43 protein-coding genes (1 of these 43 running past the window's edge) are annotated in these 57671 nt (G+C 74.3%); 23 read left to right on the forward strand and 20 right to left on the reverse strand.

Translation table 11 applies throughout. The annotated features are described in order from the left end of the window. On the forward strand, window positions 1-2976 hold a 2976-nt coding region (locus tag ABZU32_RS19070; protein ID WP_354923827.1), incomplete at its 5' end, for an AMP-binding protein. Window positions 2977-3088: 112 nt separating this feature from the next. Here the strand turns inward: ABZU32_RS19070 and ABZU32_RS19075 are convergent. Continuing rightward, window positions 3089-5035, reverse strand: coding sequence for a hypothetical protein (locus ABZU32_RS19075; RefSeq protein WP_354923829.1), 1947 nt, complete (start codon window positions 5033-5035; stop codon window positions 3089-3091). A 264-nt stretch (window positions 5036-5299) separates the two neighbouring features. Between ABZU32_RS19075 and ABZU32_RS19080 the strand changes: the two genes are divergently transcribed. From ABZU32_RS19080 to ABZU32_RS19090, 3 genes are all read left to right on the forward strand, one after another. Then, entirely contained in the window at window positions 5300-8503 is a 3204-nt protein-coding gene (locus ABZU32_RS19080; RefSeq protein WP_354923831.1) for a BTAD domain-containing putative transcriptional regulator, read from the forward strand. Window positions 8504-8608: 105 nt separating this feature from the next. Then, the gene (locus ABZU32_RS19085) at window positions 8609-11611 is read left to right on the forward strand and encodes a glycoside hydrolase family 2 TIM barrel-domain containing protein (RefSeq protein WP_354923833.1); all 3003 of its coding nucleotides are present in this window, start codon (window positions 8609-8611) and stop codon (window positions 11609-11611) included. 48 nt (window positions 11612-11659) lie between these two features. Next, the gene (locus ABZU32_RS19090) at window positions 11660-13426 is read left to right on the forward strand and encodes a thiamine pyrophosphate-dependent enzyme (protein ID WP_354923834.1); all 1767 of its coding nucleotides are present in this window, start codon (window positions 11660-11662) and stop codon (window positions 13424-13426) included. 411 nt (window positions 13427-13837) lie between these two features. Here ABZU32_RS19090 and ABZU32_RS19095 read toward each other — a convergent pair whose 3' ends face one another. From ABZU32_RS19095 to ABZU32_RS19130, 8 genes are all read right to left on the reverse strand, one after another. Beyond that, window positions 13838-14392: a hypothetical protein gene (locus ABZU32_RS19095; RefSeq protein WP_354923836.1), complete on the reverse strand. Its 555-nt coding sequence runs from the start codon at window positions 14390-14392 to the stop codon at window positions 13838-13840. A gap of 572 nt (window positions 14393-14964) precedes the next feature. Next, on the reverse strand, window positions 14965-16416 hold the full coding sequence (pcaD, locus tag ABZU32_RS19100) for a 3-oxoadipate enol-lactonase (protein WP_354923838.1): 1452 nt from the start codon (window positions 16414-16416) through the stop codon (window positions 14965-14967). Continuing rightward, window positions 16413-18428 (reverse strand): 3-carboxy-cis,cis-muconate cycloisomerase, encoded by a 2016-nt coding sequence (pcaB, locus tag ABZU32_RS19105; protein WP_354923840.1) that lies wholly within the window; start codon window positions 18426-18428, stop codon window positions 16413-16415. Before pcaB ends, pcaD begins: the two co-directional genes overlap by 4 nt. Further along, window positions 18415-18987 carry a protocatechuate 3,4-dioxygenase subunit alpha gene (gene pcaG / locus ABZU32_RS19110; protein WP_354923842.1) on the reverse strand — a complete coding sequence of 191 codons (573 nt, stop codon included), beginning with the start codon at window positions 18985-18987 and terminating at the stop codon, window positions 18415-18417. The genes pcaB and pcaG overlap by 14 nt, the downstream gene beginning before the upstream one ends. 289 nt (window positions 18988-19276) lie before the next feature. Continuing rightward, entirely contained in the window at window positions 19277-20125 is an 849-nt protein-coding gene (gene pcaH / locus ABZU32_RS19115) for a protocatechuate 3,4-dioxygenase subunit beta (RefSeq protein ID WP_354923843.1), read from the reverse strand. A 10-nt stretch (window positions 20126-20135) separates the two neighbouring features. After that, window positions 20136-21317 (reverse strand): acetyl-CoA C-acyltransferase, encoded by a 1182-nt coding sequence (locus ABZU32_RS19120; protein WP_354923845.1) that lies wholly within the window; start codon window positions 21315-21317, stop codon window positions 20136-20138. A gap of 108 nt (window positions 21318-21425) precedes the next feature. Continuing rightward, the gene (locus ABZU32_RS19125) at window positions 21426-22175 is read right to left on the reverse strand and encodes a CoA-transferase (RefSeq protein WP_354923847.1); all 750 of its coding nucleotides are present in this window, start codon (window positions 22173-22175) and stop codon (window positions 21426-21428) included. A gap of 169 nt (window positions 22176-22344) precedes the next feature. Further along, entirely contained in the window at window positions 22345-23187 is an 843-nt protein-coding gene (locus tag ABZU32_RS19130) for a CoA transferase subunit A (RefSeq protein WP_354923849.1), read from the reverse strand. Window positions 23188-23492: 305 nt separating this feature from the next. Between ABZU32_RS19130 and ABZU32_RS19135 the strand changes: the two genes are divergently transcribed. The 4 genes from ABZU32_RS19135 (at window position 23493) to ABZU32_RS19150 (ending at window position 26813) form a co-directional block, all read left to right on the forward strand. Next, window positions 23493-23927 (forward strand): hypothetical protein, encoded by a 435-nt coding sequence (locus tag ABZU32_RS19135; RefSeq protein ID WP_354923851.1) that lies wholly within the window; start codon window positions 23493-23495, stop codon window positions 23925-23927. A gap of 31 nt (window positions 23928-23958) precedes the next feature. Continuing rightward, complete coding sequence (locus tag ABZU32_RS19140) at window positions 23959-25143, forward strand: family 1 glycosylhydrolase (protein ID WP_354923853.1); 1185 nt, start codon at window positions 23959-23961, stop codon at window positions 25141-25143. A 52-nt stretch (window positions 25144-25195) separates the two neighbouring features. Then, a complete protein-coding gene (locus tag ABZU32_RS19145) occupies window positions 25196-26035 on the forward strand; it encodes an alpha/beta hydrolase (protein ID WP_354923855.1) in 840 nt (279 codons plus the stop codon). Between the two features lie 127 nt (window positions 26036-26162). Continuing rightward, on the forward strand, window positions 26163-26813 hold the full coding sequence (locus ABZU32_RS19150; RefSeq protein WP_354924037.1) for a formylglycine-generating enzyme family protein: 651 nt from the start codon (window positions 26163-26165) through the stop codon (window positions 26811-26813). A 153-nt stretch (window positions 26814-26966) separates the two neighbouring features. Here ABZU32_RS19150 and ABZU32_RS19155 read toward each other — a convergent pair whose 3' ends face one another. Further along, on the reverse strand, window positions 26967-27299 hold the full coding sequence (locus ABZU32_RS19155; protein WP_354836435.1) for a cupin domain-containing protein: 333 nt from the start codon (window positions 27297-27299) through the stop codon (window positions 26967-26969). A 71-nt stretch (window positions 27300-27370) separates the two neighbouring features. Here ABZU32_RS19155 and ABZU32_RS19160 point away from each other — a divergent pair, with 71 nt between their 5' ends. Continuing rightward, window positions 27371-28321 carry a helix-turn-helix domain-containing protein gene (locus ABZU32_RS19160; protein WP_354923857.1) on the forward strand — a complete coding sequence of 317 codons (951 nt, stop codon included), beginning with the start codon at window positions 27371-27373 and terminating at the stop codon, window positions 28319-28321. Window positions 28322-28353: 32 nt separating this feature from the next. Here ABZU32_RS19160 and ABZU32_RS19165 read toward each other — a convergent pair whose 3' ends face one another. After that, window positions 28354-28905, reverse strand: a complete 552-nt coding sequence (locus ABZU32_RS19165) for a cellulose-binding domain-containing protein (RefSeq protein WP_354923859.1) — start codon at window positions 28903-28905, stop codon at window positions 28354-28356. A gap of 874 nt (window positions 28906-29779) precedes the next feature. Between ABZU32_RS19165 and ABZU32_RS19170 the strand changes: the two genes are divergently transcribed. From ABZU32_RS19170 to ABZU32_RS19180, 3 genes are read left to right on the forward strand one after another with little or no spacing between them, the layout of a single operon-like run. Beyond that, on the forward strand, window positions 29780-30499 hold the full coding sequence (locus tag ABZU32_RS19170) for a response regulator transcription factor (RefSeq protein ID WP_354836429.1): 720 nt from the start codon (window positions 29780-29782) through the stop codon (window positions 30497-30499). Beyond that, complete coding sequence (locus ABZU32_RS19175; protein WP_354836427.1) at window positions 30478-31932, forward strand: HAMP domain-containing sensor histidine kinase; 1455 nt, start codon at window positions 30478-30480, stop codon at window positions 31930-31932. Before ABZU32_RS19170 ends, ABZU32_RS19175 begins: the two co-directional genes overlap by 22 nt. A gap of 9 nt (window positions 31933-31941) precedes the next feature. Beyond that, on the forward strand, window positions 31942-32916 hold the full coding sequence (locus ABZU32_RS19180; RefSeq protein WP_354836425.1) for a TAXI family TRAP transporter solute-binding subunit: 975 nt from the start codon (window positions 31942-31944) through the stop codon (window positions 32914-32916). A gap of 276 nt (window positions 32917-33192) precedes the next feature. Here ABZU32_RS19180 and ABZU32_RS19185 read toward each other — a convergent pair whose 3' ends face one another. Beyond that, complete coding sequence (locus ABZU32_RS19185; protein WP_354923860.1) at window positions 33193-34239, reverse strand: methyltransferase; 1047 nt, start codon at window positions 34237-34239, stop codon at window positions 33193-33195. A gap of 29 nt (window positions 34240-34268) precedes the next feature. Then, complete coding sequence (locus tag ABZU32_RS19190; RefSeq protein ID WP_354923862.1) at window positions 34269-35516, reverse strand: cytochrome P450; 1248 nt, start codon at window positions 35514-35516, stop codon at window positions 34269-34271. 172 nt (window positions 35517-35688) lie between these two features. Here ABZU32_RS19190 and ABZU32_RS19195 point away from each other — a divergent pair, with 172 nt between their 5' ends. Together ABZU32_RS19195 and ABZU32_RS19200 are read left to right on the forward strand one after the other, a co-directional pair. Beyond that, window positions 35689-36927 (forward strand): nucleotide disphospho-sugar-binding domain-containing protein, encoded by a 1239-nt coding sequence (locus tag ABZU32_RS19195; RefSeq protein ID WP_354923864.1) that lies wholly within the window; start codon window positions 35689-35691, stop codon window positions 36925-36927. Continuing rightward, complete coding sequence (locus ABZU32_RS19200) at window positions 36924-38003, forward strand: glucose-1-phosphate thymidylyltransferase (protein WP_354836417.1); 1080 nt, start codon at window positions 36924-36926, stop codon at window positions 38001-38003. Before ABZU32_RS19195 ends, ABZU32_RS19200 begins: the two co-directional genes overlap by 4 nt. Window positions 38004-38171: 168 nt before the next feature. Here the strand turns inward: ABZU32_RS19200 and rfbB are convergent, their stop codons facing one another. Further along, the gene (rfbB, locus tag ABZU32_RS19205) at window positions 38172-39170 is read right to left on the reverse strand and encodes a dTDP-glucose 4,6-dehydratase (protein WP_354923865.1); all 999 of its coding nucleotides are present in this window, start codon (window positions 39168-39170) and stop codon (window positions 38172-38174) included. Between the two features lie 428 nt (window positions 39171-39598). On the opposite strand from rfbB, the gene ABZU32_RS19210 reads away from it, so the two are divergent. Continuing rightward, window positions 39599-40096 (forward strand): CAP domain-containing protein, encoded by a 498-nt coding sequence (locus tag ABZU32_RS19210; RefSeq protein WP_354923867.1) that lies wholly within the window; start codon window positions 39599-39601, stop codon window positions 40094-40096. A 201-nt stretch (window positions 40097-40297) separates the two neighbouring features. Further along, entirely contained in the window at window positions 40298-40819 is a 522-nt protein-coding gene (locus ABZU32_RS19215; RefSeq protein WP_354923869.1) for a hypothetical protein, read from the forward strand. A 135-nt stretch (window positions 40820-40954) separates the two neighbouring features. Here ABZU32_RS19215 and ABZU32_RS19220 read toward each other — a convergent pair whose 3' ends face one another. Next, complete coding sequence (locus ABZU32_RS19220; protein WP_354923871.1) at window positions 40955-41710, reverse strand: SDR family oxidoreductase; 756 nt, start codon at window positions 41708-41710, stop codon at window positions 40955-40957. Between the two features lie 73 nt (window positions 41711-41783). Between ABZU32_RS19220 and ABZU32_RS19225 the strand changes: the two genes are divergently transcribed. Then, window positions 41784-42776: a Gfo/Idh/MocA family oxidoreductase gene (locus tag ABZU32_RS19225; RefSeq protein WP_354923872.1), complete on the forward strand. Its 993-nt coding sequence runs from the start codon at window positions 41784-41786 to the stop codon at window positions 42774-42776. Between the two features lie 231 nt (window positions 42777-43007). On the opposite strand, the gene ABZU32_RS19230 is transcribed toward ABZU32_RS19225, so the two are convergent. Beyond that, window positions 43008-44213: an acyltransferase domain-containing protein gene (locus ABZU32_RS19230; RefSeq protein ID WP_354923874.1), complete on the reverse strand. Its 1206-nt coding sequence runs from the start codon at window positions 44211-44213 to the stop codon at window positions 43008-43010. A 551-nt stretch (window positions 44214-44764) separates the two neighbouring features. Here ABZU32_RS19230 and ABZU32_RS19235 point away from each other — a divergent pair. After that, complete coding sequence (locus tag ABZU32_RS19235) at window positions 44765-45826, forward strand: ketoacyl-ACP synthase III family protein (protein WP_354923876.1); 1062 nt, start codon at window positions 44765-44767, stop codon at window positions 45824-45826. Window positions 45827-46115: 289 nt separating this feature from the next. Here the strand turns inward: ABZU32_RS19235 and ABZU32_RS19240 are convergent, their stop codons facing one another. Beyond that, window positions 46116-47891, reverse strand: coding sequence for an FAD-dependent oxidoreductase (locus tag ABZU32_RS19240; protein WP_354923878.1), 1776 nt, complete (start codon window positions 47889-47891; stop codon window positions 46116-46118). A 171-nt stretch (window positions 47892-48062) separates the two neighbouring features. Here ABZU32_RS19240 and ABZU32_RS19245 point away from each other — a divergent pair, with 171 nt between their 5' ends. Genes ABZU32_RS19245 through ABZU32_RS19255 form a run of 3 tightly spaced genes read left to right on the forward strand, consistent with a single transcriptional unit; the run spans window position 48063 to window position 50844 of the window. Next, the gene (locus ABZU32_RS19245; RefSeq protein WP_354836580.1) at window positions 48063-49328 is read left to right on the forward strand and encodes a beta-ketoacyl-[acyl-carrier-protein] synthase family protein; all 1266 of its coding nucleotides are present in this window, start codon (window positions 48063-48065) and stop codon (window positions 49326-49328) included. Beyond that, on the forward strand, window positions 49325-50590 hold the full coding sequence (locus ABZU32_RS19250; RefSeq protein ID WP_354923880.1) for a ketosynthase chain-length factor: 1266 nt from the start codon (window positions 49325-49327) through the stop codon (window positions 50588-50590). The genes ABZU32_RS19245 and ABZU32_RS19250 overlap by 4 nt, the downstream gene beginning before the upstream one ends. Beyond that, complete coding sequence (locus ABZU32_RS19255) at window positions 50587-50844, forward strand: acyl carrier protein (RefSeq protein WP_354836400.1); 258 nt, start codon at window positions 50587-50589, stop codon at window positions 50842-50844. Before ABZU32_RS19250 ends, ABZU32_RS19255 begins: the two co-directional genes overlap by 4 nt. A 928-nt stretch (window positions 50845-51772) precedes the next feature. Here ABZU32_RS19255 and ABZU32_RS19260 read toward each other — a convergent pair. Further along, a complete protein-coding gene (locus ABZU32_RS19260; protein ID WP_354923882.1) occupies window positions 51773-52540 on the reverse strand; it encodes an AfsR/SARP family transcriptional regulator in 768 nt (255 codons plus the stop codon). A gap of 393 nt (window positions 52541-52933) precedes the next feature. On the opposite strand from ABZU32_RS19260, the gene ABZU32_RS19265 reads away from it, so the two are divergent. Together ABZU32_RS19265 and ABZU32_RS19270 are read left to right on the forward strand one after the other, a co-directional pair. Then, window positions 52934-54895, forward strand: a complete 1962-nt coding sequence (locus ABZU32_RS19265) for an AMP-binding protein (protein ID WP_354923884.1) — start codon at window positions 52934-52936, stop codon at window positions 54893-54895. A gap of 6 nt (window positions 54896-54901) precedes the next feature. Further along, the gene (locus ABZU32_RS19270) at window positions 54902-55930 is read left to right on the forward strand and encodes a methyltransferase (RefSeq protein WP_354923886.1); all 1029 of its coding nucleotides are present in this window, start codon (window positions 54902-54904) and stop codon (window positions 55928-55930) included. Window positions 55931-56184: 254 nt separating this feature from the next. Here ABZU32_RS19270 and ABZU32_RS19275 read toward each other — a convergent pair whose 3' ends face one another. Next, the gene (locus ABZU32_RS19275; RefSeq protein WP_354923888.1) at window positions 56185-57588 is read right to left on the reverse strand and encodes an FAD-dependent monooxygenase; all 1404 of its coding nucleotides are present in this window, start codon (window positions 57586-57588) and stop codon (window positions 56185-56187) included. A gap of 50 nt (window positions 57589-57638) precedes the next feature. Then, on the reverse strand, window positions 57639-57671 hold the final stretch of the coding sequence (locus ABZU32_RS19280; protein ID WP_354836390.1) for an SDR family oxidoreductase. It continues 741 nt past the right edge of the window; 33 of the gene's 774 nt are visible here — the last part of the coding sequence; its start codon lies beyond the right edge, outside the window — the gene reads right to left on this strand; its stop codon occupies window positions 57639-57641.

A 57671-nucleotide genomic window follows, 5' to 3' on the forward strand; every position in this document is an offset into this window, starting at 1 on the left:
CCGGTGCCGGTGTGGTCGCCCCCGGCGGCCGACCTGGCGGAGGTGGCCGCCACGGCGCGGGCGCACGAGCCGGTCGCCGTGGCGGGGGACGCGCCCGCGTCCATCTTCTTCACCTCCGGCACGACCGGCGCCCCCAAAGGCGTCGTGTCACCGCACCGCGGCACCGTCCGCCTGTTCCAGGACTGCGCGTTCGCCGACTTCGGCGCGCACACGGTGATGCCCCAGGCCGCCCCGCTGCCGTGGGACGCCTTCAACCTGGAGCTGTGGAGCACGCTGATGAACGGCGGGACCTCGGTGCTCGTCCACGGCGAGCATCTGCTGCCCGGGCGGCTGCGCGAGATGGTCGCCCGCCACGGCGTCGACACCCTGTGGCTGACCGCCTCGCTGTTCAACCTGTACGTCGATGAGGACCCGGCGGCGTTCGAGGGAGTGCGGCAGGTGATGACCGGCGGGGAGCGCCTGTCGGTCTCGCACGTCCGGCGCTTCCTCACGCGCCATCCCGGGATCCGGCTGGTCAACGCGTACGGGCCGGTCGAGAGCACGATCTTCGCCACGACGCACCCGATCACCCTGGACGACCTCGGCGCGCACACGCAGGTGCCGATCGGCCGTCCTGTGGCCAACACCGCGGTGCACGTCCTCTCCGGCGACGACCGCCCCTGCGCGGTGGGGGAGCGGGGGGAGATCTGCATCGCCGGCGACGGCCTGGCGGTGGAGTACCTCGGCGACCCCGGGCTGACCTCGCGCAGGTTCACCACCGTGGACCTCGACGGCGTCCCCACGCGGGTCTACCGCACCGGCGACCTCGGCCACTGGTCCGACACGGGCCTGCTGCACTTCGCCGGCCGTGCGGACCGCCAGGTGAAGATCCGCGGCAACCGGATCGAGCCGGGCGAGATCGAGCGCGCCGCCGGCGAGGTGGCCGGGGTGGGCTGGTGCGCCGCCGTGCCGGTCGAGGAGGACGGGACCTTCCGCCGCCTGGTCCTGTTCTACCGCTCCGCGGCCGGCGCGGGCGTCGACCCCGCGGGCCTGACGGCGCTGCTGCGCCGCCGGCTGCCCGGCTACCTGGTGCCGGACGAGGTGCGCGAGGTGCGGCACATCCCGCTCACCCCGACCGGCAAGCTGGACCAGCCGGCCCTGCTGGCCATGACCTCCGCCGTCCCCCGCCCGGGCCCGCCGGCCGGGGGCGGCGCGCCGGAGGCGGCGGCGGGCGTCGCCGGGCAGGGGTCCCTGCGTGCCGAGCTGGCCGCCGTGTACGCCGAGGTGCTCGGGGTCGCGCACGTGCCGGGGGACGTCCCGTTCTTCGCCCTGGGCGGCGACTCGCTGGACGCGATGCGGCTGTGCACGCGGGTGGAGGCTCGGTTCGGCACGGCCGTGCCGATATCGCAGCTGTTCCGCACCCCCGAGGTGGACGCGCTCGCCGGGTGGCTGGAGCGGCCCGTCGCCGCGGCGGCCGAGGACGTCCCCGAGGAGGCGGTGGACCCGGCGCGCGTGCCGCTGATGCCGATGCAGGTCGGCTTCCTGCTCAGGCACCTCATCGACCCCGGCGACGTGTCCGGCCTGTGCCGGATGGCGTGGTGGCTGGACGGGCCGGTGGACGAGCGGGCCCTCGCGGGCGCGGTGCGGGACGTGACCGCACGGCACGAGGCGCTGCGCGCGCGGTACGTCTTCGACGACGACGCGGTGGCGGTCGTGACCGGCGCGGCGTCCACGGAGTGGCGGGTGCTGCCCGACGAGCTGTACGAGGAGGCGGCCTGGCGGGCGCTGGACGCGGCGCTCTCCCGCCCCCTGGACCTGGCGGAGGGCGAGGTGTGGCGCGCGGGGCTGGTGCGCGCCGCCGGCTCCGGGCGCACGCTGTTCGGGCTGGCGGTGCACCACGTCGCCTTCGACGAATGGTCGCAGGAGGTCCTGTGCGCCGACCTGTCGGCCGCCTACCGCTCCCGGCTCGGCGAGCACGGACGGCCCGGCGCGGACCCGTCCGAAGTCGGCCGCTCAGGGGACGGGCACGCCGACGGGGAACCGTCTCAGGGCGCCCGGCCCGGGGACGGGCGATCCGGCGTGGACCGGCCTTCGGGGCGGGGCGCCGCTCCGACGCTGGCGGAGGTGGTCACCGAGTACCGGCGGCAGCTCCGGCAGGCGGACCTGGCGGTCCAGCGCGAGTACTGGCGCTCGGCCCTGCGCGGCCTGCCCCGGCCGGCGGCGCCGCGGGTCCCCGTGGCCTTCGACCTGCTCGCGGACGAGCGCCCGCCGACGGGCGGGCGTCCGATCGCCCAGGACGGATGGGGCATGCCGGGCGGTTCGGCCGCCTCGGACGGACGGGGCGGGCGGGGCGGGCTGTCCTGGCGGGTCACCGCCGAGGAACTGGCCGTGTGGGACCGCGCCGCCCGCGCCCACGGCACCACCAGGTTCGCGGTGCTGCTCGCCGCGTACGCCGACGTCCTGTACCGGGTCACCGGCGAGGGCGATCTGACCGTCGGCACCCCGGTGGCGCGGCGCGGTGGGCCGGTGCTCAAGGACGCCCTGACCTGCCTGATCGACACGGTCTGCGTGCGGCTGCGCCCCGGTCTCGCGGGCGACGCGGGCACGCTGATCGGGCAGGCCAGGGACGCCGCCGGGGCCGCGCTCGCCGCGGCCGACGTGCCGTTCAGCGAGGTCGTGGAGCTGGTCAACCCGGTGCGGGAAGGCATGTCGAACCCGCTGTACCGGGTCATGTTCAGCCTGCACGACCGGCAGCCGAGGCTGCGGCTGGCCGGGTGCGCCGCCGAGTTCCGCCGTCCCGAGGCCGTGGACGCCACCTGCGACCTGGTCACCGGGGTGTGGCCGGACGACGGCGGCGGCTGCGAGGTGCGCCTGGCCCACCGGCCAGACCAGGTCCCGGCGGCCGCGGCCCGCGCCGTGGGCGAGGCGTTCACCGCCGCGCTCCGGCTGGGCCCGCGCTCCCTGCGCGCCGAGCCCTCGGCCCTCCTCACCCGCTGACCGTCGCCCCGTCCCCCCGCCCGCCACGAGACGGCGGGCGGGGGGAGGGGCGAGGCGCGGAAAGGGCCGGTCCCTGGAGGGGACCGGCCCTTTGAGGTGCGCGGACGCGCGGCTATCCGGGGTTGTAGGAGCAGAGAAGGCCGGTGTGGACGGTGGCGCGGAGCTGGCCGCCGAGGACGGGGTCGGCCTCGGTGATGCGGTTGAGGGCGCGGCGGATGGCCTTGCCGACGGCGATCCGGGCGCGTTCCTCGCCACCGGCGAACTCGCGGGCCCGGCCGGCCAGGCCGGCGGCGGAGGCGAGCTCGGCGACCAGCCAGTCGCGCTCGGCGCGCGAGGCGGCGGCGCGCTCGTGGTCGTTCATCGCCTCGTGCTCCTCGATCTCCGCCTCAAGGCGTGACAGGCGCTCCTTGTAGGTGCGCCTGGCCGCCTCGTCCAGCACCGGCTGGCCGGACGACCAGGCCGTGCCGGCGTCCCGGGAACGGGGGCCCGCGGCCAGGTCGACGGCGGGGACCTCGTAGCCCGGGTTCGCGATCAGGACGGCCAGGTGACTCATGCCGACGCCGTGGTCCACGACCGCGGTCCGGCCGCCGAGCTCGACCAGCCACTGCTCACCGCGCCGCCGGCACACCGCGCCCGTCGCGCGCCGCCCGCCGGCGGAGGGACGGGCGGCCGTGCCGGGCCCGCCGCCGGGCACGCTCATGCCGAGCGCGGCCGCTTCCTGGGCGGCCAGGGCGAGCTGCCGGCGCGCGGCCTCGTCACGGGGCCCGTGGCGCAGCGCGAACGCCTGCCCGAGCCGCGCCCGGGACAGCACGACCGCCGGCCGGTGCCCGATGGCCAGGTTGCCCTGGACGGCGGCCCGCAGGTGCTCCACGGCCCGGTCGAGGTCGCCGACGGTGAGCGAGGCGACTCCGAGGCAGTGGTGCACCGACCCGAGGCAGGCCGCTCCCAGGCTGACGACCACCGGCAGGTGGGCGAACGGCGCCAGCAGGGTGTACGCCTGGGCGGACAGCCGGGTGTCGGCGAGCAGGTGCGCCGCCTCGACGACCCCGTACATGGCCATCAGCCAGCTGCTGGAGCGCGGCAGGTCGGCCAGGTCCTGGCCGCACAGGCGGGCGAGCATGGCGGCCGCGAGGTGCCGGTCGCCCGCCGAGGCGGCCGCGACCGCGAGGCCCGCGAACGTGGAGTTGTCCATCGCGCTCAGCTCAGGCGAGCCGGCCAGGTCCGTCAGCACCCCGACCAGCTCGGCCGCCCGGCCCTGGTACCAGCGGATGGTGCCGAGCTGCGCCCGGTGCCAGCCCAGCGCGTCGATGTCACCGGCCTCGGCGCCCCGGGCCGCGCACGCGGCGGCGAGGGTCTCGGCCTCGGCGAACCGGCCGGCGCGGATGCTCAGCATCACCTCCATCGCCCTGACCACGAACGAGACGGCCAGGTGGTCGTGCTGTTCGAGCAGGGCGCGCAGCTCCCGCAGGCGCCGCTCGACGTGCGGGTCGGCCTCGGCGAAGGCGTCCACCGTGCGCCATAGCAGTCCCATCAGCAGGTCCCCGTGCCGGCCGGTGACCGAGGCGACCTCGATCAGCTCCTGGGCCAGGCGCCGCCGCAGCGCCTCGTGGCCGGGGCCGAGGACGCAGTGGTGGGCCAGGCTCAGCGCCTCGGCGAGCGCCACCGGGTCGCCCGCCTGCCTGGCCTGCGCGACGACGGTGAGGATCGCGGCGTGCCCGCCGGTGCGGTAGTCGTCCTCGCCGGTCAGCCTGGCCCGCAGCCGCAGCGCGGGCGAGGAGGCCGGGTCGGCGAGCGCCAGCGCGTGCCGCTGGCGCACCCGGACGTTCGCCGCGTCGGCGGCCGTGCGGTGCTCGTGCACCCAGAGGCCGCCGAGCCCGAGCGCGGCGCGGGCCATCGCGTCCCCGTCGCCGCGGCGTTGCGCGGCCCGGTAGGCCGCCTCGAACCATCGGCGGCCGGTGCGCAGGTCGCCGTCGGTGTGCAACGAGCTTTCCCCGGCTCGCAGCGACGACTCCGGTTCGCCCCCCGCGATCCGGGTCATCTGCATCTGTGCCCCGCTCACAGCCTTCCTCCGTAGTGTCGGTCATCCCCGTGTTCCCCCCGAGGGGCGCTTGGTGCGCCGGCTCCCGAGCCTGCTGGGCGGGCCTTGTAGGACGCTTGAAATTTTTAGTAAGTGATTAGTGCCGTTCGTCGGGATCGTGGTGCCATGGCGGCCGTGATGCCATGAACGGAGCCGTGCCGGATCGATGACCGTATATCCGCTTGTCCCGGCGGCGCGGACGGCCTATGCATGACGTGAACGGATAAGGCCGGTCAAGGGGGTTCGATGGAGTTCCGTGTCCTTGGACAGCTCGAGGTCTCCGAGGAGGGCCGGCCGGTGCCGCTCGGTCCCCGGAAACAGCGGGCCGTCCTCGCGGTGCTCCTCACCCGCGCGGGCCAGGTGATGTCCCTCGACCGCATCATCGAAGAGCTGTGGGAGTGCTCGCCGCCTCCGACCGCGACCGGCACCGTGCAGGCGTACGTGTCCAACCTGCGCACCATCGTCGAGCCGTCCAGGGTGCCCCGCGAGCCTCCCCGCGTCATCCTCACCCAGCCGCCCGGGTACATGCTGGCCGTCGCCCGCGAACAGCTCGACGCGCTGGTCTTCGAGGACGCCGTCAGGCAGGGCAGGAAGCTGCTGGGCAGGAGCCGGCCCTGGGACGCCCGAACCGTTCTGGAAGGGGCGCTCGCCCTGTGGCGGGGCACGCCGTACGAGAACCTCGCCGAGTACGCCTTCGCCCGCCAGGAGGGCGAGCGGCTGGGCGACCTGCGCCTGATCGCGATGGAGACGCACGCCGAGAGCCTGCTGGCCCTCGGGCTGCACCACGAGGTGCTGGAGGCCCTGGAGAGGCTGACCGCCGACCACCCGCTGCGCGAGAGCCTCGTGGCGCTGCGCATGCTGGCCCTCTACCGGGCCGGGCGCCAGTCGGAGGCCCTGGACGCCTTCCACCAGGTGCGGCTGGCGCTGGCGGACCAGTTCGGCATCGATCCCGGCCCGGCGCTGCGCCGCCGGTTCGACGAGATCCTCAGCCAGTCCGCCTCCCTGGACCCCGAGGTCCCCGTCCTCGCCCCGGTGACCCTGCCCGAACGCGTCGCCGCCCCGCCCGCGGAACAGCTCATCGGCCGCGGCCTGGAGCTGAGCCTGGCCGAATCCGACCTCAAGGGCGCGCTCGACGGGGAAGGACGCACGCTGCTGCTGGTCGGCGAGCCGGGCATCGGCAAGACCCGGCTGGCCGAGGCGGTCGCCGAACGGGCGGACACCCACGGATCCCTCGTCGTGTGGAGCCGCGCCGTCGAGGACGCGGCGACGCCCCCGTACTGGCTGGGGGTGCAACTGCTCAGGCGGCTGGCGGAGGAGCTGCCCGAGGCGTTCGCCGAGGCGGCCCGCCCGCACGCCACGCTGCTCGCCCCGCTGATCCCGGCGCTGCTGGAGGCGCCCGTCCCCGCCGACCCGCACCTGCGGGGCCTTTCCGCCGAGCACATCCGCGTCCCCATCTACGACGCCATCGCCCGCGTCGTGGTCCGGCTGGCCGCCCTGCGGCCGCTCACGCTGGTGTTCGAGGACCTGCACTGGGCCGACCCGCCCTCGATCCAGCTCACCGCCTACCTCGCCGCCGAGTTGTGGCGCTCGCCGGTGCTGCTGGTGGCCACGCTGCGCGACGACCGGCACGACCCGCCGGTCGCCGACCTGCTGGCGTCCCTGGTCAGGGAGCGGCGCACGCGCAGGCTGCAGCTCGGCCCGCTGGACGTGGACGACGTCGCCATGCTGGTGAAGAACTGCACCGAGGGCGCCGTCCCCTCCGAGCTGCCGGCCGTCCTGCACGAGCGCACCGGCGGCAACCCGTTCTTCGTCACCGAGCTCACCCGCATGCTGCGCAGCGAACGCGCCCTTAGCGACCAGGACATCCGCACCCGGCTGGAGCGCGAGATCCCGGCGGGGGTGCGGGACGTCATCCGCCGCCGCCGGCACCGGCTGCCCGACTCCGCGCGGGAGACGCTGTCGATCGCCGCCGTCGCCGGGCAGGAGTTCGGCATGGCGCCGCTCGCCACCGTCACCGGGCTGGACGAGGAGCGCCTGCTGGAGAGCCTGGAGAGCGCCGTCGTCACCGGCCTGCTCGTGGAGGACCCCTCCGCCGTCGGCCGCTACCGCTTCGCCCACCCTCTGGTCAGGGAGGCCGTGTACGCCGAGCTCGGCCAGGTGAGGCGGGCGCGGCTGCACGAGAAGATCGGGCTCGCGCTGCTGCGGTCCGGCGCGGACGTCGACGAGATCGCCCACCACCTGTGGGAGGCGTGGCCGGTGACCGGCCCCGCGGTCGCGCTTCCGCACGTCTTCGCCGCGGCGCGGCGCGCGCAGAGCTCCCTCGCCCACGAGCACGCCGAGACGCTGCTGCAACGCGCCCTGCTGCTGGCGCGGGCGCTGCCCGGCGAGCAGGAGCGCGTCGACCAGGAACTGCGCATCCAGGTGCGCCTCGGCGCGCTGCTCGCCCGCCGGCACGGGTACGCCAGCGAGCCGGCCCGCGCGGCGTTCCTGCGCGCCCGCGACCTGACCGCGCGCAGCGCGCTGCCGAGCGCGCAGTGGGTGCCGGCCGCCTGGGGACTGTGCGTGGCGGCGATCAACGGCGGCCGGCTGGACGAGGCCGAACGCGTCGCCCTCAGCCTCGCCGAGCACACCGAGGACGCGCTGGCCGCGCTCGCCGCCGTGCACGGCCGGGGCATGATCACCTTCTTCCGCGGGGACCAGCACCTGGCGAGCAAGCTGCTGGCCTCCAGCGTCGGCCTGGCCGACCGCGCGGGGGAGGTGGCGGCCGTCCTGCGGTTCAACGACCCGCGCGTTCACGGCCGGTCCATCGCCGCGCTGTCGGCCGCGCTGCGCGGGGACGACGCCGAGGCCGACCTCCTGGACCAGGAGGCGCGCGAGCGGGCCGCCGCCCTGGACAGCCCGGTGCCCGAGGGCCTCACGTCGATCTTCGCCGCGCGGCTCGCCTGGCTGCGCGGGGACGCCCACCTGACCTGGCGGCACGCCACCGCCGCCCTCGACCGGGTCAGCCGCTACTCCATCACCCCGATCAGCGTGATGGGCACCATCCTGGCCGGGTGGGCGGAGGCCGAGCTCGCCGAACCCGCGGACGCCGAGGAGGGCATCACGCGCCTGAAGTACGGCCTGGACGAGCTGTCGCGCACCGGCACCGCGCTCAACCGGCCCTGCTTCCTCGGCATGCTGGCCGAGCAGGAGCTGCGGCGCGGGCGTGCCGCCGACGCGCTGGCGCGGCTGGACCAGGCCGAGGAGATCGCCGCCGAGACCGGGGAGCGCGCCTTCCAGGCCAGGAACCTGCACCTGCGGGCACTGGCGCTCCACGCCTGCGGCCGCCCCGTGGAGGAGGCGTCGCGGCCGCTGCGCCAGGCGATGGTCGTGGCCGGCGCCCAGGGCGCGGTGCTGTTCCTGCGCCAGGCCGAGACGGCCCTCGCCCACCTCACTCCCGAGCCCGGCTGAGGGGTGATCATGCCGTCGGGGTGGTGTCGCGGGGGAGAGGCGGGGCGTTAGCGTCGTGGTGCACCGGTTCATCCACGCCGACGACCGACGACCAGAGGACCAACAGTGACGAGCGACCTGCCCGCCCTGATCTCCGATGATCTGTCACCCGAGGGTACGCCCCCCTACCTGACCTGGACCGGGCCGCCGGTCGGCACCCGGGCCCCGCGTACCGCGCCGGCCTGCCCGGGCCCGCGCCTGGGCCTCGACGGCCCCTGGCGGTTCCACTGGGCCGCACGGCCCGGCGAGGCGCCGCCCGGGTTCGCCGATCCGGGCTTCGACGACGGCGGCTGGGACGAGCTGCCCGTGCCCGCCCACTGGCAGCTCCACGGCTACGCCCGCCCCTGGTACACCAACATCCAGTACCCCTTTCCCGTGGACCCGCCGCACGTGCCCGGCGACAACCCCACCGGCTCCTACCGGCGGCGGTTCCGGCTCGGCGCGGACTGGCTCGGCGCCGTCGCCGCCGGCGGGCGGGTCGTGCTGCGCTTCGAGGGCGTCGACTCCACGGCCGCGGTGTGGCTGAACGGCGGCCCGCTGGGCCTGGTCGTCGGGTCCCGGCTGCCCGCGGAGTTCGACGTCACCGCCCACGTCCGTGAGGGCGACAACGTCGTGGCCGTGCGCGTGCACCAGTGGTCGGCGGCCAGCTACCTGGAAGACCAGGACATGTGGTGGCTTTCCGGCATCTTCCGCTCGGTCGCCCTCGAACTGCTGCCCGCCGGGGCTCCGTCGGACGTCGTGGTGCACGCCGACTACGAGCCGGGCACCGGCCACGGGCTGCTGCGCGTGGAGTGCGACGTGCCCGCCACGGTGGAGATCGCCGAACTCGGCCTGTCCGGCCGCACCGGCGAGGACCTCCCGGCCGGCCCCGTCGAACCGTGGAGCGCCGAGGCGCCGCGGCTGTACGAGGCGGTGGTCGCCACCGAGACCGGGCGGGTGGCGGTCGCGGTCGGCTTCCGCCGCGTCGGCGTCGACGGCGGGGTCTTCACGGTGAACGGCCGCGAGGTGCTGCTGCGCGGGGTCAACCGGCACGAGTTCCACCCCGAGCGCGGGCGCGCGCTCACCTTCCAGGACATGCTCGACGACGTGCTCATCCTCAAACGGCACAACGTCAACGCCGTGCGCACCTCGCACTATCCGCCGCATCCGCACTTCCTGGACCTGTGCGACCGCCACGGGCTGTACGTGATCGACGAGTGCGACCTGGAGACCCACGGCTTCGAGGCCGGGGGCTGGCAGGGCAACCCGTCGGCCGAGCCGATGTGGCGCGACGCGCTGGTCGACCGCATGCGCCGCATGGTGGCCCGCGACCGCGACCATCCGAGCGTCGTCATATGGTCGCTCGGCAACGAGGCCGGGACGGGCGCCGGCCTGGCGGCCATGTACGACTTCGCCAAGCGGGCCGACCCGTCGAGGCCCGTCCACTACGAGGGGGACCAGGAGACCCGCTGCAGTGACGTGTGGTCGCAGATGTACCCCACCACCGAGGCGGTCGCCGCCGTCGCCGCCCGGTCCGAGCCGCCGCTGCCCGACCCCGCCCAGGACGCCGCCCGGCGCGGCAAACCGTACCTGTTGTGCGAGTACGCGCACGCCATGGGCAACGGCCCGGGCGGGCTGCTCGCGTACCGCGAGCTGATGGAGTCCAGTGACCGGTGCATGGGCGGGTTCGTGTGGGAGTACATCGACCATGGCCTGGCCGCCGCCGACGACCGGGGGAGGCCGATCTTCGCCTACGGCGGGGACTTCGGCGAGTCGCCGCACGACGGCAACTTCGTGTGCGACGGGCTGATGTTCGCCGACCGGACGCCCTCGCCGGGCATGGTGGAGTACGCCAAGGTCATCGAGCCCGTGCGCGTGGAGGCCGCCGGGCCGGGACGGCTGCGGGTGCGCAACGTCCAGGACCACATCGGCCTGTCCCACCTGGAGTTCGGCTGGACGGTCGAGGCCGGCGGCGTCGAGGCGGGCAAGGGGACGCTCGCCGTGCCCGACCTCGCGCCGTGGCAGAGCGCCGAACTCGACGTGCCCGAGGAGGCGGCGGCCCTCGCGGGCTCGGATGACCGCTTCCTGACCGTGACCGCCCGGCTGTCCGCCGCCACCTCCTGGGCCCCTGCCGGCCATGTGGTCGCCCGCACCCAGCTCCCCCTTCCCGCCCCCGCCCCGGCCCCCTCGCCCGAGCCCGTCCCCACCGGCCCGGCCGCCGTGACCCCCGCCGGTGCGCGGCCCGTCCGCGAGGCCGGCGGACTGCTGCGGCTCAGGTCCGCCGTCTTCGACCTGACCCGGGGCGAGCTGCGCGAACTGGCGGGCATGCCCGTCGCCGGCCCCCGGCTGGAGCTGTGGCGCGCGCCCACCGACAACGACCGGCTCGGCCACCGGCCTGAGGGGGCGACCACCGCGGCCATGTGGGAGGCGCTCGGCCTGCACCGGCTCACCCACCGGCTCGTCTCCGCCCAGGAGGAACCCGGCGGCGTCGTCTTCACCGTCAGGACCGCGGCGGCCGGGCTCCGCGACGGGGTCCTGGCCCGCTACCGGTGGCGCGCCGCCGGGGACACGCTCTCCGCCTCGATCAGCCTCACCCCGCAGGGCGCGTGGGCGTTCCCCGTCGCCCGGCTGGGCTGGACCTTCGAGCTGCCCGCCGCGCTGGACTCGGTGACCTGGCTCGGCGGCGGGCCCGGCGAGGCGTACGCCGACACCCGGGCGGCCTCCCGGTTCGGCAGGTACACCGCCGCGGTCGCCGACCTGCACACCCCCTACGCCCGGCCCCAGGAGAACGGGCAGCGGCTCGACGTCGCCTGGGTGGAGCCCCGCGGCCCCGAGGGCGGGATCCGGGTGTCGGGCGAGCCGCGCTTCGGGTTCACCGCGACCCGCTTCTCGCCGCGGCGCCTGGCGGGCACCGCGCACCAGGGGTCCCTGGAGCCGGAGGACGTGCTGTACCTGCACGTCGACCTGGCCCAGCGGGGCATCGGCTCGGCGTCGTGCGGCCCCGCGCTCCCCGGCCGGCACGAAGTCCTGCTCACCCCGGTGACCTTCCACCTCTCCCTGAGCCCCGCCGCGGTGAAACGTGGGTCATGAAATGGCGCCGCATTGTTTAGCGCCCCCATAGTGGGCATCCCGCGAGGTATGACGCAGATCGCCTCGGAAGTACTCATCCAACGGCTGATCGCCTGGGGAGTCGACACGGTGTACGGCCTGCCCGGCGACGGCATCAACGGCATCATGGAAGGGCTGCGCCGGCACGCCGACCGGATCAAGTTCGTCCTGGTCCACCACGAGGAGGCGGCCGCGTTCATGGCGGTCGGCCATGCGAAGTCCACCGGCCGCATCGGGGTGTGCCTGGCGACCTCCGGGCCCGGCGGCATCCACCTGCTCAACGGACTGTACGACGCCAAGCTGGACCACCAGCCGGTCCTGGCCATCACCGGCATGCAGGAGACCAGCGTCCTCGGCACCGCCTACCAGCAGGAGGTGCGCCTGGACCAGGTGTTCGCCGACGTCGCCGAGTACAACCTCGTCGTCGACAACCCCGCCCAGCTCCCGGGGGTGGTCGACCTCGCGATCCGCACCGCCTACGCCCGGCGCGGGGTCGCCCACCTGACCGTGCCCAACGACGTCCAGGTCGCCGACGCCGACGCCGACCCCTACCAGCACATGGGCCCGGGCGCCCCGCCTCGCACCGCGCCGATCTACCTCGCCCCTCCGGGCGTGCCCCGCGCCGAGGACCTGCGGGCCGCGGCCGAGGTGCTTGACGCGGGGGAGCGGGTGGCGATCCTGGCCGGAGCGGGGGCCCTGCACGCCCGCCGGGAGGTGCTGGCCGTCGCCGACGTCCTCGGCGCACCGGTGATCAAGACCCTGCCCGGCAAGGCCGTCATCCCCGACGACTCCCCGTACGCGGTCGGCGGCATCGGGCTGCTCGGCACGCGGCCCGGCGAGGACCTCGTCGAGGACTGCGACACCCTGCTCATGGTCGGGACGAACTTCCCCTACACCAAGCACCTTCCCGAACCCGGCAAGGTGCGCGTGGTGCAGCTGGAGGCCGACCCGGCGCGGGCCGGCGCGCGGCTGCCCACCGAGGTGCCGATGATCGGGGACGCCAAGGAGGGGCTCGCCGCGCTGCTGCCCCTGCTGACCCGCAAGCACGACCGCGGCCACCTGGAGAAGTACCAGAAGGCCATGGACGGCTGGCGGCGGCGGATGGCCGACCTGGAGTCGCCCGGCCGCGACCCGATCGCCCCGCAGTACCTCGTGGCGTGCGTCGACCGCGCCGCGTCCGACGACGCGATCCTGACCTGCGACTCGGGCACCATCGCCACCTGGGCGGCGCGGCACTGGACCATTCGCGGCGACCGCGGCTTCTACCTGTCGGGCAATCTCGCCTCGATGGCCCCCGGGCTGCCGTACGCCATCGCGATGCAGCACGCCCATCCGGACAGGCAGGTGATCGCCTTCGTGGGCGACGGCGGCTTCGCGATGCTCATGGCCGAGTTCCTCACCGCAGCGCGGTACGGGCTGCCGATCACCGTCGTGGTCAACAACAACGGCTCGCTGGGGCAGATCCTGTGGGAGCAGATGGTCCTCGGGTTCCCCGAGCACGGCGTCCGCTTCGGCGCCCCGGCCTCGGACTTCTCAGGGTGGGCGCGCTCGTGCGGCGGATACGGCCGCAAGGTCACCGACCCCGGCGAGCTCGCCGGCGCGGTGGCCGAGGCGCTCGCCCACCCGGGGCCGGCGCTGCTCGACGTCGACGTCGACCCGAACGAGCCGCCCATGCCCGGCAAGGTGGAGTACCAGCAGGCCAAGAAGTTCGCCCAGGCGTTCCTGCGCGGCCAGCCCAACAAGGCGGCCATCGCCACGACCCTGTTCAAGGACCGCATCTCCCACCTGGGTCACTGACCCGGATGTCCTGCTCGGTCACCCGCCGCCGTCACCATGACCCCGGCATGGGAACGTGACGCCCCGGCGCCCGGCCCGGCCCCCGGCCGGTCCACCATGGCGGACCGGCCGGGACGTGGACGGTGCCGGGACGTGAAGGCCGCGACGTGGACGGCGCCGCGACGTGGACGGCGCCGCGACGTGGACGGTGCCGGGACGTGCAGGTCGGGACATGAAGGCGGTCGGGACATGAAGGCGGTCGCGACGTGAACGCGGTCGCGACGTGATGCCCGCCCGGCCGTGGGCGACGAGGCCCTCACGGTGCCCCGCGCCCGGACCCTCGGCCGCGCGGTGGCCGGGGCCCGGCCGGGCCTCGTGGGCCCGGCCGGTTCCCGGATGCCGGGCGTGTCCCCGGGCTTGTCCCTGTGGACCCTATTCGACCCTCCGCGCGGCGTCCTTCTTCGCGACGGGCTTCTCGTGCTTGACGTGGACCTCGTGCGAGTGCGCCTTCTCCGGCTTGTGGCGGAACCAGTCCCTCGCGTCTCGCCGGAGCGACTCGCGTGCCTCGTTGAAGCTGTGGAACCGGCGCATGTGCCGCGTGTGGTAGATGTCATCGGCGAAATGACCGTTGTGGTAGTGCCGGTGGTGGCCGTGGTGCCCGCGGCCGCCGCCTCCGCCGCCGCCCCCGCCGTACACGTCGTAGACGTCGGTCTTGCCGTGCTCGGGCTTGTAGGCGTGATGCTTGTAGTGCTTGTGCGGGCGCTTGACGTAGTGCTTGCGGGCTTCCTTTCTGGGCTTCTTCTCGGGAACCTCGCCTCCGCCTCCGCCCTCGGGCGCCGACGGGAACGCGAAGTCGACCTGGGAGCCGTCCTCGGAGGTGCCGGGGTGCGAGTCGGCCTGCGCGGGAAGCGCCGGCGCCATGAGCACCCCGGCCGTCATCGCCGCGCCGATGTACACGGACAGGGACCGGCCGTTGATCCTTCGCATCAAGGACCGCCTGTTCTCAGGTGAGATAATCACCTAACTACCCCCCAATTAGTTAAGGCAGCGAATTGCGCTTTGTATCACCATAATGGCGGCACATAGCTGAACTACCCCCATATTGCGGCGGCAACACAGATGATTAATGGGGCCAACTGTGTCGACTGCCGGTTAATACGGCAAAAGGGGTATGGCGCCGACGGGCCATTTGCACGGTATATCGGATGAAGGGCTTTATATCCCCATAACTGGGACCACCCGCGCGCGACCCCCGTCCCAGCCGCCCACCAGCGGGACACTGCTCTCGGCCGTCCACCGGCCGTCCACCGGCGGGGCACCGGTCCCGGCTGTCCACCGGCGGGGCACCGGTCCCGGCCGTGCACCAGCGGGACACCGGTCCCGGCCGTCCACCGGCGGGGCACCGGTCTCGGCTGTCTACCAGCGGGACATCGGTCCCGGCCGTCCACCGGCGAGACGTACGGCCGGCGCGTGCCGCCCCGGTCCGCTCCGCAAGCCTTCGGTGGACTTTGGAGCGGACCCTCGGGCCGGCGTTCTCTCGCGGCGGCCGGCCCGCCTGGTCAGCCGGTGGTGGGCGGAGGCTGTCCCGCTTCTTCGCCGAGCACCCGGTCGGCGACGGCGAAGGCACTGTTGGCGGCGGGGACGCCGCAGTACACGGCCGTCTGGAGCAGGACCTCCCGGATCTCCTCCGGGCTGAGACCGTTGCGCAGCGCCGCGCGCACGTGCATGGCCAGCTCCTCCAGGTGGCCGCGCGCCACCAGAGCCGTGAGCGTCACGCAGCTGCGGGCACGCCGGTCGAGCCCGGGGCGGGTCCAGATCTCCCCCCAGGCGTAGCGGGTGATGAAGTCCTGGAACGGCGCGGTGAAGTCCGTCGTGCGGGCGATGGCCCGGTCGACATGGTCGTCTCCCAGGACCGCACGCCGCACCGCCATCCCCTCGGCGTACCGCGCCCCGGCGTCCACGGGGCCTGCATGCTCCACGGGCGCGGCGACGCTCCGGTCGGCGGTCGTGGCGGTCGTGGCGTGCGTGGTCGCAGGGACGGGCGCGGGCGCAGGGGCGGATGCGGAAGCGGCCTCCGGAGCGAAAGCGGCCTCCGCGGCGAAAGCGGCCTCCGCGGCGAAAGCGGCGCCCGGGGCGGAAGCGGCCTCCGCGGCGGAAGCGGCGTCTGGGGCGGAAGCGGTCTCTAGGGCGTGATCGGTGTCCGGGGCGTGAACGGTGCCGGGGGCGGGGGACAGGTGGGCGAGCAGGGCGGCCAGAACGGGACCGGGGCGCTCGACGCCGGCCAGGTGGGCGGCGTGGCCCACCTCGGTGAGCGAGGCTCCCGGGATGCCGTCGGCCAGCTCGCGGGCGTGGCGCGGCGGAGTGGCGGGGTCGTCGCGGCCCGCGACGACCAGCGTGGGCGCGGTCACGCGAGGCAGATCGGCGCGCAGGTCGTAGGCTGCCAGCGCGTCGCAGCAGGCCGCGTAGCCCTCCGGGTCGGCGGCGCGAAGGTCCTCGGTCAGCGCCCGGGCCGCCGGCGCCCTTGCGAACGCCGGGGTGAACCACCGCGCGGCGGCGACGTCGGCCACCGGGCCGGTGCCCTCGGCCCGCACCAGTGCGGCGCGTTCGCGCCAGCTCTCCGGTTCGCCGAACCGGGCCGAGGAGCACACCAGGGCGAGCGAGGTGACCCGCTCGGGGTGGTGGACGGCCAGCCACGCGCCGACGGCCCCGCCCAGCGAGACGCCGGCGTAGGCGAAGGCGTCCAGGCCGAGCGCGTCGGCCAGGTTCAGAACCAGGCGGGCGAGGTCGGCGACGGTGGTGGCGCCCGGCGCGGTGCTGGGCAGCAGGTCGGCGGGGGAGCGGCCGTGCCCGGGCAGATCCCAGCGCACGACCCGGTGGTGGCGGGCCAGCACCGGCACCTGCGGGTCCCAGACGGCGAGGCTCGTGCCCAGCGAGGGCCCGAGGACCAGCGGCGGCGCCGAGTCCGCCCCGTCCACCCGGTGGGCCGGCGGGCGCGGCGCGGCGGCGGTCATGACGTCCTCTCGATTGTGCGCAGGGCCCGGTCGACCAGGGCCCCGGCGGAGCCCAGGTACCCCGCCGGGTCGGCGAGCGCCCGCAACTCCTCCCAGGAAACCCCGGCGTCCTCCTCGAACGGCCCGCCGTCCTCCCCAGGTGCCCGGGCGTCCTTCCCGGCCGGCTCGCCGTCTTCCCCAGGTGCTTCGGTGTTCTGCTCGGGTTGTCCGCCGTCTTCCCGAGGTGCCTGAGTGGTCTCCCCGGGCGGCCTGCCGTAGTTCCCAGGTGCCCCGGGGTCCTGCTCGGACGGTCCGCCGTCTTCCCCAGGTGCACCGGTGTTCTCCTTGGACGGCCCGGCGTCATCTCCTGGAGGCGCCGCGTCCCGCCTGGAGGCGGAGGCGTGCTGGTGGGGTAGGGCGGCCGCCACATGTGGTTCGGCGGCGAGGGCGTCATGGCGGGACAGGAGGGTCGCCACGTCCGGTTCGGCGGCGAGGGCGTCGGCCAGGTCGATGCCCTCCTCGGCGGCGCGGCGGGAGGCGCGGGTCACCGCCCGCTTCGCGCGGTCCCTGCCGATCGAGGCGGCCAGGGCGATGCTCAGGTGCTCGGCCGCCACCAGGCCGCCGGTCATGCCGAGGTTGTCGCTCATGCGCCGGGGGTGGACCCGGAGCCCCTCGGCCAGCTCCGCGGCTTCCCGGGCGGCCCCGCCGACCAGGCGGACCGCTTCGCGCGCCGGCTGCCACTCGGCGTGCCAGGCGCCGGCCGGACGCTCGTCCTCGGCGGCCAGCGAGCCGTGCAGCACGCCGGTCAGCGCGGGGACCTGCCGCGCTGCGGCGGCGATGAGCACCGCGCGCACCGGATTGGACTTGTGCGGCATCGCCGAGGACCCGCCGCCCTGGCCCTCCGCCACCTCACCGGCCTCGGTGCGCGACAGGACGAGCACGTCAGCCGCCATCTTGCCCAGCGCGCCCGCGGTGAACGCCAGCGCCCCCGCGAGGTCGGCGATCGGCGCCCGCAAGGTGTGCCACGGGAGCACGGGCTCGGCCAGCCCGGTCTCGGCCGCGAAGGCGGCCAGCAGCCGCACCCCGACGTCACCCTCCCGATGGGCGGCTCCGGCCCGCACGCTCGCGTAGGCGTGGAAGGCGGCCAGGGTGCCGGCGGCGCCGCCGAGCTGGGCGGGCAGGCTCGCGCGTACGGCGGCCAGCCGGTCGCGGGCGCCGGCGGCCAGGGTCAGCCAGCCGGCGGCCTTGAGGCCGAACGTGGTCGGCACCGCGTGCTGGGTGAGCGTGCGGCCCGCCATCGGGGTGTCGCGGTGCGCGACGGCCAGCTCAGCCAGCGCCCGCACCGTCCGCCCGAGGTCGGCCAGCACCGGTTCGAGGGCGCGGCTCGCGACGAGCATCAGCGCGGTGTCCCAGATGTCCTGGCTGGTGGCGCCGCGGTGGACGTACGGGGCGGCCTCCGAGTCGCGGGCCGCGACCGCGGCGGTGAGGTCGGCCACCAGCGGGATGACCGGATTGCCGCCGGAGCGGGCCCGCGACGCCAGGTCCCTGACGTCGTACCGTGCCGTCTCGGCCGCCGCGGCCGTCACCGCGGTTGCCGCGGCGGCGGGGGCCAGCCCGACCGCCGCCTGGGCGCGGGCGAGCGCCGCCTCGGCGTCCAGCATGCCCCGGACGAACGCGGCGTCCCCGGTCGCCGCCTCGACCTGAGAACCCGCCCAGACCGGTGCGAGCAACCCCACATCCGCCCAATCCGAGCCGGCGGCCGCGGACGGGCCGACCGGATCGGACGGGATCTCCACGGAGGTGGCGGCGCCCGGGGTCGGGCGGGCCGCCGGTTCGCCGGGGCCTGGCCGGTCGGCGGCATCGGAGGACTTCGCGGAGGCGACGGCGTCCGACGTCGGGCGATTCGGCGGTTCGCCGGAGCCAGGCCGGTCAGCGGCCGGGTCGGCGGGGGCGGGTGTCTTCGCGGAGGCGGTGGCGTCCGGGGTCGGGCGGGTCGCCGGTTCGTCCGGGCCGGGCCGGTCAGTCGAAGGCAAGGAACACCGTCTCCTCGTGGACACCGTCGTGCTGCAGGCGGATGTCGAACCCGTAGACCTTCTCGCGTTCGGCCACGGCGAGCAACGTGGCCCGCCGCTCCGGCGGCAACGACGCCAGCAGCGGCTCGGTGGCGGGGTCGGCGAGGTCGGGCAGGTAGACGCGGGTGAACAGGTGGTGCAGCAGGCCGCGGGCGAAGACGCACACCGAGATGTACGGCACGCCGCCCGGCGGGAGCGTGCGCACCGCGTAGTGCCCGTCGGCGTCGGTGGCGACGCGCCCGAACCCGGTGAAGTCGACCCCGGTGCGGCCGATGACGGCGCCGGTGACCTGGTCGCGGCGCAGCGACCCGGGAGCTCCCGCCCGCGACCCGTCGGCGGCGGGCTGCCAGAACTCCAGCATCGCGTCCGGGACGGGCGACCCGGCTCCGTCGAACACCCGGCCGTGGACGGTGACCGTGCCGGGATGCCCGGTGGGGGCCATGTCCTCGCCCTTGGCGAACGGCAGTGCGTAGCCGTAGAAGGGGCCGACGGTCTGCGACGGGGTGGGCTGCCGCGTCATGGGGCCTCCTCGATGGGCCGGACGATGGACGGGGGTACGGGCAGAGGGGACAGGTGGGCGCCGGGCCGTGAACGGCGGGGGCCTGAGCGGAAGAGCGAGTGCGGGCGGGTCATCGCGCCGGTTTTGTCCAGGTCGCGCCGGGACCGGACAGGACGATGTCCTAGCGGTAGCGGTTTTGTCCAGGTCGCGCCGGGGTCGGACCGGACGGTGTCCCGGCGGGGCGGTTCGGTCGAGGTCGCGGTGGGACCGGACCGGACGATGTCCCATCGGTGTCCGAGTGGGCGGGTCATCAGGCCGGTTCGGTCCAGGTCGCGGCGGGGCCGGACAGGACGATGTCCCAGTGGTATCCGAGCGACCATTCCGGGGTCGACAGGTCGTGGTCGTACCGGGCCACGAGGCGCTCGCGGGCCGCGTCGTCGGTCACCGACTGCATGATCGGGTCGAACGTGAACAGCGGGTCGCCCGGGAAGTACATCTGCGTTATCAGCCGCTGTGTGAAGGCGGAGCCGAAGACCGAGAAGTGGATGTGCGCGGGCCGCCAGGCGTTGTCGTGATTACGCCACGGGTAGGCGCCCGGCCTGATCGTCGTGAAGGCGTACCGGCCCTCGTCGTCGGTCAGGCAGCGGCCGACGCCGGTGAAGTTCGGGTCCAGCGGCGCCGGATGCCGGTCGCGCTGGTGGGCGTAGCGCCCGGAGGCGTTGGCCTGCCAGATCTCGACGAGCTGCCCGCGCACCGGCCGGCCGTCCCCGTCGAGCACCCGTCCGGTGAGGTGGATGCGCTCGCCCAGCGGCTCCCCGTGATGCTGGCCGGTGAGGTCGGCGTCCAGGTCGGTGACGTCGGTGACGCCGAACACCGGGCCGCTCAGTTCCACCGCCTCGGGGTCGCCGACCGCCACCAGGTCGTGGCGCGGGTGACGTAGCAGGCTGCTGCGGTAGGGCGGATAGCCCCGCGCCGGGTGGTCCCGGCGGGCCGCGCCGCCCTCGACGGCCTTGACGTAGTCCTGCCGTGCCTGCGTGATCTCCGCGCTGATGATCTCCTGGGTGACCGGCGCGGCGGCGCCGCCGACCGGCGGGCCGGCCTCGCGCGCGTTGCCGGCCGGTGCGGGGACGGCGGGAGACGGCTCGGGGGTGGTGGGCATGTGTCTGTCGCTACCTTTCCAGGACCAGGGCGATGCCCTGTCCCACGCCGATGCACAACGCCGCGAGCCCGGTGCCGGAGCCCGCGGCGGCGAGCTGGTGGGCGACCGCCCCGGCCAGGCGGGCCCCGGAGGCGCCGAGCGGGTGGCCGATGGCGATGGCGCCGCCGCGGGGGTTGACGACGGCCGGGTCCAGGCCCGGCCACTCGGCCAGGCAGCCGAGGGCCTGCGCGGCGAACGCCTCGTTGAGCTCGAAGACGGACAGGTCCCCGAACCCCTTGCCCGCCCGGGCCAGCGCCCGCCGTACGGCCTCGACGGGGCCCAGGCCGTAGTACTGCGGCTCGACGCCGGTGACGGCGGAGGCGCGGACGCGGGCGAGCGGCTCGCGCCCGACGGCCCGCAACCCCTCCTCGTCGCACAGCAGCAGCGCCGCCGCGCCGTCGTTGAGCGGCGAGGAGTTCCCCGCGGTGACGGTGCCGCCGTCGGGGCGGAAGGCCGGCGCGAGCCTGGCCAGGGACTCCATAGAGGTGTCGTCGCGGATCGCCTCGTCGCGCGGCTGCTCCACGCCCTCCACGGGGACGACCTCGCCGGCGTAGGCGCCCTCCCGCCAGGCGCGGGCCGCCTTCTGGTGGCTGGCCAGGGCGAAGGCGTCCTGCCGCTCGCGGCTGATCCCGTACTTGCCGGCGATCAGCTCGGCGCCCTCGCCGAGCGCGACCGTCCACTCGGCGGGCATGCGCGGGTTCACCATGCGCCAGCCGAGCGTGGTGGAGTACATCTCCTGGTGCCCCGCAGGGAACGCCCGCTCGGGCTTGGGCAGGACGTAGGGCGCGCGCGACATGGACTCCACTCCGCCGGCCACGACGACGGAGGCGTCCCCGGCGGCGACGGCGCGGGCCGCCTGGACGACGGCCTCCATCCCCGAGCCGCACAGCCGGTTGATCGTCGTGCCCGGGACGGTGACCGGGAGCCCGGCCAGCAGGACGGCCATGCGGGCGACGTCGCGGTTCTCCTCGCCGGCCCCGTTGGCGTTGCCGAAGAACACATCGTCGATGCGGGCGGGGTCGAGGTCGGGGCTGCGGCCGGCGATCGCCCGGACGACGTGGGCGGCCAGGTCGTCCGGGCGGACCTTCGACAACGCGCCGCCGTACTTGCCGAACGGGGTGCGGACGGCGTCGACGATGTACACCTCGCTCACTGGCGCACCGATCTCTTGCCGGTGGTCAGGAGACTCATGCGCGGCCCTCCTTGTGAAGACGGGTGGACGGACGGCCGGGAACGCCTGGCGCCGGGCGCGGCCGGCATCTCAGGCGGCCTTGAGGGTGCGCAGGGCCGTGAGCTCGGCGTCGGTGGGGGGCGGGGTGGTGGCGACGTGGTCGGCCGTCTTCAGTGGCCAGCCGGTGGCGGCGCGGGCCTGCTCGACCGTCACCCCGGCGTGCAGCTCGGTCAGGACCAGCTCGGCGGTCCGCGGGTCCGGGCGCAGGACGCCGAGGTCGGTGATGACGGCCACCGGCCCCCCGCCGCGCAGGCCGAGCCGTTCGCGGTCGCCGCGTCCCGTCCCGTGGCCCACCGAGGTGGTGAAGTCGAGCCGGTCGACGAAGTTGCGGGTCGAGTGGCGCAGCACGATGAACACCTCGCGGCAGCTCGCCGCGATCTCCGGTGCCCCGCCCGCGCCGGGGAGCCGTCCCTCCGGCCGGCCGGGGCCGCGGTCGATGACGGTGGTGTTGATGTTGGCGAACCGGTCGAGCTGGGCGGCGCCGAGGAACCCGACGTCGATGCGCCCCGCCTGCAGCCAGTAGTTGAACACCTCGGGGACCGAGACCACCGCGTCGGCCGTGTCGGCCAGCTCGCCGTCCCCGATGGACAGCGGCAGCCGGGCGGGCTTGGACCCGAGCGCGCCGGACTCGTAGATCAGGACGAGGTCGGGGCGGCAGGTGCGGCGGGCGAGGTTGGCGGCCGTGCTCGGCAGGCCGATGCCGACGAAGCAGGTGCGCGCCCCGGCCAGGGCACGGGCCGCGTTGACGGTCATCACCTCGTCCGGCGTCCAGTCGCTCATCGGACGCGGGCTCCTTCGCTCTGCGCGGCCGTGCCGCTCCGGATCGCGCGGGCCGTCATCGGGCGCGGGCTGCTTCGCCGCGCGGCCATGCCCCCGGGGATCGTGCGGGCCGTCATCGGGCGCGGGCTGCTTCGCCGCGCGGCCGTGCCGCCGGGGATCGTGCGGGCCGTCATCGGGTGGGGGTGTCCTGGCTCGCGGGAGCCGGCGCGTCGTGCGTGATGTTCTCCCTGAGCCATGTGGCGAACCTCTCACGGTCGCGGGAGATCGGGTCCCACGCCTGGTAGAAGCCATTGTCACGGACCGAGTAGCCCGCCGCGTAGGAGGGGTGGGCGCCGCCGGGCGCGGGCGCGACCGCGGTGATCGCCCAGCCGGGCAGGACGACGGCGCCGGGGCGCGGCCGCAGCTCCTCGACGATCTCCTCGACGGTGACCAGTACCCGGCGGGCGGCGAGCGCGGCCTCCTTCTGCACCCCGGTGAGCCCCCAGAGCTGGACGTTGCCCTCCCGGTCGGCCTGCTGGGCGTGGATGACGGTGACGTCGGGGTTGAGCGCCGCGACGGCCGCCAGCTCTTCGCCGGTGAACGGGCAGGTCACGGTGGCGACGGTGTCGGTGCGGCCGGCGAGGTCGGTGCCGCGGTAGCCGCGCAGCACGGCGAAGGGGAGCCCCGAGGCCCCGGCGACGTAGCGGTTGGCCATGCCCGCGTGGCTGTGCTCGTCCACCTCCAGCGGGCGGGGCCAGCCGTTCTCCACCGCGTCCCGGAACCGGTGCAACGAGCCGACGCCCGGGTTGCCGCCCCAGGAGAACACCAGTTTCCTGACGAGCCCGGCGCCGATGAGCTGGTCGTAGATCACATCGGGGGTCATCCGGATCAGCGTCAGGTCGGTGATCCCCTGCCGGATGACCTCGTGGGCCGCGGCGAAGGGGATGAGGTGGGTGAAGCCCTCCATCGCGACCGCGTCGCCGTCGTGGATCAGCTCCGCCACCGCTTCCGGGAGCGTACGGATGTCAGCCAATGTCCCTCGTCCTCGCGTCGGCGCGGCCAGAGCCCTCTCGACGCGCTGTCGGATGATCGTGAGAGTGTTCGCCTGGCGAACAGTTGTTCATTATAGTGCCCCCAAAGTCTGGTCTCCGGCCCCCGGCCCTGTCAACGACACCCCGGCGCCCCACCCCGAACGGGCCGCCCGCGCCCCTGTCCGAGGAGGCGTCCGGCGCCGGGCGCACCAGCCCTCCACCCCGTGTCCGGGCAGGCCGCACCCCTGTGTCCGCCGTCGGCGAGAGATCAAACCTTGCGATGTTTCTATGGTTTTGAGACGCTGCGATGGTGGACGCCACGAACACACCGCGCGGCCGTGATCTGCTCATCGCCGCCAGGGCCGTCGCCGTCGCCCTCGGCCACACCGCCGCCGAGGTCACCGAACTCGCCGTCGAACTCGGCCAGGACGGCCGCCGCGACTGGCAGACCGCCGAACTGCTCCTGGCGGCGCTCGCCGAGCTGGCCCGCCGCGACCCGGGCCGCCGCGACCTCGTCGGCGCCGTCGAGGCCGGGGAGATCCTCGGCGTCTCCCGGGCCCGCGTGCACCAGCTCGCCGAACGGCCGGACTTCCCCGCGCCGCTCTGCGTCCTGGCCGCCGGCAAGCTGTGGGCCCGGGCGGACATCGCCGCCTTCGCCGCCCGCTGGCACCGCCGCCCCGGCCGTCCCCGCAAGCCCGCCGAAGGCCGCGCCGTCCTCCAGCTGCCCGCGCTTCCGGGTTGACAGCGGTCCGGGGCGCGTCTAAGCACCAGGTATGCCCAACCTGAGCGCCTTCCCGCCGGAGTTCCTGTGGGGCGCGTCGTCGGCCGGTCACCAGATCGAGGGCGGCAACGTCGCCAGCGACTTCTGGGAGATGGAGCACGCCTCCGGCACCGTCTTCGCCGAGCCGAGCGGCGACGCCTGCGACGGCTACCACCGCTGGCGCGAGGACGTCGGCCTGCTGGCGGGCATCGGGCTCAACGCCTACCGCTTCAGCCTCGAATGGAGCCGCGTCGAGCCGGAGGAGGGGCGGTTCTCCCGGGCGGCCATCGACCACTACCGGCGCGTCGTGGAGGGCTGCCACGAACGCGGCGTCACCCCCGTGGTGACCCTCCAGCACATCACCGTCCCGCGCTGGTTCCGCCGATCGGGCTGGTGGACCGGGCCGGAGGCCGCCGCCCGTTTCGCGCGCTTCACCGAGGCGGTGCTGCCGATCGTCTCCGAAGGTGTCGGCCACGTCTGCACCATCAACGAGCCCAACTTCGCCGCGATGCTGGAGCACGACCTGGCCCCGGCCCGCGCGGCGGGCGGTGCGCCCGCGGCGCCCGGCCCGGCCGTCACCGAGGCCTTCATCACGGCTCATCGCCGAGCCGTCGAGGTGCTGAGATCGGTGCCGGGGCTGGCGTGCGGCTGGACGGTCTGCGTCGTCGACCACCAGCCCGTCGAGGGCGCCGAAGAGGCCGCCGCGGCGTGGGCCCGTCCCCGGCAGGACGTCTTCCTGGAGGCCGCCAAGGGGGACGACTTCGTCGGCGTGCAGGTCTACACCCGTGAGCTCATCGGACCGCACGGCCCGCTCCCCGTCCCCGAGGGCGCGGAGACCACCCAGATCGGCTGGGAGTACTACCCGGAGGCCATCGGTGGCGCGGTCCGGCACGCCGCGACGGTCACCGGGGGCACCCCCATCCTGGTGACCGAGAACGGCGTCGCCACCGCCGACGACACCCGCCGCGCCGAGTACCTCACGCGGGCCCTGCGGGCGCTGAAGGCCGCCATGGACGACGGCGCCGACGTCCGCGGCTACTTCCACTGGAGCCTGCTGGACAACTTCGAATGGCTCCTCGGCTACCGGCCGACCTTCGGCCTCATCGCCGTGGACCGGGCCACCTTCGGCCGCACGGTCAAGCCGAGCGCCCACGTGTACGGCGCGATCGCCAGAAGCGGCCGCCTTCCCGGGCCGTGACCTCACGCGACCCGCCGGATCACCCCGGCGCCGGGGCTGGGAGGATTCGGCCATGCCTACCTTCGCCGCGTACGACGGTCTCGATGTCGCCTTCCGGGTTCACGGCGATGGACCTCCGGTGATCTGCCTGCCCGGCGGTCCCATGCAGGACCCGGCCTACCTCTCCGACCTCGGCGGCCTGTCCGCCCACCGGCGGCTGGTCATGGTGAACCTCCGGGGCACCGGCGGGTCGGCGACGCCCGCGGACCCCGCCACCTACCGCTGTGACCGCCTCGTCGACGACGTCGAGGCCCTCCGCGAGCATCTCGGGCTCGACCAGGTGGATTTGCTCGCCCACTCCGCCGGCGCCAACCTCGCGGTGCTCTACGCGGCCCGCCACCCCGAGCGCGTCAGCAGGCTCGCTCTGATCACCCCGAGCACCATGGCCGTCGGCGTCGCCGTGACCGGCCACGACCGCCGCGAGGCCGCGCGGCTCCGCGCCGGCGAGCCGTGGTTCCCCGAGGCCTTCGCGGCCCTGGAAAGGGTCACCGAGGGCAAGGCCACCGCCCAGGATTGGGAGGCCATCGTGCCCTTCTGGTACGGCAGGTGGGACGCGGAGGCGAAGGACCACCACGCCGCCGAGGACGGGCAGCGCAACGACGAGGCCGCGGGCGTCTACGCCGCCGAGGGCGCCTTCGATCCTGACGCCACGCGCGCGGCGCTCGCCGGGTTCCAGGCGCCGGTCCTGCTGCTCGCGGGGGAGGCGGACGTGGCCGCCCCGCCGTCCGCCATGGCCGAGGTCGCGGCGCTGTTCCCCGGCGCCACGCTGGTCGTCCAGCGCGGGGGCGGCCACTTCCCGTGGCTCGACGACCCCGGCCGCTTCGTGGCGACCACCGCCGGGTTCCTCGGATGAGGGTCCGTCCCCGGCGGAACGCGGCGGGCCGGCCCGGCCGGACGCCGGGAGAACACCCTTCCCGCACGCCGCCGGGGCCGGGCCGCGACGGGAGCGCCGGCCCATGGAGGTGAGCGAGCGGACCGGGATGCTCGCCGTCCCGCCGGGGCGGGTCACCCTGTCGGACCGGCGCACGCGGCGCGACTGGACGGTCGAGGTGGCGCCCTTCGAGCTCGCGGCGGTCCCGGTCACCCAGGCGCTGTACGCGCGGGTCACCGGCCGGCGGCCGGGCGCCGCGCGAGGCGACCGGTCGCCCGTCGAGAGCGTGTCGTGGTGGGACGCGCTCCGGTTCTGCAACACCCTGTCCGAGAGGGAGGGACTGGCGCCCTCCTACCGCCTCCATGGCGATGAGGAGGGCGCCGAGTGGGAGCCGGCCTCCGGCGGCTACCGGCTCGCGACCGAGGCCGAGTGGGAGCACGCCTGCCGTGCCGGCACGACGGGCGCCCGGTACGGGACGCTGGACGAGATCGCCTGGCATCGCGGCAACTCCGGCGAACGACCGCACGACGTGGGCGGCAGGCGTCCCAACGCGTGGGGCCTGTACGACATGCTGGGCAACGTCTGGGAGTGGTGCTGGGACCTCTACGACCCCGAGGTCTACGGCACCTACCGGGTGCTGCGCGGGGGCGGGTGGTTCGACGAGCACTGGAGCTGCCGCGCCTCGGTACGGCGCCGCAGCCACCCGACGCTGCGCATCGACGACGTCGGCTTCCGCCTCGCCCGCTCCCTCCCGCGCTGAGCCCCGTCCCCGCGCGGCGGCGGCCCGAAGTCGGTGCCGGGCCGGCGGCCCGGTCGCGCGGCGCCGCGGCCTCGATGCTCCGGCAGGTGCGGAGTGGGATTCGACGTGGCCGCCGCCGGGGGGCGTGCTCTGGTTCGCGGATGGTCGGATGATCTACCCTTCCGGGTAGAAGAGGAACAGGGTGCAGCCTGTCCTTGTTTGCGGGACGTGCGCGGAACCCGCGGGGGCGTGGATGAAGGAACCGGCCGGGTAGTCCCGGTCGCCGTCGTTGAAGACGCCTGAGACCACGAAGACCTCCTCGGGACCCGGTTCGTGGACGTCCACTCCCCGCCAGCAGGTGCCGGCGTCCATCTCCAGCACGGCGGCCTTCGCGCCGTCGTCCCCGGTCCACAGCGGACGCGCGCGGATGCCGGGGAACAGTTCGCGGACCGGGGCGTCCTGGACGGCCGACCACACGTAGCCGGGTGTGTTCCGTTCTGTCGTCATGCCGCCAGCCTGGCGGCGGGCGGCCGTCCCTGCCGAGTGTCAGGAAAGACATCCTGCGGTACTTTCCTGCCATGCATCGCGTGGTGGCGCTCGTCCGCGCACCGCAGTCCACCTTCGAACTCGCGTGCGCGGCCCAGGTGTTCGGGATCGACCGGCCGGGACTGCCGGCGCGGTACACCTTTGGCATGTGCACCGAGCACCCCGGCCCGGTCGCGACCTGCGCCGGGTACGACATGCTCGTCACCGATGGGCTGGAGGCGCTCGACCGGGCGGACACCGTGGTCGTCCCGGGCTGGCTGCCCGCCGAGGAGCCGCCCTCGGCCGAGGTCGTCCGGGCGCTGCGCCGCGCGCACTCCCGTGGAGCGCGGGTGGCGAGCATCTGCTCCGGCGCCTTCGCACTGGCGCACGCCGGTCTGCTGGACGGGCGGCGGGCGACCACCCACTGGGCGCTGGCGGCGGAGTTGTCCGCGCGGTTCCCGCGGGTCCGGGTCGACCCCGGCGTTCTGTACGTCGACCACGGTGACGTGGCCACCAGCGCCGGCGCCGGGGCCGGCTTCGACCTGTGCATGCACCTGGTCCGCGGCGACCAGGGCGCCCGGTACGCCGCCCATATCGCACGCACCATGGTCATGCCGCCCCACCGCGAGGGCGGGCAGTCGCAGTACGCGGCGCCGCCACACCCCGCGCAGGTCGACGGCACGCTCGCGCCGCTGCTGGAGTGGATCACCGGGCGACTCGGCGAACCGCTGACCATCGAGAGCATGGCCGCGCACGCGGGCGTCTCGACGCGCACCCTCGCCCGGCGGTTCGCCGATCAGCTCGGCGAAAGCCCGGGACGGTGGCTGCTCGCGCGGCGGATCGCCGCGGCACGCGACCTGCTGGAGTCCTCCGACCTGGCTGTGGAGGCCATCGCCCGCCGCGTCGGCCTCTCCTCGGCCACCAACCTGCGCAGGCGCTTCCTCACCGCCCTTGGCACGACGCCCGGCGCCTACCGCCGGGCGTTCCGCGCCGGACCACGATGACACCGGTCGTGGTCACGTGAGACCCCTCGGAGTCACGCGAGACCCCGCGGAGTGGGCGGTGCCGGGTCGCCGATGGGGGTGCGCGAAGGCGTGGGGAGGGGCGGGACCGGGTCGCCGGTCGGCGACGGGGTGGGCACGGGCGGGCCGGCGCACACCACGCCGTTGAGGGAGAAGGAGGACGGCACAGGGTTGGCGCCGGGCGAGTCGGCGATGAAGCCGATCAAGGTGCTCGCGCCCGTGGCGAGCGAGCCGTTGTAGGAGACATTGGAGGCGGTCACATCGCCGCCGGTCTGGGTGTAGACGGCGTTCCACTTGTAGGCGATGGTCTGCCCGGCGGTGAAGGACCAGGCCAGCCGCCAGCTCGTCAGGGCGTCACCCAGGTTGGTGATGGTGACGTTCGCGGTGAACCCGCCGCGCCACTGGTTGGCGACGACGTAGGCGACCCGGCATCCGGCCGCGGCGGAGGCCGGTCCTGTCGCGGTCAGGGTCGTGGCGGTGACACCGGACGCCAGCGCGAGCGCCAGGAGGACCTCCCGGCGTCGGCGGCGCGTCGGAACGGAACCGGCCTGCGTTTCGGCCTGCATGGTGGACCTCCAGTGCGAGAGCGATGGTCGATCACCGAGGTGCGGTGTCACGGGGTGCGTGTCACGGGGTGCGTGACACGGTGTGCGGTGTCACGGGGGGCGGTGTCATGGGGTCGATGTAACGGAGCGCCGTGTCATGGGGATCCGGTTCCGGCGCCGACCCAGGTGCGAGGTCGCCGGGGTGGAGGTGCCGGATACGGAAAGTCGCGGGGGACGCCGGGTGGGTGCGGTGCCGGGTGGCGCCTGATTGTCACCGCGCGTCGCCGGATGGTCAACGCCGGTTCGCCGGGGCGGGACGTCGAGAACGGCGGACGCGCTGCTTCGGGCGTGCCCGTGCCGTCGTGCCCGATGAAACGTGCAGCGATCGCTTCGCGCGCTCACCGACAATCTTTTTGATTCGCTCATCCTGCCGAGAGGTATTGCACCGGGGACGTCATGTGTGATCGGTGGCGATGGTTTAACGGTGTGTGGCATCCGATATACCGACCTTTCCAGATATGTGGACTGGTTGGTCACGGCCGTGTCACGCGCGCCTGGAAGCGGCGGTATTTTGAGCGCCCCTCGTATATCTCCTGGCCGACAAAACGGACAACGGTGATCTGACGCCCTCTTGACGACCGGCCGGCACGGGCCGCGCACCCCAGAGTGCGGCGGGGCGCGCGCGGGCCGGTGGCGGCGAGCCGGTCGCCGGGACCGCTGGCCAGGTACTTCGCGACGGGCGACGGCATCGGGCGTACGGGCGGCGCGCCCTTCAACCGAAGACCATTCGGTTGACGTTGTGATCTGACGATCAGTTAAGGCGTAAGATCATGGTCTTGGACAGGAACATATACCAGTATGGGATGATGAGTTCGCATTCATAACTGGGGGCGACATGCGGGTTCTTCTGATTGAGGACGACGAACGCATGGCAAAAGCCCTCGGCTCGTTGTTGAGGAACCATAGCCACGAAGTCGTGCACGCCGCGTCCGGCGCGGCGGCGCGGCAGGCGTTCGGGTACGACCTGATGCTCCTCGACCTGGGTCTTCCCGATGAGGACGGCCTGGAGGTGTGCCGTTCCATCCGCGAGTTCAGCGATGTGCCGATCATCATGCTCTCGGCCCGCGGCACCGAGCACGACCGGATCCTCGGCCTGCGCACCGGGGCCGACGACTACCTGGTGAAACCCTTCAGCATGGCCGAACTCGAGGCCCGGATGCAGGCCGTGATGCGCAGGCCGAGGACCGGCATGGTCGGCGCCGTCACGGTCGGTGACGTCGCGGTGGACCACGTCGCGCACGCCGTCCACCGCGCCGGGCACCCGGTGGCCCTCACCCGCAAGGAGTTCGCGGTGCTGTCCCGCCTGATCGCGAGCCCCGGCGAGATCGTCAGCCGCGACCACCTGCTGCGGGAGATCTGGAACGACACCGGCCAGGCGGCGCGGCGGACCCTGGACGTGCACATCACCAACCTGCGCGCCAAGCTGGGCGCGCCCAACGTGATCCAGACCGTCCGCGGGGTGGGCTACCGCATCATCGTGCCCTCCGTTCCCGAGCCCACGCGCGCGGCCAAGGATTCGAGATCGGGCGAGCCGTGCGAAAACGCCTGGTGGTGATCTTCCTCTCCTGCATCGTGCTCACGTTGTTCTGCCTGGAGATCCCGGCGGCGATGATGACGGCCCAGACCGACACCCAGACCATGGTGCTGGACAGGCAGAGCGACACCGAGCGCTTCGCCCACCTCGCCCAGCCGGCCTCCGCCACCCGGCCGATGACCGACATCACCGCCGACCTGGACCGCTACCAGTTGCTGTACGGCGTGCGCGCGGTGCTGGTGTCCAGGGAGAACCGCATCGAGGCCGACACCCGGCGCGGCACCGGGCTCGGAGACGACGTGCGCGACGACATCGAGACGGCCCTGTCGGGCGAGCGGGCCAGCTCCCCCCAGCTCATCTGGCCCTGGGACGTGTCCTCCCTGGTCGTCGCCGTGCCCATCGTCGTGGACGGCGAGACCGTCGGCGCGGCCGCCACGATCTCCCCCACCGGCCACGCCCGCATGGAGACGCTGAGCTGGTGGACGCTCCTGCTCATGGGCGGGCTGGTGCTGCTCGGGCTGGCGCGGCTGGTCATGGAGCCCATGGTCCGCTGGATCCTGCGCCCGGTCAGCCAGCTCGACCAGGCGGCGAACGCGATCACCGCCGGGGAGCTGACCCGCCGCACCGACGCCTCCACCGGGCCGCCGGAGCTGCGCAACCTGGCCACGTCGTTCAACACGATGGCCAAGACGATCGAGCTGCTCATCGACAAGCAGCGCGCCTTCATCTCCTACACCAGCCACCAGTTGCGCACCCCGCTGGCGGTGCTGCGGCTCCAGCTCGAGGGCCTGTGCGAGGAGTACTCCTCCCGCGAGGCGCGCCTGGTGGAGACGCTGGAGGAGGTGGACCGGCTGACCGGCATCTGCGACGGCCTGCTCGCGCTCGGCCGGGCCGAGTCCGACACGGTCACCACCTGCGTGGAGGACGTGGGCGCGATCGCCACCGAGCGCGTGGTCACCTGGGAGGCGGTGGCGGCGCGGCGGTGCGTGCGCCTGCGCCGCACCGGAGAGCCGTCGGCGCGGGCGGTGTCCAGCAGCGGCATGCTCATCCACGTCCTGGACGCGCTCATCGAGAACGCCATCAAGTTCTGCGGGCACGGGACGACCGTGACCGTTCGGGTGGACCTCGAGCCGACGGCGGAGCCCGCCGACCCCGGCGGCTCGGTGGAACGCGGGCCGTGCGGAGGCGGCGCCGAGGCGGGCGAGCGGGGGTGGGTGGTCATCCGGGTCACCGACGACGGCGAGGGCATGCCGCCCGAGGCGATCACCCGCGCCACCGACCCCTTCTGGCGGGGACCGGGCAGCGAGAGCAGGCCCGGCTCCGGTCTCGGCCTCGCCATCTGCGCCACGCTGGTCTCCCGCATGGGAGGACGGTTCGAGCTGCGCGGGGCGGAGCCGTCCGGCGTCGACGCCCGCGTCCGCCTGCCGCTGCCGAGCGGCGACGCGTCTTCCTGAGGAGAGGCCATGCGGCTCACCCCGCTTCTAGCCCGGCGCAGCGCCCTGGCGCTGCCGCTGGTCCTGCCGCTCTACGGCTGCTCCGACGAGAGGCCACCACTGCGACGGGTCGTGGTGGCGACCGGCGGCCAGGGCGGCGTGTACTACGAGCTGGGCCGGGCGCTGGCGCACCACCTGCACGACCAGTGGGGCTGCCAGACCGAGGTCCGCGCCACCGCCGCGTCGGTGGAGAACCTGCGACTGGTCGCCGACGGCGCGGCCGACGTCGCCTTCGCCAGCCTGGACTCGGTCGCCCTCGCGCTCCTCGGGCTGCCGCCGTTCCAGCGGCCGATGAAGATCTCCGCGCTCGCGCAGATCTACGACGACTACGTGCAGCTCATCAGCCTGCGCGGCACCTCCGTCGACCACCTTTCCGACCTGGCCGGGCACCATGTCAGCGCCGGGGCCCCGGGCTCGGGGACCGAGCTGGTCGCCGAGCGGGTGCTGGCCGTCGGCGGCTTCGCGCGCCCGAGCCTGGCCCGCCTGGGCGTCGCCGACTCGGTGCAGGCGCTGCTGGGCGGGCATATCCAGGCGTTCTTCTTCTCCGGCGGCCTGCCCACGCCGGCCATCGCCGGGCTGGCCGACCTACGGCCCATTCACATCATTCCGCTCGGCGACCACGTCGAGATCCTGCAACGGCGCTACCAGGGCGTCTACGTCCGCAAGACGATCCCGTCGGTGACCTACCACCTCAGCCAGGGCAGCGTCCCCACCGCCGGGATCCACAACCTGCTGGTCGTCAACGACCGCATGCCCCAGGCGGACGCGTACTGGCTGACCCGCGTGCTGTTCGAGGCGCGCGTGGAGTTCGCCGCGGCGCACGCCGAGGCACGGCACCTGCACCAGCGCACCGCCGTCTACACCGCGCCCGCTCCGCTGCACCCCGGCGCCGTCCGCTACTACCGCGAGGTCAAGCCGATGGCCGCCGCCACGACGGACGGGTGAACGCGCACGGCCACGGCCCGGCGCGCGGCAGAGCCATGGCCCCGGTCCCGCGGGCGGCAGAGCCACGGCCCCGGTCCTGCGGGCGGCAGAGCCACGGCCCCGGTCCTGCGGGCGGCAGAGCCGCGGGACCGGGGCCGCGCGCCCCGAACCGCCGGCCGCGAACGGCCCCTCGCGCCCGCCGGCCGTGAACGGGTCGGCCGCCGGGCGCGAGCCGCCGACCGCGAGCCGCCGGTCGCCGCCGGTCGGTCGCGGTCGGTCGCAGGCGGTCGTGGGCGGTCAGTCGCGGGCGGCCACGAAGACCGTGTCGTCGCCGATGGTGTTGACGCGCACCGAGTAGGCCACCCGGTACCCCGCCTTCTCCGCCCAGTCGCGGATCTCCGCCACCGTGTACTCCGAGCCGCCCTCGCGGACCAGCCGCACGTTGAGGCTGGTGAGCAGCGGGTGCGGGTCGGTGCGCTCCTCGTCGATCATCTGGTCGTAGACCACCAGGCAGCCGCCGGGGCGGGTGGCGCGGAAGGCCTTGTCGATGACCATCTGCCGCACCTCCACCGGCCAGTCGTGCAGGACGTGCCCGATGACGACGACGTCGGTCTCCGGCAGGTCGTCGGTGAAGAAGTCGCCGGGGTGGAAGTCCACCCGGTCGGCCACGCCGAGCCCCGCCACGTGCTCCTCGAAGTGCGGGCGCAGGGCCGGCAGGTCGAACACCCCGCCCCGCAGGTGCGGGTGGCGGCCGACGATCTGCGCGGCGACGTTGCCGCGCGCGCCGCCGACGTCGATGAAGGCCCGGTGGCGCCCCCAGTCCACGCACCGCGCGACCTCGCGCCCGCAGAAGCCGTTGTGCGCGTCCATGTGGCCCATGAACTCCCGCGTGGCCGCCGCGTCGTTGTACAGCCGCGCCATCGCCCCCTTGTCGGCCAGACCGGCCGACTTCGGGCGGCCGTCGCGCAGCGCCTCGGTGAGCGACCCCCACATCGTGTAGTGGTGGCGCGCGCTCTTGGCGACCGTGCCGCCGATGTACTCCGGCGTGCCCGGCACCAGGAGCCTGGCCGTCGCCGGCGCGTTGGAGTACGCGCCCTCGCCGTCGCGCAGCAGCAGGCCGAGCCCGACCAGGGCGTCGAGGAAGTCGGCGGCCATGCGGGGATGCAGCCCGAGCCGCTCGCGAATCCGCGGCAGCGTCGCGGGGGCCTCCGCGAGCACCTCGAACAGCCCGAGCTCCACGGCGCTGTGGAGGGTCCTTGCCGCGGTGTAGGCGGTGTTGAGCCGGACGATCGCGGTGGCCGCCGCGACGTCGCTGCTGGGCGGGGCCGGGGGAGTCGTCGTCATCGGTGCCTCTTTCGATCGATGTCGCGGTGTCAGGGCTGGGGGATGAACGTCACGGGCAGGGCTTCCAGGCCGCGCACCACCTTGTTCGGCTGCCAGCGCGGCTCGCCGGCCAGGCGCAGCCCGGGAAGCCGGCGCAGCACGGTGGCGAGCACGATCCGCGTCTCCAGCCGCGCCAGCGGAGCGCCCAGGCAGCGGTGGATGCCGTGCGAGAAGCCCAGGTGCGGGTTGGGGGAGCGGGTGATGTCGAACCGGTCGGGGTCGGCGAACACCCGCGGGTCCCTGTTGGCCGACTGGAAGGAGGTGATCAGCAGGTCCCCCTGCCCGATGGGGACCCCGTCCACGATCAGGCCCCGCTCGGCCACCCACGTGACGCCGCTGACGACCGGCTCGTACCGCAGTGCCTCCTCCACCGCCCCCGGCAGCAGGTCCGGCCGCTCGCGCAGCAGGTCGAGCTGGGAGGGGGCGGCCAGCAGCGCGTGCACGGCGCTCGCGAGGAACCAGATCGTGGTGGCGAAGCCGTTGACCAGCAGGGTGAGCAGCATCCGCAGCAGCTCGTCCTCGCTGAGCCGGTCCTGGCCGTCGCGGGCGGCGATGAGCGCGCTGGTCATGTCGGCGCCCGGCCGGGCGCGCTTGGCGGCGACCAGCTCGGTGAGGTACTCCCAGGACTCCGCGAAGGACCGGTCGCGGCCCTCCGGCGACTCCCCGTAGAGGAACCCGGCGGTGCGCCGCCGCACCTCGCCGTGCTCGTCCTCGGGCACCCCCAGCATCTCGGCGGTCACCGCGACCGGCAGCGGGCCGGTCAGCTCGGCGATCAGGTCGGCCTCGCCCCGCGCGGCGAAGCCGTCCACCAGGTCGTCGGCGACGCGCTGCACCCGCGCGCGCATCCCCTCGATCCTGCCGGTGGAGAACCCCTGCTGGACCAGGGCGCGCAGGCGGGTGTGGTCGGGCGGCGCGCTGTTGAGCGAAGGAGGCTCGCCCTCCTCCACCGGCTTGACCACCTTTCCCTCGGTGACCAGCGCGCGGACCGCGGCGTGCCGCAGCACCAGCCACGCCGGCACGTCCGGGAGGAAGGGATGCGGGATGGACGCCACCGCGTCGGACTCGCGCAGCCGCGCCAGCACCGGGTAAGGGTCGGCCTGGAACCCCGGCGCGTACGGGACGAGCGGCGCCGGCGGCTCCGCGCCGGGCGGCTCCGCGCCGGGCGGCTCCGCGCCGGGCGGCTCCGCGAGGGTGAGGGGCGCGGGGGGAACGGCGGCCGTGAGGGCGTTTCCGTCCATGTCTGGCTCCGAACGTGGGGGGACGTCAGAGCACCGATTAAGGCTTCGCCTTCTCGAGGGGTGGACGAGAACGGTCGGAAACAGGCTGCTCGACCGCTGTTCGACCGGCGCTCGATGCGGCGCCGGGAGCATTTCGCTCGGCCTGTCCACGGATCCGAGAAGGGCGACGAGCATGCGCCTGCTTTTCACCACCTTCCCCGAGCGCCCGCACTTCTACCCGATGGTGCCTCTCGCCTGGGCCTGCATGGCCGCCGGCCACGAGGTCAGGATGGTCAGCACCCCCTCGCTCGCCGAGACCACCACGCGGGCAGGGCTGCCGGCCGTCGAGGTCGGCCACGATCTCGACCTGGCGGCCATGCTCGCCCGCGGCGACTTCGCGCCCAAGCGCGACGTCCAGGCGGGCACCCCCGAGGAGCAGCAGCGGGCGGCGTGGTCGGGCATGCTGGAGAACCTCGCCAACATGCAGTTCGCCATGTGCGAGGCCATGGTGGACGACATGGTCGCCTACGCCCGGTCCTGGCGCCCCGACGTCATCGTGCACGACCCGGTGACCTTCGCCGGGCCGGTGACCGGGCAGGTCCTGGACGTGCCCACCGTCGCCCACATGTTCGGCTCGCCCGGGTTGCTGCGCATCGAGATGAAGGACCTCGGCAGCGAGCCGCTTCCCGGCTTCCTGAGGCTGTTCGAGCGCTTCGGCGTGGAACCGCGCGTGAACCCCACCGAGTGGATCGACCCCTGCCCGCCGTCCTTGCGGCTGTCGGAGGATCTCGCCATCCGCCCGGCCCCCACCTCGCTGAACCGCTACCAGGAGCGCTTCGTCCCCTACAACGGCCCCGGCTCCTCCCCGGACTGGCTCTTCCAGAACACCGGGCGGCCCCGCGTCTGCGTCACCTGGGGCACGACGCAGGAGCGCATCATGGGCGAGAGCGTGAGCGACCTGGTCCGCCGCGTGGTCGGCGTCGTCGCCTCGTTCGACGTCGAGGTCGTCTTCGCCGGCTCGGCCGAGCTGCGCCGCGACCTCGGCGACCTGCCGGACAACGTGCGCATGGTGGAGTGGGTGCCGCTGCACATGCTGCTGCCGACCTGCGCCGCCATCGTCCACCAGGGCGGAGCGGGCACGACGCTGACCTCGGCAGCGAACGCGGTGCCCCAGCTCGGCATCACCGAGGTGCCCGAGCCGCGCATCAGCATCGAGCAGCTCGCGGCCACCGGGGCCGGGCACCACCTGTTCCCCGCCGACGCCACCGCCGACCGGGTGCGCGAGATCGTCGGCGGCCTGCTCGGCGACCCCGCCTACGGCGAGGCGGCGCGCGCCGTCCAGGACGACATCCGCCGGCAGCCGGCGCCCGCCGAGCTGGTGCCGGTCCTCGAGAAGCTCGCCGGGGTGGATCCCGGCGCGGGAGCGCGATGAAGGCCCCAATGAAGGCCCTGGTGCTCGCCGGCGGCCACGGCACCCGGCTGCGGCCGATCACCAACACCTCGGCCAAGCAGCTCGTGCCCATCGCCAACAAGCCGGTGCTGTTCTACGGCCTGGAGGCGCTGCGCGACGCGGGCGTCCGCGAGGCCGGCGTCATCGTCGGGGACACCGCCGCCGAGGTCAGGGCGGCGGTGGGCGACGGTTCACGCTTCGGGCTGCGCGTCACCTACATCCCCCAGCACGCGCCGCTCGGCCTCGCGCACTGCGTGCTGATCGCCCGCGACTTCCTCGGCGACGACGACTTCGTGGTGTACCTGGGGGACAACTTCATCGTCGACGGCATCGCCGAGTTCGTCGGCGACTTCCGGCGCTCGCGCCCGGACGCCGGCATCCTGCTCACCAAGGTCCCCGACCCGAGCGGCTTCGGCGTCGCCGAGCTGGACCCGGCGGGCCGGGTCGTCGGCGTCGCCGAGAAGCCCGAGCACCCGGTCAGCGACCTGGCGATCGTCGGCGTGTACCTGTTCACGCCGCGCGTGCACGAGGCCGTGCGCGCGCTCACGCCCAGCGCCCGCGGCGAACTGGAGATCACCGACGCGTTGCGCCTGCTGATCGACCAGGGCGCCGACGTGCGCTCGCACGTCATCTCCGGCTACTGGAAGGACACCGGGCGGGTCGAGGACATGCTCGAGTGCAACCGGATGGTCCTGGAGACCGCCGAGCACCGCCTCGCCGGGCGCGTGTGCGGCGACACCAAGGTGATCGGCCGGGTGGTGGTCGAGGAGGGCGCGGAGGTCAGCCGGTCCCACCTGGTCGGCCCGCTCGTCATCGGCGCCCGCGCCCGGGTGCGTGACAGCTACGTCGGCCCGTTCACCTCGATCGGCGCGGACTGCCGGCTGTCGGACACCGAGATCGAGTACTCGATCGTCATGGAGCGGTCGGTCATCCGCGGCGTGCGCCGCATCCAGGACTCGCTGGTCGGCAAGGACGTGACCGTCGCGCCCGCCGAGTCCGCGCCCAAGGCGCACCGTCTGGTCCTGGGCGACCACAGCCGCGTGCACCTGGACCGCTGACCGCCGGGCCCGGCCGCCCTCCCGGCCGAGGCCCGGCCCCCGCCGGCCCCGCTCAGGTGCCTGCGTCCCGTCCCCGCGCGGTCCGCGCGCCCGGCGTCCCCGCACGGCCCGTCGCCCTTGACCGCCGCCACCGTCACCACCGTCCGGCGGCGCCACGAGCGCGACCCGTCAGGTGCCCGGCTCGTGGACCGGGCGGCGGCCGAGCAGCGGCTCCCACCACGCCCGGTTGTCGCGGTACCACCGGACCGTCTCCCGCACCCCCGGCTCGAACGGCACCTGGGGCCGCCAGCCCAGCTCCCGCCGGATCCGGCCGGAGTCCAGCAGGTAGCGCCGGTCGTGCCCGGGACGGTCAGGGACGATCGTCTTCAGCTCCGCGGGCAGGCCCAGTTCGTCGAGCACCAGGTCGGCCAGGCGCTCGACGCTGGCCTCGTCGCCGGTGCCCACGTGGTAGGCCCGCCCGTCCCGGCCCTCGCTCAGAATGGCGTCGATCGCCCGGCAGTGGTCCTCCACGTGGATCCACTCGCGCCGGTTGCCGGTCGAGGCGTACATCGGCAGCGGCTCGCCGCGCAGCGCCTGGGTGGTGAACAGCGGCAGCACCTTCTCCGGGAACTGGTACGGGCCGTAGTTGTTCGCGCAGTGCGACAGCGTGACCGGCAGCCCGTAGGTCTCGTGGTAGGCCCGCACGGCGTGGTCGGCGCCCGCCTTGCTGGCGTTGTAGGGGGTGCGCGGCCGGTAGGGCGAGCGCTCGGTGAACGCCTCCGGCGAGTCCAGCGCCAGGTCCCCGTAGACCTCGCAGGTCGACACGTGGTGGAACCGGCGCAGGTCGGCGTCGCGGCAGGCGTCCAGCAGCGACTGGGTGCCAAGGACGTTGGTGCGGAAGAACCGCCCCGGGTCCAGCACGGCCAGGCTGTTGTGCGACTCGGCGGCGAAGTTCACCACCACCTCGACGCGGTGCTCGCGCAGCAGCCGCGCGACCAGCTCCCTGTCGCCGATGTCGCCGCGCACGAAGACGATCTCCTCCGCGAGGCCGGCGAGGTTGCTCATGTCGCCGGCGTAGGTGAGGAGGTCGAGAGCGACGACCGCGTCCGACGGGTGCTCGCGCCGCCAGTACCGGGTGAAGTTGGCGCCGATGAAGCCCGCCGCGCCCGTGACCAGAAGAGTGCTCATGCTCCCATGCTCGCCCACGCCGCTCGACTCCGGCCGGAGCCGCACGGCATCCTGTTCACCATCCAGGCCCTCTACCGCGACATCCAGCGGTACTCACGCGGTCGTCGATCCGCCACCACACGCCGCCCGGCACCGGCACCGTGGTGCCGCTGCCGCACATCGCTCCCTCCGAGCTCGACCTGGCGGCACGCTCGAGCCCAGGAGCCCGCGGTCCCGAAGCTCTGACACCGTCTCGGGTCTCTACGTCCCGTCCGGTTCGGGGGAATCGTGCGCGCCGGAGTCTTTACATCCGCGCCATAGATTCCGATCCGGACCCAACTTAACGTAACGTAGCGAGATGGCCACTATCGGACATTGACCGGCGGATTGGCCTAGAACATGATTCAAGGGCTCCGCTCTTCCCCCCTTTCACACCGAGGTGATCGAAGATGCCCGGAACCCGCGACGCTCTCCCGGACGCCACCGACGACGACTTCCTGGCCAAGGCGCTGACCGAGGCCAACGCCTGCCGGGCCAAGCACCACGCGCCGCCGCTCACCCTCGACCCCCAGCTCGTCGCGTACGCGAAGTCCAGGGCGGCCTCCCGATCGGAACACCAGGGCCTGTCGGCCGGGCACGACGGCCTGCGCGACGGCACCGGCGAGAACATCTTCTGGGGCGGCGGCACTGACCCCACACCGCTCTCCGCCGCCGCCGCCGTCGCCTCCTGGTACAGCGAGATCGCCAACTACGACTGGGCCAACCCGCCCGGCGTGCCGGAGAAGACCGGCCACTTCAGCCAGCTCGTCTGGACGGGCTCCACCAGGGTCGGCGCCGCCCGGGCGGCCGGCCAGGGCGGCGACTACTTCGAGACCTACATCGTCTTCGTCTTCGAACCCCCGGGCAACTACGAGGGCGAGTACGCCAAGAACGTCCTTCCCGAGTGAACCGCGCTGTGGGACGGCATCGCCACCGGCTGCCGACCCCGGCGGTCACCTGATCAGGCGGCCGGTCACGCGGTCCGCGCCGTCCGCGACGGCAACGGCGACGACACCTTGGTGGACCACGACGGCGGGCCCGGATCGCGGGCCCGCACCACCTCCCGCGGCCACGACGCTTCGTGGCGACATCCGCCCAGGAGAACCGCCATGCGCACCGTCCTCGGCCGCTGGGCCGGCGCCCTTCTGCTCGCCCTGGCCGCCCTCACCCTGCCCACCCACCCGGCATCCGCTGCCGGCATCGACGTGCAATGCCTCGGCACCTTCGCCCGCACGTTCTCACCCCCCGCGACCACCACCCCGCAGGCCATCACCGTCACCGGCACCTACACCTACGGCACCTGCCCGATCGGCTCGACCGGCACCGGAGCCGAGACCGTCTCGGTGACCCTGTCCTGCCTCACCCTCGGCCCCGGCCCCGCCGTCACCGAGACCGTCACCTGGACCGACGCCACCGGCGGCACCAGCACCATCGCCTGGAACGTCCCCGTCCTGGTCACCGGCACCGTCACCGCCACCGGCACCGTCACCGCAGGCCGCTACCTCGGCGACACCGCCACCCGCATCACCAGCGGCACCAGCTACTACGCCGGCCTGCCCGGCTGCCTGCTCGGCACCGCGCCCATCACCTCGGCCACCGGCCTGGTCGACAGCCTCCTTCTCACCAACTGAACAAGCCCCGCGGAAGGAGGCCGCGACATCGAAGACGGATCCGCGGGACCGTCAGAGCGCGGCGGGCGGGCGCGACGGTGCCCGGCGCGGCGGCAGGGGCCGGGCGCCGGGCTGGGGTGGGTGCGGTCGCGGCGGTCAGATGATGAGCGCGCCGCCGCAGGCGGGCACGAAGGCCCCCGTGACGTACGCCGTGTCGTCCCCGGCGAGCGCGGCGACGGCGCGCGCCACGTCCTCGGGTTCCCCGATGCGCTGCATAGGGATGAGCGCGGCCTGCTTCTGCAGCTTGTCCTGCGGGATCTGATCGGAGGCCTGGGTGCGGGTGATGCCGGCGATCACCGTGTTCACCCGGACGCCGTGCCGGGCCTCGGTGCGCGCCAGCACCTTCGCGGCCAGCTCCATCGCCGCCTTCGCCGCGCCGTGCGTGATCGACATCGGCCACGGGTCGCGGGCGATCAGCGCCGAGATGAACACCACCGACCCGCCGCCGCGCTCCACCATCCCGGGCACGAACGCCTGCACCGGGAGCATGGTCGCCCGGATCTGCCCGCTGACGACGCTCGCGAGCGCCTCGACGTCCACCTCCAGAGGCAGCGCGCGCACCTTCTCGTCGAAGCCGTGCGCGTTCAGCACCAGGATGTCCACCGGACCGAGCCCGGCCTCCACCTGCGCGGCCATCTCACGCACCGCGCCGGCGTCGGTGACGTCGGCCCGCACGGCCAGGGCGCGCCCGCCCGCCGCCGTGATCTCCTTGACGACCTGCTCGGCGGCGTCGGCGGAGTCGCGGTGGTTGACCGCCACGGCGGCGCCGCGCGCCGCGAGCTCCCGCGCGATCGCCGCGCCGATTCCCCTGCTGGCTCCGGTTACCAGAGCGACCTTCCCATCTATTGACATGCCCGGCACGCTAGCGATCGGCCGTGCAGGACGGCTCGAGGTCGGCTCGAAAGCGGGCTTCTAGCGTGCGGGCATGCGAGTGGTGCGGATAGGGGTGCTCGGCGCGTCCCGCGTGGCGCCGGAGGCGCTGTTCGGCCCGGCGCGGGCGGTCCCCGGGGCCGAGGTGGCGGCGGTCGCGGCCCGCGACCCCGAGCGGGCCCGCCGCTACGCGGCCCGGCACGGCGTGCCGCGGGTCCTGCCCGGCTACCAGGCCCTGCTGGACGACCCGGGCGTGGACGCCGTCTACATCGCGCTGCCGAACGCCGCGCACGCCGAGTGGACGCTGCGCGCGCTGGAGGCCGGCAAGCACGTGCTGTGCGAGAAGCCGCTGGCCGCCAACGCCCGGCAGGCCGCCGAGGTCGCCGCCGCCGCCCGCCGGACCGGTCTGGTCGTCATGGAGGGCATGCACTACCGCCACCACCCGCTCGCCGAGCGCATGCGCGTCCTCGCGGGCGAGGCGCTCGGCACGGTCACCCGCGTGGAGACCGCCAACTGCTGGCCCGTCCCGCGCTTCGACGGCCTGATCTACGACTACGCGCTCGGCGGCGGGGCGACGATGATCGCCGGGTGTTACGCGATCGACTGCCTGCGCCTGGTCGGCTCCGCGAGCCTCGGGGAGCCGTCGGCGACCGGCGCCCGTGCCCTGCTGCGCGGCCCCGGCGCCGACCGGGCCATGACTGGGGAGTGCCTCTTCCCCGGCGGGGCGACCGGCCGGTTCCGCTGCTCACTGTGGAGCGCCGCCCGGCCGTCGATGTCGGTCCGGGTCACCGGGGAACGCGGCGAGATGCGGGTGACCGGCTACCTCATGCCGCACCTGTTCCACCGGATCACGGTGCGGGCGGGCGGGCGCACCTGGCACGAGCGGCTGCGGGGCGAGCCGACCTACCACGGCCAGCTCCGGGCCTTCGCCGCCGCCGTCCTGGACGGGGCGCCGGTCGCCACCGACGCCGCCAACGCCACGGCCACCCTGCGCCTGATCGACGCCTTCTACCACCACGCCGGCCTCCACCCCCGCGGCCTCCCCTGACCCCCGACGCCCCCTGCGAGCGCGTCGCCCGCGGGATTGCCCGTCGCCCGGTGGCTTTCATCTCATGTCGGCCTGGGCTTGCGCGGTTTCTTCGACTGGCGCCTGCTGTGAGCGCGTCGGCCGCCGTTTTGCTCGTTGCCTGGCGGCTCTCACCTCGTGCCGGCCTTGGGGGCGCCCGTCTTCCCCGGCCGTGTCACTTTGCCGTCATGGGGGAGAGCCGCGTGCGGTGGCTCAGGCCCGGGCGAGGTCCGGGGCCGCTCCCTCGGCGCGCAGGGCCTCGGCGGCCCTGGCCAAGGACTCCCGGTCGGCGGCGTCCTCGCCGCGCCGCGGCGGGAGCAGGGCCAGCGCCGTGCTCCCCGCGCCCACGGCGCGGTGCCGCCGCGCCAGCGTGGTGAGGCTCTGGGACGGGCCCGCCTCCAGCAGGACCAGATCCCCGCCGGACAGCAGCGCGTCCAGGGCCGCGCCGAACACGACGCAGGCGGAGGGCTGCCGCGCCCAGAACCCCGGGTCACGGGCCTCCCGCTCGGTGAGCGGAGCGCCGGTGTAGCACGAGTAGACCGGGATGCCCGGGGCGCGCAGCGGCAGGGCGGCGAAGGCCGCCTCGTCCTGCGGGGCCGTCGCGGCCACCGACGGGCTGTGGAAGCCGATGGTGGCGCGCACCGGCCTGCAGGTGATGCCCCGCTCACGCAGCTCGGCGGCGGCCCTGGCCAGAGGCGCCGCCGCCCCGGCGAGCATGACCTGCCGGGGTCCGTTCACCGCCCCGATCACCACCTCGCCGTCCAGATGCGGCGCCAGTTCCGCCGGGGTCGCCGCCACGGCGAGCATGCCGCCGGGCGGCGTGCGGCTCAGCCGGACCAGCCGCTCCCACATCACCCGGACGGCGTCGCTCAGAGTGAAGACCCCGGCGAGCGTGGCGGCGGCCATCTCGCCCACGCTGTGCCCGAGCAGCGCGGCGGGCCGCACGCCCCAGCTCATGACGGTGCGCCCCAGGGCGTAGTCCACGGCGAACAGCAGCGGCTGGGCGCGCAGCACGTCGTCGATGGGAACGTCGGGGTCGGCCGACAGCCAGTCGGCGCGGATGCGCGCGCCCTCCCGTCCCAGCTCGGCGAAGATCTCGTCCATCGTCGCGGTGAAGACCGGGTCGTGGTCGTACAGGCCCGTCCCCATCCGCGTGTGCTGCGCGCCCTGCCCAGGGAACAGCAGCGCGACCGGACGGGGCCCGCGCGGCCGTTCCCGGTCCGCGCGGGAGGCCCCGGCCCCGGTAATCGTCCCGGCGCCGGCCCCATTGCCGGCACTGGTCCCGGCGTCGGTACTCGTCCCGGCACCCGTGCCCGTGCCCGTGCTGACACCCGTGCTGGTCCCGGTGCCGGTGCGGATACCCGTGCCCGTGCCCGTGCCCGTGCTGATACCCGTGCCGGTGTCCTTGGCGGTTCCCATGGCGGGGTCCTTCCTCCTCGGCTCCGGCGGTCATGGTCGGCCCCGCTCATCGAGACGCGCTCGACCCCTGGTCGCGTCTACCGCCGGGCCGGGCGCTCGCGCGCCCACCCGAGCACCGGCGCCGGTGGCCACGGCCGGGGCGCGAGAAGGAGACCAGGCGCGGCATCGTCCCGGTCTGGCCGGCGGGGAGCCGGTGGCGTGCGGGGCGGCGGATCGGCGGCCTCGGAAGAGGGCGGGCGACTCGAGTGCGGCTCTGTCAGGGGTCGAAGCGGAAAGCGCACAGTCGGGGGACCGGTGCAGGAAGCGAACCGTCTGACGCGAGTTGTCGGTCAGCACATGCCGGGGCGGTGAGCTCGCCACAAGCGAGCCCGCCCGCCCCGGCCATACCCGCGACACGGTCCTGTGACCCGTCCGCGATACGCCATGTGGCCCATTCGCCACACGACCACGTGGCCCGTTCGCCATGCGGCCTTATCGTCCGTTCGCCACACGTGCCGTGGTCCGTTCGCAATACCGGCGACATGCCCGCGACACGCGCCCCGAGGAGACCGATGCGCCCACGCGACATCCACATCGCCGCGACCGGCAGCGCCCTGGCCCCGCTGGTCACCGTGGAGGAGGCCCTGGCGCGGGGCGACTGCGACCCCGACACGGCCCGGCGCACCGAGGCGCTGTCGGTCGCCGTCGCCGGGGAGGAGTCGCCCGCCGAGATGGCCGCGGCGGCGGCCCGCGCGGCGCTCGGCCGCTCTGGGCGCGACCCCGCCGACATCGGCCTGATCCTGCACGCCGCCGTGTACTACCAGGGTCACGACCTGTGGCCGCCGGCCTCCTACGTGCAGCGGACGGCCGTCGGCAACCGGTGCCCGGCCGTGGAGGTCCGCCAGATGTCCAACGGCGGGATGGCGGCGATCGACCTGGCCGCCGGGTACCTGAGCGCGGCCCGCCCCGGATCGGCGGCCCTGATCACCGCTGCCGACAGGTTCTCCCCGCCCGGTTTCGACCGCTGGCGCAGCGACCCGGGCACCGTGTACGCCGACGGCGGCGTCGCCCTGGTGCTGGCGCGCGGTCACGGCCTGGCCCGGCTGCGGACCATCGTCACGGTCTCCGACCCCGAGCTCGAGGGCATGCACCGCGGCGACGACCCGTTCGGCGTCGCGCCGTTCAGCGTCCGGCGACCCATGGACCTGGAGGTGTGGAAGCGCGCCTTCGTCGCCCGTACCGGGCTGTCCGCCTGCCTGAGCCGCATCGCCGCCGGCCTGCGCGAGGCGGTGGACACGGCGTTGGACGAGGCCGGGGTGAAGCTGGCGGACGTCGACCGGTTCCTGCTGCCGCACTTCGGGCGGCGGCGCCTCGCGGCGGCGCTGCTGCGTCCGCTCGGCGTGGACGTCGAACGCACGACGTGGCCGTGGAGCAGGCGCGTCGGTCACCTGGGGGCCGGCGACCAGATCGCCGCTCTGGACCACCTGCTCTCCTCCGGCGCCGCGGCCCCCGGCGACACGCTCATGCTGCTGGGCATCGGCGCCGGATTCACCTGGTCGTGCGCCGTCCTCGAGGTGACCGAGCGCCCGCGCTGGGCGACTCACTCTCCCGGCCGCCCCGCGCCCGGGGAGTGAGCGGAGCCCCCCGCGGGCGTGACCCCCAGCGCGTCCGGCGCCGGTGGCGCCCGGGTGGGTGCGGCGTCCGGCGCCTGATGCGCTGTCCACGAACGTTCACCGGCTCGGGCGCCGTAGCGGGCGCCGGCATCGCCGTACCACGACCCGCCGACGCGGCGCCGATCACTGCTGCACGTGGCCGGGGGTGGAGAGCCGCGCCCGGTGAACGTATGCGGTCACCGCACTAGGCGGGTGTGGTGTCCAGCGCGTCCGGCGCCGGTGGCGCCCGGGTGGGCGCGGCGTCCGGCGCCTAGGCGGGTGTGGTGTCCAGCGCGTTCGGGGTCGGTGGCGCCTGGGTGGGTGTGGTGTCCAGCGCGTCTGGTGCCGGTGGCGCCTGGGTGGGTGTGGTGCCGAGCGCGTTCGGGGTCAGTGGCAGCCGGGCCAGGGCGACGGCGAGCGCGTCGGCCGTCAGCGCCTCGCCGCGGGCGGCCAGGTAGCCGTCGGGGCGGATCAGCAGCCAGTGGCCCTCGACCGGGGCCAGCAGGCCCGGCACCCCCGGGCCGGGCGGCAACGGGTTCGGCAGGCCGGAGCCGGGGCGCGGTGACATCGTGCGCACCGACAGCCAGGCCCCGTACCGCGCGTCCGCCTCCGCCGCGACGGCGCCGAACGCGTCCCGTGGGCCGCCGGTGTAGGCGAGCAGCGTCCAGCGGGGGTCGCGCAGCTCGGCCAGCACCTCCCGCCACGCCGGGTCGGCGGCGCGCGCGGCGTCGGCCTGGGCCACCCGCTCGCCCGGCCCCGGCCCGGAGGCCGCGCCGCCGGAGGGGCTGCGCGGCCCCGGCCCGGAGGCCGCGTCGTCGGAGGGGGTGGTGAGCGAACCGCCTGCGTAGTGCAGGCCCAGCCCCGACACCCCGCCGAGGATGGCGCGCTGCATCCGCACGCGCAGCCGCGGGACGGCCCGCAGCACGGCGAACACCACCGGCAGCAGCCCGGCCAGCACGGGATTCCTGAGCTGGATGAGCCGGGTCGCCCGCTTGGTCGAGGCGAGCAGCGTGCGGCCCACCGGCACCCGTTCCTCGCCGTAGCTGTCCAGCAGCTCCTCGCCGGCCTGCCCGTGCACGACCATGGCGAGCTTCCAGGCCAGGTTGAACGCCTCCTGCACGCCGGTGTTCATGCCCTGACCGGAGGCGGGGCTGTGCACGTGGGCGGCGTCCCCGGCGACCAGGCACCGCCCCTCGCGCATGCGCGGCGCCATGCGCTGCTGGAAGGTGAACACCGAGATCCAGCTCGGCTCGGCGACGTGGAAGGCGCTTCCGACGCCGGCCGTGATCAGCGATCCGAACCGCCGCGCCACCGCCGCCGGGTCGGGGTCGTGCTCGACGGCCGCGGTGTCCAGCAGCCGCCAGCGCCCGGGTTCGATCATCGGCACCGTCATCATGGTGACGCCCGGGCAGCGCACCCAGTAGATGCTGTCGCGCGGCAGGTCGGTCTCCACCTGGGCGTCGGCGATCAGCCACGTCTCGCTGGACTCGCCCAGCAGCGGCAGCCCGAGGAGCTTGCGCACGGTGCTGTGGCCGCCGTCGCAGCCGACCAGCCACGGCGTCTCGGCGTGCTCCACCGTTCCGTCCGGGCGGACGAGCTTGGCGCGCACTCCGTCGGCGTGCTGCTCGAAGCCGTCCAGGCGCACCCCCCACTCCACGGCCACGCCGCGCCGGGCGGCCGCCGCGCGAAGGGTCTCCTCGGTGGTCACCTGGTCGATCGCGATCGTGAACGGGAAGCGGGTGGGCGTCTCGGCGTAGTCCGCCTCCAGCCGGGTCAGCCTGCGTCCCCGCTGGTACATCGTGAAGGAGGTGATCCGCCGCCCGCGCGGCAGGATGTCCTCGACGATCCCCATCTGGTCGTAGACCTCCAGTGTGCGGGGATGGGTGGCGATCGCCCTGCTCGTCGTCGCCGGGCCCTCCCGGGCGTCCACCAGCCGCACCCGCACCCCCCGCCGGGCGAGCTCATGGGCCATGGTCAGCCCCACAGGTCCCGCGCCGGCCACCAGGACCTCGGCCGGCTCCTCGCGTGCGTCGTCTCCCAGCGTCATGGCGGGATGGTCACGCCGCTCCCTCGAGAACCGGTCGAGCCGCCGCCCTCCACCGCACTTCGAGCGGCACTCGAGGCGCGTTCCGCAAGGTCATGACGGGTCCGGAAGGGCCCGTCCTCCGTACGGAAGGAGCCCGATCATGTGCGGAGCCTCGGTGTCCCGGAGGTGCCGATGAAGCGCCGGGTCGCGATCACCGGGATCGGCGTGGTGGCGCCAGGCGAGCCGGGGGCGAAGGCTTTCTGGGAGCGGATCACGTCGGGGTCCACGGCCACCAGGCCGATCAGCTTCTTCGACCCCGCCCCCTACCGGTCGCGCGTCGCGGCCGAATGCGACTTCGACCCCGTCCGCGAGGGACTGTCGGCGCAGGAGGTGCGGCGCCTGGACCGGGCCGCGCAGTTCGCCGTCGTCTGCGCCAGGGAGGCGCTGGCCGACGCCGGCCTGCACGACGGCGACCTGGCCCCCGAGCGGACCGGCGTCAGCCTCGGCAGCGCCGTCGGGTGCACCATCAAGCTCGAATGGGAGTACGCCGTCGTCAGCGACGCGGGCCGGCTGTGGGAGGTCGACCCCGCCTACGCCGTCCCGCACCTTTACGACTACTTCACCCCCGGCTCGCTGGCCGCCGAGGTCGCCTGGGTCGCCGGGGCCGAGGGCCCGGTCACCGTCGTGTCGGCGGGCTGCACCTCCGGCCTGGACGCGGTGGGGCACGGCTGCGAGCTGATCGGCGAGGGCACGGCGGACGTCGTGCTCGCCGGCGGCACCGACGCGCCCATATCGCCCATCACCGTGGCCTGCTTCGACGCCATCATGGCGACCTCGAACCACAACGACGACCCCGAGCACGCCATGCGGCCCTTCGACCGCACCAGGAACGGCTTCGTGCTCGGCGAGGGCGCCGCGGTGCTGGTGCTGGAGGAGCTGGAGCACGCCCGGCGGCGCGGCGCCCGCGTCCTGGCCGAGATCACCGGGTTCGCCAACCGGAGCAACGCCTACCACATGACCGGGCTGCGCTCCGACGGCAAGGAGATGGCCGAGGCCATCCGGGCGGCGCTGGACCGGGCACGGCTCGCGCCCGAGGAGGTCGGCTACGTCAACGCCCACGGCACCGGAACCAAGCAGAACGACCGGCACGAGACCGCCGCCTTCAAGGCCGCCCTCGGCGCGCACGCCTACGACGTGCCCGTCAGCTCGATCAAGTCCATGCTCGGGCATTCGCTCGGCGCGATCGGCTCCATCGAGATCGCGGCCTGCGCGCTGGCCATCGAGCACGGCGTGGTGCCGCCGACCGCCAACCTCCGCGAGCCCGACCCCGAGCTGGACCTGGACTACGTCCCGCTGACGGCCCGCGAGAAGAGGTTGGACGCCGTGCTCACCGTGGGCAGCGGCTTCGGCGGCTTCCAGAGCGCGATGGTGCTCCAGCGCCCGGGGACCGCGGCATGAGCGCCGTCGTCACCGGCATCGGGGTGCTCGCTCCGAACGGGCTCGGCACGGAGGAGTTCTGGAGCCGGACGCTGGACGGGGTGAGCGGCATCGGCCCCATCACCCGCTTCGACGCCTCGCGCTACCCGGTGCGGTTCGCGGGCGAGGTGCCCGGGTTCACCGCCCGCGACCACCTGCCGGGGCGGCTGGTCCCGCAGACCGACCGGATGACGCAGCTCGCGCTGACCGCCGCCGACTGGGCACTGCTGGACGCGGCCGCCGACCCCGGCGACTTCGGCGAGTACGACATGGGCGTGGCCACGGCGGCCTCGGCCGGCGGGTTCGAGTTCGGACAGAAGGAGCTGCAGAACCTGTGGCGGCTCGGCCCGCGGCACGTCAGCGCCTACCAGTCGTTCGCCTGGTTCTACGCCGTCAACGCGGGCCAGATCTCCATCAGGAACGGCCTGCGCGGGCCCATGAACATCAACGTCGCCGAGCAGGCGGGCGGCCTTGACGCGGTGGCCCAGGCCAGGCGCATGGTGCGCGGGGACACGCCGCTGGTGGTGACCGGCGCCGTCGACGCCTCGCTGTGCCCGTGGGGGCTGGTCGCCCAGTTGCCGAACGGCCGGCTGAGCACCGGCGACGACCCGCGGACCGCCTACCAGCCGTTCGCCGCCGGCGCGCGCGGTCACCTGCCGGGGGAGGGCGGGGCGATCCTCGTCGTCGAGGACGCCGAGAGCGCCCGCCGCCGGGGCGCGCCGCACCTGTACGGCGAGGTCGCCGGATACTGCTCCACCTTCGACCCCGCACCGCGCACCGGGCGCCCGCCGCGCCTGGCCGCGGCCCTCCGCGGCGCGCTCGCCGACGCCGGCATCGACGCCGTCGACGTCGACGTCGTCTACGCCGACGGCGCCGGCGTGCCCGAGTTGGACCTGGCGGAGGCCGAGGCGATCGCCGAGGTCTTCGGCAGGAACGGGGTGCCGGTGACGGCGCCCAAGAGCATGACCGGCCGGCTGAACGCGGGCGGGGCGGCCCTGGACCTGGCGGCGGCGCTGCTGTCCATCAGGGACGGGGTCATCCCTCCGACGGCCGGCGTCACCGGCCCCGACGAGCGTTACGGCCTGGACCTGGTGACCGGCGCCCGGCACGTGCGCGTCGGCGCCGCGCTGATCATCGCCCGCGGCTACGGCGGCTTCAACGCCGCGATGGTCGTACGGCGATGCCCCCCGGCCGCGCCGCGGCCCGCACGGGCCGCGGCCGTCATCCAAGGAGAAGGAACATGAGCGAGTTCACCATCGACGACCTCAAGCGCATCCTGCGCGCCTGCGCGGGCGAGGACGAGGCGGTCGGCCTGGACGGCGACATCCTGGACAGTGGTTTCGAGGAGCTCGGCTACGACTCGCTGGCCCTGCTGGAGACGGCGAGCCGCATCGAGCACGAGGTCGGCGTCGCCGTGCTGGACGAGGAGATCGGCGAGGTGACGACCCCCCGCCAGTTGCTCGACCTGGTGAACGGCCGGCTGGTGCAGAAGGTGTGAGTCACTCCGCACCCCCGGCCGGCCCAGGGACCGCACCCCCGGCCCGCCCACGGTCCGCCGCCTTGGTCGGTCCGCGGTCCGCCGCTCCGCCGGAGCCCGCACCCTCCGGTGGCGCGGCACCGGGCCCTGTGCCCGGTGGAGAGATCACGGGCCGGGTCGTCCGCGCGGACCGCGGGCGCCCGGTCCGCCATCCGCACGTGCACCCCCGACCGAGGCCGGTCCCGGTTCTGGGGCGGCGGCCTGGCGGCACGGCCGAGGAGCTCATGGTCCGCGCCGCCGGGGCCTCCCACGCGAGCGCTCCATGCCCGCCGCCTGGCACATGGGTGACGAGTCGGCGTCTCGGAAGGCGGTACACGCGACGACCCTCGTCGAAGAGGCACTCCGGGTAGACGGCGAGGGGCGCGAGGTGAGGACGGCGCATACGGGCGGGGATCACCAGGGCGGCGGCGCTCCGCCTCGGTCGCCGTAGCGGGCGCCGGAATCGCCGTGCCACGGCCCGCCGGCGCGGCGCCGATCACTACGGCATGGGCCGTGGGTGGAGACGGACGGCTGGTGGACGGATGTGACCATCGCACTGGACCTGTGCGTGGGCGCCGGAATCGCCGTGCCACGGCCCGCCGGCGCGGCGCCGATCACTGCGGCATGTGGCCGTGGGTGGAGACGGGCGCCTGGTGGACGGATGTGACCATCACACTGGACCTATGTGTGGGCGCCGACATCGCCGTACCACGGCCCGCCGTCTCGGAGCCGATAGTTGCGGCACATGGCGGGGGGAGAGGGGTGCCCGGTGGACGGGTGTGGTCACCGCGTTGGACCAGTGCGCGTGTGCCGGCATCGCCGTACCACGACCCGTCGACCCTGCGCCGAGCACTGCGAAGCATGGCCCGGGGGTGGAGAGCCGTGCCCGGTGGACGGGTGTGGTCGCCGACTAGACCAGGGCGCGTGCGCCGGTGCGCAGCACGTCCTCGTGCGCGTGCTGCAACTCGGGGGAGGGGTCCAGGCCGAGCTCCTCGCTGAGCAGGCCGCGGGCGTTCTGGTAGGCGTGCAGCGCCTCGCTGCGGCGTCCGCACCGGTTCAGCGCGACGACGAGCTGCGCGTGGAACCACTCGTTGAACGGGTGGGCGGTCACCAGCGCGCGCAGCTCGGCGATGAGCTCGTGGTGGTGCCCCAATTCCATTTCCGCCTCTATTCGGAGCTGCAGGGCGGCGATACGTCTTTCTTCCAGATGAATGGCATAACCATGCAGAAGCCGGCCGTAGTTGACGTTGGAAAGCGGCGCCCCGCGCCACAGCGCGAGCGCGTCCGCCGTTTTAAGGGCGGCACCCGCCGTACGGCCGTCATTACGCAGCGCACGCGCCTGCCCGACAAGGGTCTCGAAGGTCAGGTAGTCGGTCGCCTCGAATTCGATTCTGAATATGTACCCCGGCGGCGACGTGGCGAGCATCCGGTTGGAGGTGGCCTCGCCGAGCTCGCGGGAGAAGGACTTCCGTAGCTGGTAGATGTAGGTTTGGGCGGTGGTGACCGCGCTGTGCGGGGGGTGGTCCCCCCACAGCTCCTCGATAATCGCGTCCAGGCTCACCACCTGGTTGGCGCGCATGAGCAGCAGCGCCAGAACCTGCCTTTGCTTGCTGGATGTCGGCGTGCACATCCGGCCACCGCTGACCACTTCGAGCGGACCTAAAAGATTGAATCTCACCGGAACCCTCCAAAGACGGGTGCAATGCCGTGCTGACGGCCGTCCTGCGCGGAGCTCCCTGCCGCGTGTCAAACGTAGTTCGGGGATATTTGCCGGTCAATGCGGGGGCGCGCAGTCTTAGGGAATAATTAAGATGTTGAATACGGGTTACCGGAAGCCCCTCCAGGGGGCGGGCCGGGGTGTGAGATCGGACATGGCCGCCCCGCCGTCGCCGCCCCTGGCGCTCGCCGGCGTCCCCGTCCGTCCCCTTCGTCCCCCTGCTCCGCGCTTCGCCGCGCGCGGTCCGCGCGCCTTCGATCGGGGCTCAAGGAGGGCCCGAGGAGGGCCCGAGGAGGGGCTGCGAGGTTTCGGATGCCGGTCCGAACCGCGGTCGCAGCATGGGAGGCGTCCACCATGTCCATCCCGGAGTCCATCTCGGAGTCGCGCACGCTCGACATCAGCCTCGCGGAGGGGGAGCCGCTCGCGGCCGCCGGCGACATCGCGGGTCCCCGGGTGGACGACCTGCTACGCAGGGCGGCCGCGCGGGCGCCCTCGCGCGCCGCGCTGCGCTGGACGGGGGGCGAGATCACCTACGCCGAGCTCGACGCCCGCGTGGACCGGTGCGCAGCGGCGCTGGCCGGCCTGGGCGTCGGCCCCGGCGACGTCGTGGCGGTCGCCGCGGTGCTCGACCCGCTCTTCGCCGTCGGCTACTACGGGATCGCCCGCGCCGGGGCGGTGAGCGTGCCGGTGAACCCGCTGATGCGCGCCGAGGCGCTGGAGCACATCCTGCGCACCTCGGGCGCGGTGGCGGCGGTCCTGAGCCCGCAGGTGCGCGCCGCGCTGGACCCGGCGCTCGACCGCCTGCCGGAGCTGCGGCACGTCCTGCTCACCAGGCCCGACCCGGCCCGCCCCGAGGCCGTCGTGCTGGACGACCTGATGGCGCGGGCCCCCGCCGCGCCTCCGCCGTCCCCGGCGCCGGAGCCGGGCGGGCAGGACGTGGCGGCGCTGCTGTTCACCAGCGGCACGACGGGCGCGCCCAAGGCGGTGCGGCTCAGCCACCGCAACCTCACGGTGAACGCGGCCCAGACCGCGCACGCCCACCGGCTCACCCCCGGCTCGGTGATGTTCAACTACCTCCCCACGTTCCACCTGATGCACCTGAACATCGCCGTCCACGCCGCCTGCACGCAGATCCTGCACGAGGACCCGGACGTGTCCGCCTCACCCGCGGCGGCCGTCCGCCAGGGCGTCACGCACTACTACAGCCTGCCCATGCGGCTGACGCGGCTCGCGGCGGACCCGCGCCTGGCCGAGATGCGGCTCCCCGGCGTGCGCGCCATCCTGTCCGGCGGCTCCGCGCTGGCGCCTGCGGTGACGACGCGGCTCGCCGCCCACTTCGGCGTCCCGGTGGCGCAGGGCTACGGCCTGGCCGAGGCCTCGCCGCAGACCCACTTCGACCTGCTGGAGGACCCCCGGGCCGGGTCGTGCGGGCCACCGTCGGCCGGCACGGCGTGCCGCGTCGTGGACGTGGACACCCGCCGCGTGCTGCCCGTGGGCGAGAAGGGTGAGATCCAGGTGCGCGGGCCGCAGCTCATGCTGGGGTACCTGGGCGAGCCCCCGTCGGCGCACCTGGACCAGGAGGGCTGGTTCTCCACCGGCGACATCGGCCGCATGGACCCCGAGGGCCGCCTGTTCGTGGTCGACCGGCTCAAGGACGTCTTCAAGTGCGACAACTTCCTCGTCTCGCCCACCGAGATCGAGCGGGTGCTCGCCCGCCACCCCGCCGTCGCCGACTGCGTGGTCCTCGACCGGCCGGACGAGTTCAGCGGGGCGGTGGCCTGCGCGCTGGTCGTCAGCTGCGTCCCCGGGACCGACCCGGCGGAGCTGGCCCGCTTCGTCGACGACCAGGTCCCCTACTACCAGCGGCTGCGGCACGTCGAGCTCGTCGAGACGATCCCGCGTTCGCAGAACGGCAAGATCCAGCGCCGGGAGCTGCGCGCCCGGCTGCTGGACGGGCCCGGTGCCGGCGCGGCACCGCAGAGCCGGGGCGCCGGGCGACCGGAGGGCCGTGGCACCGATGAGAGGAGCAAGTCCGTGGTCACCATCATCAACAAGCTCACCGTCACGGGGGACCCGATCGAGTTCGAGCAGCTGCTCGGCAAGATCAGCGGCTACATGAAGAGCCGCCCCGGTTTCGTCAGCCACCGCCTGTACCGCTCGCTGAAGGACCCCAACGTGTTCGTCGAGACCGGCGAGTGGGAGGACATGGCCTCCCACCAGCAGGCCGTGATGGGCAGCGGGTTCCAGGAGGTCCTCCCGGAGCTGATCAAGCACGCCAAGGCCGAGATCGACCTCTACCAGACGGTCGAGGACTGATCGCCGATGACCACCGACGCCGGGCTCCACACGGTGATGCTCATGCGGGAGCTGGCGCTGAGCGCCGGCTACGCGGGCATCCTGCGCGCCGCCGCCGAGCTGCGGCTCGCCGACGCCCTCGGCGAGGCCCCCGCCACGGTCACCGAACTGGCCCTGGAGGTGGACGCCGACCCTGAGGCCCTCGCCCGCCTGCTGCGCGCGCTGGCCGTGCACGGCGTCTTCGCCGAGGACGGGCAGGGACGCTACACCCACACCGAGATGTCGCGGCTGCTGCGGGCCGACGCGCCGCGCAGCATGCTCTACATGGTGCTGTGGGCCACCGAGCCCTGGACGTGGGCGCTGTGGGGCCGGCTCGCCGAGGCCGTGCGCCGGGGCGGCGAGGTGTTCGGCGAGGTCTACGGCAAGGACTTCTTCACCCACCTGCACGAGGACGCCCCGGACTCGGCGCAGGTGTTCGACCGGGCCATGACCCAGTCGAGCGTCATGTCCGCGCGCATGGTGGCCGAGATGCTGGACCTCGACGGGGCGGGCGTGGTCGCCGACATCGCCGGCGGCCAGGGCTACCTGCTGGCCACACTCCTGGAGCGCCACCCCACGGTGCGGGGGGTGCTGTTCGACCTGCCCAAGGTGCTGCTGAACCCCGACCCGCGGCTGGCGGAGGGCGGGACCCTGGCCGGGCGCGCCCGGCTGGTGCCCGGCGACTGCCGCGAGTCGGTCACTCCCGGGGCCGACGTGTACGTGCTGAAGAACATCCTGGAGTGGGAGGACGAGAGCACGCTGCGCGCCCTGCGCAACGTCAGGGCCGCCGCGCGTCCCGGCGCCAAGGTCGTCGTCATCGAGAACCTGGTCGACGGCAGCCCTGAGATGAAGTTCGCCACCGCCATGGACCTGTTGCTGCTGCTGAACGTCGGCGGGCGCAGGCACACCAAGGACGGGCTGGTCGGGCTGATCGGCCAGGCCGGGCTGGAGGTCACCGGCCTGCGCCGGGTCGGCCCGTACCTGCACATGATCGAGAGCACCGTGCCGGGCGCCTGACCCGCGCGGCGCGGGACGGAGGCGAGGGGGCGGGCGAGCCGATCGTGCCCGCCCCCTCACCCATGTCCGGAAACGGCCGGACGTCCCCCCAGGAAAGAGCCCTGCACCCGGGAGGAGCCCCGCCGGCCGGAAGGGACCCGCCGACCGGCAAGAGGCCCGCCGAGCGGGAGGAACCCGCCGACCGGGAAGAGTCCTAGGAGACGGCGGAAGGCCCCGGCCGGGTGGGCCGGGGCCTGGTCGGTCGGACGGGCGGGTCAGGCGGGTGAGGCGGGTGAGACGGCGCCGGGGATGAACAGCTCCGCCGAGACGCGCAGGCCCGGGTCGCCGTAGGCGATCTTCTTGAGCATCGAGCGGTAGACGGGGGAGCGCGACACGACCCGCGCCAGCGCCGGCCGCACCATCGAGGCGAACCCGCCGGTGGAGAGCATGACCCTGCTCTGCGCGCGCTGGATCCTGGTCATGCTGTCCACGCTGGGCCTGCGCCTGAGGGTGAAGGCGCCGAGGAACGACGCCCGGGCGTCGTGGGACCGCAGGGAGGCCAGCAGGATCGGATGGACCGCCACCGCGTCCTGGATGGCCAGGTTGATGCCCTGGGCGCCGATCGGCCCGTGGGTGTGCGCGCTGTCGCCGATCAGCACCAGCCCGTCCCGCACCCACTGGTCGGCGCCGCCGGCGAACACGTCCAGCAGGGTCAGGTCGGTGAGCGCGCCGATGCGCTCGCGCACCAGGTCGGCGTACTCGGGGATCGCCGCGCAGATCTGCCGCTTGACGTGGTCCACGCCCTCGGCGGCCAGAGCGGCGTAGCCCTTGTGTGGGAGCGTCCAGCCGACCTGCACGCCGTCGGGCACCGAGGCGTAGGTGAGCACCGGGTTGCCGCCGTCCAGGAACACCCTGACCACGCGGGGCGGCGCCCCGGCGGCGGGCAGCTTGAACCACAGCACGTCCTGGTCGAAGACGTCCAGGCGGGTGTAGCCGATGCCGGCCAGGCGGCGCACCTTGGAGTACCTGCCGTCCGCGCCGACCACGCAGTGCGCGACGATCGCGTGCCGGCCGCCCCGTCCCTCGCACAGCGCGCCCCTCACCGCGCCGTCCTCCTCCAGCAGTCCGGTGACCCGGGTCCCGCCGAGGTAGGTGAAGCGGTCGTGGCGCAGGCAGTGCTCCAGCAGCTCCTGGAGCAGGTGGGGCTGCGGGATGGCGAGCAGGTGGTTGTGCGGCCCGGGCAGCCGGCGGTAGTCGCCGTCCAGCAGCACCCTGCCCCGGTCCACGAGCTGGAACCTGTCGTGCTCGTGGCTGCCGCGCTCGCGGGCCCCGGCGAGCACGCCGAGGGAGTCCAGCAGCGCCGTCCCGCCGGGTTGCAGGATCTCGCCGCGGTACTCGCGGTCGAAGGACGACGCCCGCTCGACGAGCGTGACCCGCGCGCCCGAGCGCAGCAGGACCAGCGCCAGCGTCAGACCGGCGGGACCGCCGCCGACCACGCAGAAGTCGGTCTCGATCTGCCTCTCGGGACTCTTCCCGGCGTCCTTCCCGACGTCCTGATCGGCGTCCACCCTGGTGTCCGCCGTGGTGTCCCGCCTGGTGTCGGCCGTGGTGTCCGCCGTGATGTCCCGCCTGGTGTCCTCCGTGGTGTCCGCCGCGGTGTGTCGGCCGGTGTCCGTCATCGCCGTCCTCGTTCCTGTCACCGCGGCGGGGCCGCCCGGCCCGGCCCCGGTCACGAAAGCAGCCCCAGGCCGCCGTCCACGTT

Source organism: Sphaerisporangium sp. NPDC005288, assembly GCF_040607475.1.
Lineage (GTDB): Bacteria > Actinomycetota > Actinomycetes > Streptosporangiales > Streptosporangiaceae > Sphaerisporangium > Sphaerisporangium rhizosphaerae.

What these genes read in the sequence shown, in the direction of transcription:
- ABZU32_RS19080 (WP_354923831.1), top strand. Translation starts at nt 5,300, where the DNA reads ATGGAGTTCCGTGTCCTTGGACAGCTCGAGGTCTCCGAGGAGGGCCGG.
- ABZU32_RS19090 (WP_354923834.1), top strand. Translation starts at nt 11,660, where the DNA reads ATGACGCAGATCGCCTCGGAAGTACTCATCCAACGGCTGATCGCCTGG.
- ABZU32_RS19095 (WP_354923836.1), bottom strand. Translation starts at nt 14,392, where the DNA reads ATGCGAAGGATCAACGGCCGGTCCCTGTCCGTGTACATCGGCGCGGCG.
- pcaD (WP_354923838.1), bottom strand. Translation starts at nt 16,416, where the DNA reads ATGACCGCCGCCGCGCCGCGCCCGCCGGCCCACCGGGTGGACGGGGCG.
- pcaG (WP_354923842.1), bottom strand. Translation starts at nt 18,987, where the DNA reads ATGACGCGGCAGCCCACCCCGTCGCAGACCGTCGGCCCCTTCTACGGC.
- pcaH (WP_354923843.1), bottom strand. Translation starts at nt 20,125, where the DNA reads ATGCCCACCACCCCCGAGCCGTCTCCCGCCGTCCCCGCACCGGCCGGC.
- ABZU32_RS19125 (WP_354923847.1), bottom strand. Translation starts at nt 22,175, where the DNA reads ATGAGCGACTGGACGCCGGACGAGGTGATGACCGTCAACGCGGCCCGT.
- ABZU32_RS19135 (WP_354923851.1), top strand. Translation starts at nt 23,493, where the DNA reads ATGGTGGACGCCACGAACACACCGCGCGGCCGTGATCTGCTCATCGCC.
- ABZU32_RS19140 (WP_354923853.1), top strand. Translation starts at nt 23,959, where the DNA reads ATGCCCAACCTGAGCGCCTTCCCGCCGGAGTTCCTGTGGGGCGCGTCG.
- ABZU32_RS19145 (WP_354923855.1), top strand. Translation starts at nt 25,196, where the DNA reads ATGCCTACCTTCGCCGCGTACGACGGTCTCGATGTCGCCTTCCGGGTT.
- ABZU32_RS19150 (WP_354924037.1), top strand. Translation starts at nt 26,163, where the DNA reads ATGCTCGCCGTCCCGCCGGGGCGGGTCACCCTGTCGGACCGGCGCACG.
- ABZU32_RS19155 (WP_354836435.1), bottom strand. Translation starts at nt 27,299, where the DNA reads ATGACGACAGAACGGAACACACCCGGCTACGTGTGGTCGGCCGTCCAG.
- ABZU32_RS19160 (WP_354923857.1), top strand. Translation starts at nt 27,371, where the DNA reads ATGCATCGCGTGGTGGCGCTCGTCCGCGCACCGCAGTCCACCTTCGAA.
- ABZU32_RS19165 (WP_354923859.1), bottom strand. Translation starts at nt 28,905, where the DNA reads ATGCAGGCCGAAACGCAGGCCGGTTCCGTTCCGACGCGCCGCCGACGC.
- ABZU32_RS19170 (WP_354836429.1), top strand. Translation starts at nt 29,780, where the DNA reads ATGCGGGTTCTTCTGATTGAGGACGACGAACGCATGGCAAAAGCCCTC.
- ABZU32_RS19180 (WP_354836425.1), top strand. Translation starts at nt 31,942, where the DNA reads ATGCGGCTCACCCCGCTTCTAGCCCGGCGCAGCGCCCTGGCGCTGCCG.
- ABZU32_RS19185 (WP_354923860.1), bottom strand. Translation starts at nt 34,239, where the DNA reads ATGACGACGACTCCCCCGGCCCCGCCCAGCAGCGACGTCGCGGCGGCC.
- ABZU32_RS19190 (WP_354923862.1), bottom strand. Translation starts at nt 35,516, where the DNA reads ATGGACGGAAACGCCCTCACGGCCGCCGTTCCCCCCGCGCCCCTCACC.
- ABZU32_RS19195 (WP_354923864.1), top strand. Translation starts at nt 35,689, where the DNA reads ATGCGCCTGCTTTTCACCACCTTCCCCGAGCGCCCGCACTTCTACCCG.
- ABZU32_RS19200 (WP_354836417.1), top strand. Translation starts at nt 36,924, where the DNA reads ATGAAGGCCCCAATGAAGGCCCTGGTGCTCGCCGGCGGCCACGGCACC.
- rfbB (WP_354923865.1), bottom strand. Translation starts at nt 39,170, where the DNA reads ATGAGCACTCTTCTGGTCACGGGCGCGGCGGGCTTCATCGGCGCCAAC.
- ABZU32_RS19210 (WP_354923867.1), top strand. Translation starts at nt 39,599, where the DNA reads ATGCCCGGAACCCGCGACGCTCTCCCGGACGCCACCGACGACGACTTC.
- ABZU32_RS19215 (WP_354923869.1), top strand. Translation starts at nt 40,298, where the DNA reads ATGCGCACCGTCCTCGGCCGCTGGGCCGGCGCCCTTCTGCTCGCCCTG.
- ABZU32_RS19220 (WP_354923871.1), bottom strand. Translation starts at nt 41,710, where the DNA reads ATGTCAATAGATGGGAAGGTCGCTCTGGTAACCGGAGCCAGCAGGGGA.
- ABZU32_RS19225 (WP_354923872.1), top strand. Translation starts at nt 41,784, where the DNA reads ATGCGAGTGGTGCGGATAGGGGTGCTCGGCGCGTCCCGCGTGGCGCCG.
- ABZU32_RS19230 (WP_354923874.1), bottom strand. Translation starts at nt 44,213, where the DNA reads ATGGGAACCGCCAAGGACACCGGCACGGGTATCAGCACGGGCACGGGC.
- ABZU32_RS19235 (WP_354923876.1), top strand. Translation starts at nt 44,765, where the DNA reads ATGCGCCCACGCGACATCCACATCGCCGCGACCGGCAGCGCCCTGGCC.
- ABZU32_RS19240 (WP_354923878.1), bottom strand. Translation starts at nt 47,891, where the DNA reads ATGACGCTGGGAGACGACGCACGCGAGGAGCCGGCCGAGGTCCTGGTG.
- ABZU32_RS19245 (WP_354836580.1), top strand. Translation starts at nt 48,063, where the DNA reads ATGAAGCGCCGGGTCGCGATCACCGGGATCGGCGTGGTGGCGCCAGGC.
- ABZU32_RS19250 (WP_354923880.1), top strand. Translation starts at nt 49,325, where the DNA reads ATGAGCGCCGTCGTCACCGGCATCGGGGTGCTCGCTCCGAACGGGCTC.
- ABZU32_RS19255 (WP_354836400.1), top strand. Translation starts at nt 50,587, where the DNA reads ATGAGCGAGTTCACCATCGACGACCTCAAGCGCATCCTGCGCGCCTGC.
- ABZU32_RS19265 (WP_354923884.1), top strand. Translation starts at nt 52,934, where the DNA reads ATGTCCATCCCGGAGTCCATCTCGGAGTCGCGCACGCTCGACATCAGC.
- ABZU32_RS19270 (WP_354923886.1), top strand. Translation starts at nt 54,902, where the DNA reads ATGACCACCGACGCCGGGCTCCACACGGTGATGCTCATGCGGGAGCTG.
- ABZU32_RS19275 (WP_354923888.1), bottom strand. Translation starts at nt 57,588, where the DNA reads ATGACGGACACCGGCCGACACACCGCGGCGGACACCACGGAGGACACC.